The 57,671-nt window shown below is 45.3% G+C and carries 39 protein-coding genes (1 of these 39 running past the window's edge); 15 read left to right on the top strand and 24 right to left on the bottom strand.

From position 1 onward, the window contains the following. Positions 1 to 214 precede the first annotated feature (214 nt). Positions 215 to 838, bottom strand: coding sequence for a GNAT family N-acetyltransferase (locus QUB14_RS17165; protein WP_333218252.1), 624 nt, complete (start codon positions 836 to 838; stop codon positions 215 to 217). A 1,714-nt stretch (positions 839 to 2,552) separates the two neighbouring features. Here QUB14_RS17165 and QUB14_RS17170 point away from each other — a divergent pair. Together QUB14_RS17170 and QUB14_RS17175 are read left to right on the top strand one after the other, a co-directional pair. Beyond that, positions 2,553 to 6,074 carry a response regulator gene (locus tag QUB14_RS17170; protein WP_333218253.1) on the top strand — a complete coding sequence of 1,174 codons (3,522 nt, stop codon included), beginning with the start codon at positions 2,553 to 2,555 and terminating at the stop codon, positions 6,072 to 6,074. A gap of 559 nt (positions 6,075 to 6,633) precedes the next feature. Further along, positions 6,634 to 7,083, top strand: a complete 450-nt coding sequence (locus QUB14_RS17175; RefSeq protein ID WP_333297259.1) for a hypothetical protein — start codon at positions 6,634 to 6,636, stop codon at positions 7,081 to 7,083. A gap of 219 nt (positions 7,084 to 7,302) precedes the next feature. Here QUB14_RS17175 and pheS read toward each other — a convergent pair whose 3' ends face one another. Continuing rightward, positions 7,303 to 8,307, bottom strand: a complete 1,005-nt coding sequence (pheS, locus tag QUB14_RS17180) for a phenylalanine--tRNA ligase subunit alpha (RefSeq protein ID WP_015177077.1) — start codon at positions 8,305 to 8,307, stop codon at positions 7,303 to 7,305. Between the two features lie 222 nt (positions 8,308 to 8,529). On the opposite strand from pheS, the gene surE reads away from it, so the two are divergent. Both surE and QUB14_RS17190 read left to right on the top strand, forming a co-directional pair. Beyond that, complete coding sequence (surE, locus tag QUB14_RS17185) at positions 8,530 to 9,336, top strand: 5'/3'-nucleotidase SurE (protein WP_333218255.1); 807 nt, start codon at positions 8,530 to 8,532, stop codon at positions 9,334 to 9,336. A gap of 127 nt (positions 9,337 to 9,463) precedes the next feature. Further along, on the top strand, positions 9,464 to 9,862 hold the full coding sequence (locus QUB14_RS17190; RefSeq protein ID WP_333218256.1) for a hypothetical protein: 399 nt from the start codon (positions 9,464 to 9,466) through the stop codon (positions 9,860 to 9,862). Between the two features lie 252 nt (positions 9,863 to 10,114). Here the strand turns inward: QUB14_RS17190 and QUB14_RS17195 are convergent, their stop codons facing one another. Next, positions 10,115 to 11,329 (bottom strand): LL-diaminopimelate aminotransferase, encoded by a 1,215-nt coding sequence (locus QUB14_RS17195; protein ID WP_333218257.1) that lies wholly within the window; start codon positions 11,327 to 11,329, stop codon positions 10,115 to 10,117. Positions 11,330 to 11,556: 227 nt separating this feature from the next. After that, positions 11,557 to 11,883, bottom strand: a complete 327-nt coding sequence (locus QUB14_RS17200; RefSeq protein WP_190740071.1) for a thioredoxin domain-containing protein — start codon at positions 11,881 to 11,883, stop codon at positions 11,557 to 11,559. A 144-nt stretch (positions 11,884 to 12,027) separates the two neighbouring features. Here QUB14_RS17200 and QUB14_RS17205 point away from each other — a divergent pair, with 144 nt between their 5' ends. Next, positions 12,028 to 12,783 (top strand): biotin/lipoate A/B protein ligase family protein, encoded by a 756-nt coding sequence (locus QUB14_RS17205; protein WP_333218258.1) that lies wholly within the window; start codon positions 12,028 to 12,030, stop codon positions 12,781 to 12,783. 268 nt (positions 12,784 to 13,051) lie between these two features. On the opposite strand, the gene QUB14_RS17210 is transcribed toward QUB14_RS17205, so the two are convergent. From QUB14_RS17210 to psaK, 4 genes are all read right to left on the bottom strand, one after another. Continuing rightward, a complete protein-coding gene (locus tag QUB14_RS17210; protein WP_333218259.1) occupies positions 13,052 to 13,837 on the bottom strand; it encodes a DUF928 domain-containing protein in 786 nt (261 codons plus the stop codon). Positions 13,838 to 13,875: 38 nt separating this feature from the next. Further along, the gene (locus tag QUB14_RS17215; RefSeq protein ID WP_333218260.1) at positions 13,876 to 15,825 is read right to left on the bottom strand and encodes an adenylate/guanylate cyclase domain-containing protein; all 1,950 of its coding nucleotides are present in this window, start codon (positions 15,823 to 15,825) and stop codon (positions 13,876 to 13,878) included. Positions 15,826 to 15,905: 80 nt separating this feature from the next. Beyond that, positions 15,906 to 17,102 carry a site-2 protease family protein gene (locus QUB14_RS17220; RefSeq protein WP_333218282.1) on the bottom strand — a complete coding sequence of 399 codons (1,197 nt, stop codon included), beginning with the start codon at positions 17,100 to 17,102 and terminating at the stop codon, positions 15,906 to 15,908. 81 nt (positions 17,103 to 17,183) lie between these two features. After that, positions 17,184 to 17,468 carry a photosystem I reaction center subunit PsaK gene (gene psaK, locus QUB14_RS17225; protein ID WP_333218283.1) on the bottom strand — a complete coding sequence of 95 codons (285 nt, stop codon included), beginning with the start codon at positions 17,466 to 17,468 and terminating at the stop codon, positions 17,184 to 17,186. A gap of 133 nt (positions 17,469 to 17,601) precedes the next feature. Between psaK and QUB14_RS17230 the strand changes: the two genes are divergently transcribed. Next, positions 17,602 to 18,249 carry a phosphoribosylanthranilate isomerase gene (locus QUB14_RS17230; protein WP_333218261.1) on the top strand — a complete coding sequence of 216 codons (648 nt, stop codon included), beginning with the start codon at positions 17,602 to 17,604 and terminating at the stop codon, positions 18,247 to 18,249. 133 nt (positions 18,250 to 18,382) lie between these two features. On the opposite strand, the gene QUB14_RS17235 is transcribed toward QUB14_RS17230, so the two are convergent. Beyond that, on the bottom strand, positions 18,383 to 18,673 hold the full coding sequence (locus QUB14_RS17235; protein ID WP_333218262.1) for an acylphosphatase: 291 nt from the start codon (positions 18,671 to 18,673) through the stop codon (positions 18,383 to 18,385). Positions 18,674 to 18,732: 59 nt separating this feature from the next. Here QUB14_RS17235 and QUB14_RS17240 point away from each other — a divergent pair, with 59 nt between their 5' ends. Together QUB14_RS17240 and QUB14_RS17245 are read left to right on the top strand one after the other, a co-directional pair. Further along, on the top strand, positions 18,733 to 19,308 hold the full coding sequence (locus QUB14_RS17240) for a CPBP family glutamic-type intramembrane protease (RefSeq protein ID WP_333218263.1): 576 nt from the start codon (positions 18,733 to 18,735) through the stop codon (positions 19,306 to 19,308). A gap of 45 nt (positions 19,309 to 19,353) precedes the next feature. Then, entirely contained in the window at positions 19,354 to 20,688 is a 1,335-nt protein-coding gene (locus QUB14_RS17245; protein ID WP_333218264.1) for a HEAT repeat domain-containing protein, read from the top strand. Between the two features lie 312 nt (positions 20,689 to 21,000). Here the strand turns inward: QUB14_RS17245 and QUB14_RS17250 are convergent, their stop codons facing one another. Next, the gene (locus QUB14_RS17250) at positions 21,001 to 22,926 is read right to left on the bottom strand and encodes a BamA/TamA family outer membrane protein (RefSeq protein ID WP_333218265.1); all 1,926 of its coding nucleotides are present in this window, start codon (positions 22,924 to 22,926) and stop codon (positions 21,001 to 21,003) included. A 147-nt stretch (positions 22,927 to 23,073) separates the two neighbouring features. After that, positions 23,074 to 23,274 (bottom strand): hypothetical protein, encoded by a 201-nt coding sequence (locus tag QUB14_RS17255; RefSeq protein WP_006634481.1) that lies wholly within the window; start codon positions 23,272 to 23,274, stop codon positions 23,074 to 23,076. Between the two features lie 158 nt (positions 23,275 to 23,432). Between QUB14_RS17255 and QUB14_RS17260 the strand changes: the two genes are divergently transcribed. Together QUB14_RS17260 and QUB14_RS17265 are read left to right on the top strand one after the other, a co-directional pair. After that, positions 23,433 to 24,263, top strand: a complete 831-nt coding sequence (locus QUB14_RS17260) for an alpha/beta hydrolase (protein WP_333218266.1) — start codon at positions 23,433 to 23,435, stop codon at positions 24,261 to 24,263. Positions 24,264 to 24,393: 130 nt separating this feature from the next. Further along, on the top strand, positions 24,394 to 25,875 hold the full coding sequence (locus QUB14_RS17265) for an ATP-binding protein (RefSeq protein WP_333218267.1): 1,482 nt from the start codon (positions 24,394 to 24,396) through the stop codon (positions 25,873 to 25,875). Between the two features lie 154 nt (positions 25,876 to 26,029). Here the strand turns inward: QUB14_RS17265 and QUB14_RS17270 are convergent, their stop codons facing one another. The 9 genes from QUB14_RS17270 to QUB14_RS17310 all read right to left on the bottom strand — a co-directional run bounded on the left by QUB14_RS17270 (position 26,030) and on the right by QUB14_RS17310 (position 38,314). Beyond that, the gene (locus tag QUB14_RS17270) at positions 26,030 to 26,383 is read right to left on the bottom strand and encodes a slr1659 superfamily regulator (RefSeq protein ID WP_190738960.1); all 354 of its coding nucleotides are present in this window, start codon (positions 26,381 to 26,383) and stop codon (positions 26,030 to 26,032) included. Between the two features lie 66 nt (positions 26,384 to 26,449). Further along, positions 26,450 to 27,061 (bottom strand): DUF6272 family protein, encoded by a 612-nt coding sequence (locus QUB14_RS17275; RefSeq protein WP_190663373.1) that lies wholly within the window; start codon positions 27,059 to 27,061, stop codon positions 26,450 to 26,452. A gap of 31 nt (positions 27,062 to 27,092) precedes the next feature. After that, positions 27,093 to 28,328, bottom strand: a complete 1,236-nt coding sequence (locus tag QUB14_RS17280; protein ID WP_190663372.1) for an adenylate/guanylate cyclase domain-containing protein — start codon at positions 28,326 to 28,328, stop codon at positions 27,093 to 27,095. 156 nt (positions 28,329 to 28,484) lie between these two features. Beyond that, positions 28,485 to 33,935, bottom strand: a complete 5,451-nt coding sequence (locus tag QUB14_RS17285; RefSeq protein ID WP_333218268.1) for an AAA family ATPase — start codon at positions 33,933 to 33,935, stop codon at positions 28,485 to 28,487. Between the two features lie 417 nt (positions 33,936 to 34,352). Further along, complete coding sequence (locus tag QUB14_RS17290; protein WP_333218269.1) at positions 34,353 to 34,589, bottom strand: hypothetical protein; 237 nt, start codon at positions 34,587 to 34,589, stop codon at positions 34,353 to 34,355. Positions 34,590 to 34,862: 273 nt separating this feature from the next. After that, positions 34,863 to 35,084 (bottom strand): hypothetical protein, encoded by a 222-nt coding sequence (locus tag QUB14_RS17295; RefSeq protein WP_333218270.1) that lies wholly within the window; start codon positions 35,082 to 35,084, stop codon positions 34,863 to 34,865. A 12-nt stretch (positions 35,085 to 35,096) separates the two neighbouring features. Further along, entirely contained in the window at positions 35,097 to 35,639 is a 543-nt protein-coding gene (locus QUB14_RS17300; protein ID WP_333218271.1) for a hypothetical protein, read from the bottom strand. Between the two features lie 170 nt (positions 35,640 to 35,809). Next, complete coding sequence (locus tag QUB14_RS17305) at positions 35,810 to 37,936, bottom strand: SpoIIE family protein phosphatase (protein WP_333218272.1); 2,127 nt, start codon at positions 37,934 to 37,936, stop codon at positions 35,810 to 35,812. A gap of 150 nt (positions 37,937 to 38,086) precedes the next feature. Continuing rightward, on the bottom strand, positions 38,087 to 38,314 hold the full coding sequence (locus QUB14_RS17310) for an SDR family NAD(P)-dependent oxidoreductase (protein WP_333218284.1): 228 nt from the start codon (positions 38,312 to 38,314) through the stop codon (positions 38,087 to 38,089). A 286-nt stretch (positions 38,315 to 38,600) separates the two neighbouring features. Between QUB14_RS17310 and QUB14_RS17315 the strand changes: the two genes are divergently transcribed. Together QUB14_RS17315 and QUB14_RS17320 are read left to right on the top strand one after the other, a co-directional pair. After that, complete coding sequence (locus tag QUB14_RS17315) at positions 38,601 to 38,960, top strand: VOC family protein (RefSeq protein WP_333218273.1); 360 nt, start codon at positions 38,601 to 38,603, stop codon at positions 38,958 to 38,960. A 3-nt stretch (positions 38,961 to 38,963) separates the two neighbouring features. Next, a complete protein-coding gene (locus QUB14_RS17320; protein WP_333218274.1) occupies positions 38,964 to 40,244 on the top strand; it encodes a recombinase family protein in 1,281 nt (426 codons plus the stop codon). Between the two features lie 49 nt (positions 40,245 to 40,293). On the opposite strand, the gene QUB14_RS17325 is transcribed toward QUB14_RS17320, so the two are convergent. From QUB14_RS17325 to QUB14_RS17335, 3 genes are all read right to left on the bottom strand, one after another. Next, on the bottom strand, positions 40,294 to 41,511 hold the full coding sequence (locus tag QUB14_RS17325) for an adenylate/guanylate cyclase domain-containing protein (RefSeq protein WP_333218285.1): 1,218 nt from the start codon (positions 41,509 to 41,511) through the stop codon (positions 40,294 to 40,296). Positions 41,512 to 41,685: 174 nt separating this feature from the next. Continuing rightward, positions 41,686 to 45,384, bottom strand: coding sequence for a GAF domain-containing protein (locus tag QUB14_RS17330; protein ID WP_333218286.1), 3,699 nt, complete (start codon positions 45,382 to 45,384; stop codon positions 41,686 to 41,688). A gap of 105 nt (positions 45,385 to 45,489) precedes the next feature. After that, positions 45,490 to 47,025 (bottom strand): ATP-binding protein, encoded by a 1,536-nt coding sequence (locus tag QUB14_RS17335; protein WP_333218275.1) that lies wholly within the window; start codon positions 47,023 to 47,025, stop codon positions 45,490 to 45,492. A 589-nt stretch (positions 47,026 to 47,614) separates the two neighbouring features. Here QUB14_RS17335 and QUB14_RS17340 point away from each other — a divergent pair. The 3 genes from QUB14_RS17340 (at position 47,615) to QUB14_RS17350 (ending at position 56,222) form a co-directional block, all read left to right on the top strand. Then, positions 47,615 to 48,937 carry an AAA-like domain-containing protein gene (locus QUB14_RS17340; protein WP_333218276.1) on the top strand — a complete coding sequence of 441 codons (1,323 nt, stop codon included), beginning with the start codon at positions 47,615 to 47,617 and terminating at the stop codon, positions 48,935 to 48,937. A gap of 118 nt (positions 48,938 to 49,055) precedes the next feature. Then, positions 49,056 to 52,631: an AAA-like domain-containing protein gene (locus QUB14_RS17345; protein ID WP_333218277.1), complete on the top strand. Its 3,576-nt coding sequence runs from the start codon at positions 49,056 to 49,058 to the stop codon at positions 52,629 to 52,631. A 9-nt stretch (positions 52,632 to 52,640) separates the two neighbouring features. After that, on the top strand, positions 52,641 to 56,222 hold the full coding sequence (locus QUB14_RS17350) for a WD40 domain-containing protein (protein ID WP_333218278.1): 3,582 nt from the start codon (positions 52,641 to 52,643) through the stop codon (positions 56,220 to 56,222). Between the two features lie 245 nt (positions 56,223 to 56,467). Here QUB14_RS17350 and QUB14_RS17355 read toward each other — a convergent pair whose 3' ends face one another. Next, positions 56,468 to 57,671 carry the end of a DUF4347 domain-containing protein gene (locus QUB14_RS17355; protein ID WP_333218279.1) on the bottom strand. 2,069 nt of this gene lie beyond the right edge of the window, so 1,204 of the gene's 3,273 nt are visible here — the last part of the coding sequence; its start codon lies beyond the right edge, outside the window; its stop codon occupies positions 56,468 to 56,470.

Raw genomic sequence — 57,671 nt, forward strand, 5'->3', positions numbered from 1 at the left:
AGTTTTAAACCAATACAAGTGAGTGCAGTTTTTTTTGCCATCATAACGGGGGTAGCTAACCCGGATTTGGTATAAATACTTCTTCTTTCTACGTCGCAATTCCCTATTACCAATTCCCTTGATTCACGCTCCGGAAGTCACAGATACACGGATAGCTGTTTTTTCCTTTTTCCTGTTTCGCCCCAATTCCCCACGATCAATTCAAATACTTAACTTAGGATAGCGAAATCTGCTTGCGTAAAAACAGGCGGCGCGGCTGGCCCAACAGCCTACCAGTCAAATTCCAATCCACCTGTTGCAAGCGATAGCCGGCCTGATAGTACAACTGTCGCGCCGGATGATTATTTTCCAGAACGTGGAGGTAAATCTCCGAAAATCCCCATTCTCTGGCTGTCTCCTCGCAGTTGCTGAGCAGTTGTTGAGCAACGCCCTGTCGCCGATAGTCCGGGTGAACGGCTAAATTCGACAAATAAGGATAGTCAGAACTCGGTATTTGCCAAGGAAAGCGAGAACGCAGAGCCATTTCTACTGTTCCTGCCATGCGCTGAGATCGGTGCGATCTATAATTCTGCGTTCCCTCCTCGCGCGAGACTAGCTCAGCAACCAGACAAATGTAATGTTCTGCCTTAGAACGCAGTCGATTTTTTAAATCTTCGTAAATGCCCAAACGCAACACTGGATACACCCATTCTACAAACCCCTCGCGGGAGTGAAAGCTCATGGCTAAAATATCAGCTAGCTGCGTTAAGTCGTTGGGCGCAGCGACCCGGATCGAAAAACCAGAAAGTCCGGGAGTTTGTTGTTGGTGAGATGGTGAGGAAAAAAATGAAGGATTCACAATGCCAGGCCACTATATTAATTTTTTTACGCGGGTTTCTAAGCTACCATCTTAGAAAATTCACTGATGTTATACTGTGATTCTAACGTAACTTATAGGCATAGTTTATTAGCCAGGTTAAATTACATTTATTGTGCTTGACTTTAAGGAGTATGTGAGGTAAATGGAAAAATTTTAGCATTTAATACTCGAGTTATGAAAAAATAAAACTCATCCCCTAATACTAGATTTGTGGATAAGCTATGTGGCCTTTAAATTGAAGCTTGATCCCTGGCCTTCGACCGGCATCACAAGAGTTTAAGCAAACAGTAGCTTACAAATTAAATGCGCGACAGCTTAGCGGGCAAGGTATTAAAAACAATCACAAAGGTTTTAACGTCAGGTTCCCGGAATCTTACCGCTCTCTGCTTACGGAAATACCCGATCGAATATAATTTATCCGTCAGGCGGTAGTTGAAAAACTCAACGACTAGATCTGACTAACACCGGGCGCGCTGGGGCGTCGGATGTTCCCCGCCGCCCCCCGGGCTGGCACCCCAGCTTTCAGCAGTTGTGGGCAATCCCTCGCCCGCCCCCGAGCGAACCGGCCTTACCTGTTGAGCTAGTGGGTACTTTTCCAACCTCCAATTTAAATTTGGATGCCTGGAAACAGTCTGCAGGGGTTTTCCCCGTCGGTTCGATACTCTGCTGCGCGCGAGCGAGACCTTCAAAACCTCGATCGAGCTGATTGACCCCGCCCAACAACCGATATCCGCCACCGACACCGGTCGTGGAGAGATCAAAATTTTAGACTCTAGTTCAAGCTCCGCGATTCATCTGTGGAGTAAATCTAAAATCTAAAATCTAAAATCTAAAATCGACCGATCGGTTTCCACAGAGTACATCCCTAGCTAAGATTAACAGATGGATGCTCGAGCTTGCGGTGTTTCGCCGCAGTAATTGGCTTGGGCGTTGGTCTGCAGGAGGCACAAAAAATGCCGAGATCGGGGAAAAAAGTGCAAGTCTAACTAAAATGGTACAGCAATTGCGTCACTCCCACAGACACCTCTGTGGTCTGTCAGCCACCCCCGAATATCAGTCAGGGGCTCGGCGCCGGATTGTGGTCGGTATCCTTGGCTGACTGTTAAAGTTGCTGTTACTTGTGGGAAAAAACACAGGCGAAGATGTTGGTTGTCTATTGTATCTTGCTGCGGGCAGCTTTCACATACCAAATAAAAAAGTCCCAGGAGCCAGGACCAAACATAAATTTGGCAAATCAACTCACAATCAGGACGGTTATTCCTATGTATTCTGAGATATCCAGACGGCAGTTAAAATGGCCAGATTAGTGTTTGCTCTCCTGCTGCATAAAGGTAAGGGGTGAAATAAAATTATCGGGAGACGAGTTTATGTGAATATCATTAAATAATAAAATTGGGGTGCACGACAGATAACTGTGGCTCAGAAGAATTCCGCATTGAAAACCCAGACATCAAAAATCAAGGTTGATGCTTGCCTCCCACACTCACAACAACTTCAAATCCACGAATTATTGTGATACCATTTTCCCAAAATAATGGCACTCTCGGCAAAATCCCAACCCTTATGTCATCAGTCATTCGCAATCGAAAATCGAAAATCGAAAATGGTATGACTTCAGCAATTTAAATCGGCGAATTCTTCCTTTGATCGGACTTATTAAATCGAACAGCCCCGGGGCACAGGAGAACGGTGCATGAATTCCCAAGAAAATCCTAAGCTAAAAATTCTGATCGTCGATGACGAACCGGATAACCTCGACTTGCTTTACCGCACCTTCCATCGAGACTACAAAGTGCTCAGAGCCGAATCGGGCCCCGCTGCTCTCGAAATTTTGGCAAAAGAGGGAGAAGTTGCGGTGATTATCTCGGATCAGCGAATGCCAAAAATGAGCGGTACGGAGTTTCTCAGCCTGACGGCGGCTCAGTACCCCGACGTGATCCGAATTATTTTAACTGGCTATACGGATGTTGAAGATTTAGTTGAAGCTATTAACGCTGGCAAAGTATTCAAATACGTTACCAAGCCTTGGGATGCTCAAGAGCTGATAAATCTTGTCAGTCAAGCTGTTGAGACTCACAATCTTCTGAAAACGCGCACCAATGAACTGCGCCGTGCTTTGAGCCAAGAATCGCTGCTTTATGCCGTTACCAATACTATCCGATCGGCTCTCAATTACCAGCAAATGCTGCAAAGAATTGTGGAAAGTGTCGGGCAGATGTTTGAGGTGAGTTGCTGTCTGCTGCGGCCGTTCCAAGACGGCCGAGTGGCCGATGAGTGGTTCGTTTACCAGAAGGCAGAAACTAAAGAGTTGGGGGGCGATGAGGAAGCGATGCCCGGAGATGCTTCTGCTGCCGAACTCTCCCCAGATTTGCTGCCGGATTTGGTTTGGGAAACTCTGGATGTGGAGGTGATTCAAGATGCCCAAACTGACGATCGAGTTTTAAACTGGGATAATCAGCAACGACAGCAGGCTTACGAAGCTGCGAATATTCGATCGAGCTTGATCGTACCCCTGTTTTACAAAATGGAACTGATGGCAGTCTTGGCGCTGCACCAGTTCGATCGACCGCGCCAGTGGCAAGACCACGAGGTACAGTTGGTAATTACGGTGGCAGACCAAGCGGCTTTGGCGCTTTCTCAAGCCCGGGCTTACGAACAGGTGCGGGCGCTGGCCAAGCGCGAGGCATTAGTCAATACTATTACTACGGCAATTCGATCGAGTCTCGATCCCCAAAATATTTTTGCAGCCATTACTCAACAACTCGGCCAAGCTTTGCAAGTTGACGGCTGCGCCCTATCTCTCTGGACAGAAGATGATGAATACGTCCAATGCGTGGGGCTATACGACACAAATAGAGATACCGTGGCTGTAGAAGAGGGTTTTAACCCTCCAGAGGTAGTTGCGAACCCTCTTGGCCCTGAGACGATTTCTGCCGATGCTGTTGGCAACGCTCCCGCCTGGGTTTTTGCCCATCCTTCCCTGCCACAGTCTTTGGTGCCGATTCGGGGCAATCCGGTGTTGCTGCAAGTTATGGTATCAAAAGAGCCGGTGGCGATCGAAGATCTCGACGAACACCCCGAGTTAAATGTTACAGAACTGCAAGTTCGATCGCCAGCCCGCGCCCTGTTAGTCGTTCCCTTACTCTCAGAAGGCAAAATCATCGGCAGCATTTCCCTGCGCCAAAATCGCAGCATCCGTTGCTGGAACATCTCAGATATTGACCTGGCTCAAATAGTCGCAACTCAAGCGGCTCTAGCCGTGCAGCAGTCGCGCCTCTACCAGACTACCAGACAGCAGGCAGAACGGCTTCTGGAAGCCGATCGGCTCAAAACCGAGTTTTTCCAAAATATCTCCCACGAGTTCCGCACGCCTCTAACTCTCACAATCGGCCCTCTCGAATCAGCTTGCGGCCGCAAAGAAGACTTGCCCTACGAACAAGCCGTAATCGCTTTGCGTAATTCCCGCCGCCTCCTGCGCTTGGTAAATCAACTGCTGGACTTGCAGCGGCTCGATGCCGGACGGATGCAGCCGAGTTTTCGCCCCTGCGATTTAGTCGGTTTCTGTTACTCTACCGCAGAGTCATTCCGGGCCTACTGCGAGAAAAAAGGACTGCAGTTAATTACCCAACTGCAAGAATGTCCTTTACTTTATTTGGATCTTGAAAGATTTGATAAAGTTATTTACAACCTGCTGTCAAATGCTGTCAAATTCACCCCAGAAGGCGGAACTATCACCCTGAAAGTTGAATCGGCCGGCGCTCACTGCTTGTTGCAAGTAAAAGACACTGGTATCGGCATTCGCACGGAACAAATTCCCTATTTATTCGAGCGGTTTCACCAAGCCGAAGGTTCAGCTAGCCGTTCCTATGAAGGCAGCGGCTTAGGCTTGGCACTTGTCAAAGAATTAGTCGAACTCCACGGCGGTCAAATTTCAGTTGAGTCAGTTTACGGCGAAGGTACTACTTTTAGCGTTTGGCTGCACTTCGGTTCGACTCACTTACCCCCGGAACAGGTACTAGAAATACCAGCAGAGTTTCACTCCTCCAAAGCTGCGGTGGAACTGGCAGATGTGGAGGCGGATTTGTCGGAAGATGAGGCCGAAGATCATAACTTTGAGGCGCTCGAACCGGTCAGATCGGAAACGGCAGTGGGAACGGTTTTGGTGGTTGACGACAATCCCGATTTGCGCTTTTATGTGTCGGCAATTCTGCGAGAGTCCGGCTTTGCAGTTTTGCTCGCCCGCAACGGACAAGAAGGATTTGCCGTGGCAAAAAAACGTCGCCCTAATTTAATTATAACGGATTTGATGATGCCTTTGATTTCCGGTTTGGATTTGATTCGGATGATTCGAGAGGATGAGGAATTGCAGGGAACTCCAGCAATTTTGCTGACTGCTAAAGCCGACGAAGATACTCGAATTGAAGGAGTAGAACGGGGTGCGGATGCTTATTTGTCCAAGCCTTTTAACGATCGAGAATTGTTGGCGGAAGTGCGGAATTTGATCGCCCTCAAACAAAACGAGCGCCGAGTGCAGCAGTTGAACAGTTATTTAACTGAGTCGGTGCTGCGCCGATTTTTACCGCCGGCGATGGTGAAGGCGGCAGCGGCTGGAGATTTGGCCCTGGATTTGCGCCCGGAACCGCGATTGATTACTATTTTGTTTAGCGATATTGTCGGTTTTACTCAAATGGCAAATACGCTGCGCTCGCGCCGGGTAGCTGAGCTGTTGAATGAATATTTGGCGGCAATGACTAAGGCTATTTTTGACAGTGGCGGTACGGTGGACAAGTTTGTTGGAGATGCGGTAATGGCTTTCTTTGGCGCGCCGGAGGAACTAACGCCTAACGAGCAAGTACGTCGCGCTGTGGCTGCTGCTGGCCAAATGCTGCAAGCTCTGAAGGAGCTTAACAAGGGCTGGTTGGACCAGGGAATTGTTGGGGAAAATGGGGTGCCTCCGGTGCGGTTTCGCTGCGGAATTCACCAGGGTACTGCGGTGGTGGGGATGTTTGGCGGCCCCGATCGATCGGATTATACTGCGATCGGGCCGAGCGTGAATATTGCCGCCCGCTTGCAAGAGGTGACGGAACCAAACACGGTGCTAATTTCGGCGGCGGTGGCAGATTATGTTGAGGAAAATCGCATTGTTAAATATAAGCCTTTGAAACTTAAGGGAATTGATGAAACGGTATTGACTTTTTTACTAAATTGTGATTAGTCATTAAAAGTATTATATGTTGATATCCCACGCACAATTTCGGGAACCACCTATTCCTAAATAAGTAGATGAGCGGAAAAATATCTATGTAGTCCAAAGCGATAGTCACTCCGTGAAACGCTCTTTAGAAGCGATATTTTCTGCAAACAATCGCCCGATTGATGATAGCTTGATAGTCGGTGACATACTAAAGTTTATGTGTACCTACTTACTGGCCGTAAACAATGTGTTAAATTTAACTTGAATCACGCTAGTTAATGTTTCTTTACATAAACATAATTTTTTCCGCCTACCTACTTAAGCGCCCGGATCTGCGCTCCGGCTGTGGAGTCAATTGTTTAATCTTTAATCTTTAATCGACTCACCAAAGTTCAAGCTTCCAAATGGCGGCTGGGGAGTCAACTCTAAAATCTAAAAGTGACTGACATTCTTTGCTTGAATCTATCAAAAGAGGGAACTTTTTTAACCGCTCGTCGGGGGATAACCTCTATCTAGAGAACGGTTACGCCGATCGCTCCGATCGAGTAAAAATAGAATGTCATATCTTCTTCTGTATTCTATGAAACTGAATTATTTTACGAAACGGCTTTCGACTTTACGGCGCTCGATCGCTGCAACTGTGCTTTGCGTCTGTGCGATGGCCTTCGTCTGGTCTGGTGCGTTCTTCTCGAACACCGCAGCAATGGCTTCTCCTGCTGTAAACTCGATGGCAGCAGACGCAGATGCGGGCGATGCGGTTCAAGAAAAAGCCAGCAAAGATGCTGGACGAGCCAAGAACTTCATCCGAGATACAGAAGAGAAGGTTAAGGAAACTGCCAAGACAAATGCTGCTAAAGTCGATCGCTCATCGGAGGATGGTAGTGTAGTAGAGCGCAAAGCTAAGAAAGATGCGGCCACAATTGAGAAAAGAGCATCGGAAGATTCAGCTCGGACTCAGAAAGCAGTAGATAATACCAAGAATGCTGTCGAGAGCGCTGTTGACAGCATCAAGGGTGTTTTTGGCAAGTAGACAATAAATAAGTAGGTAAGCGCAAAAAAACAATAATATCTTGCAGGGGCTTGTAGGGGCGGCTTTAGGGCTTATCTACAGTAAGGGCGAGTCGATCGTTGCAGAACCCGCCCTCTCCCCAAGTAATGTTTATTTGTACTTACTTACTTGAAACTGAAAGATTGATGTACATTGACCAAGACCTCTATACGGCTCGTTTAACCGACCCCAAGCCCTTCTTTAAAATTGTCGCAAAAAGCGCAAATCGCTAGCATAAACCCGGCGAATATCGTCGATTTCATAAAGTACCATTGCGAACCGCTCGACACCAAAACCGGCCGCAAACCCCGTATATTTTTCTGGATCTAAACCGACTCCTTTAAGAACATTCGGATCGACAGTTCCGCAGCCCAAAACTTCCAGCCATTTGCCGTTCCACTGCAAATCAACTTCGGCAGAAGGTTCCGTAAACGGAAAGTAACTCGTGCGGAAACGAATCGGCAAATCTTGCCCGAACATTTGCCGCAAAAACTCTTTAATTGTGCCTTTCAAGTCAGTAAATGTCAAACCTTCATCAATTGCTAAAAGTTCAATTTGGTGGAAAACTGCCGCGTGAGTAGCATCGACAGTATCGCGGCGGTAAACGCGGCCGGGAGAGACAATCCGAATCGGCGGTTTGTGCTGTTCCATGTAGCGAATTTGCACCGATGATGTCTGAGTCCGCAGCAAGTCGCCGCCTGGTAGGTAAAATGTATCTTGCATATCCCGCGCTGGGTGGTCTGGCGGTGTGTTCAGCGCCTCGAAGTTATAATAATCTGTTTCCATTTCCGGGCCGTTGGCGACGGTGTAGCCGAGGCCGACAAAGATATCGAGAGCGCGGTCTATGACGGCGTTTAAGGGGTGAACGCGACCTTGGGGGCGAAAAATCCCCGGCATGGTGACATCGATGGTTTCTGAGGCTAGTTTGGCTTGGATTTGGGCGGTTTGGAGGGCGGCGCGCTTGTCTTCTAAATCGGCTTGCAGGGCTTCTTTGACTGTATTGGCGATCGCACCTACTTTGGGTCGCTGGTCTGGCGACAGTTTGCCCATCATGCCTAAAATTTGAGAAAGTTGGCCTTTTTTGCCGAGGTAGCCGACGCGCAACTGTTCGAGTTGTTCGAGGGTATTGGCAGTGGCGATCGCACTTTTGGACTCTTGACCGAGGGTTTCTAGTTGAGTTTCAATGTCGCTTAGCTGGACAGTCATTTTGATTTTAGATTTTAGATTTTAGATTTTAGATTGATGGCTGTTTTGGGCCAAGTTGAGTTTAGCGCAATTTTGGCTCTTCAGCTTGTTGATTTTAGATTTTAGATTTTAGATTTTAGATTTTCGGCAGTTACGGATAATTTGTAATAGGTAATTCGATGTTAGAGCGATCGCCCTAGTTAAATCTAGTTTAGTATTGTTATAAGGCCTATAAAAATTTCAATGAAACTTTTAATTAGCAACGACGACGGCATCTTTGCACAAGGCATCCGCAGCCTCGCCAACGCTCTCGCCGACGCAGGTCACGACGTGAGCGTAGTTTGTCCCGACAGAGAGCGTTCTGCTACCGGCCACGGCCTTACCCTGCACCAACCCATCCGCGCCGAGATTGTCGAATCTATTTTTGATCCTGCAGTCCAAGCTTGGGCCTGTTCGGGCACTCCCGCCGACTGCGTGAAACTTGCTTTGTGGGCTTTACTTGACAAACCGCCGGATTTTGTTCTTTCGGGTATCAACCACGGCCCCAATTTAGGCACGGATATCATCTGTTCGGGTACGGTTTCGGCAGCAATGGAAGGAATTATGGAAGGCATTCCCAGCATTGCTTTTAGCCTCGCCAGCTTTACTTCGCAGGAATTTGGGCCGGCGGTGGATTTCGCTGTCACCTTGCTGGCACAGTTGGAAAAACAGCCAATGGCGAAACCGATGCTGTTGAATGTCAACATACCAGCAGTCCCACAAGCAGAAATTACCGGAGTTGCGATCGCCCGTCAAGGCATTCGCCGCTATTTCGACATATTTCAAAAGCGCACCGATCCGCGCGGCAAAACTTATTATTGGCTGGCTGGGGAATTGTTAGAAGATGTAGAAGAAGTCGCCGATTCGGCGGTGCCGCACGATATTCCTACGGACGTACAAGCTATTCGCGACAACAGAATAACCGTAACTCCCTTGCAATATAATCTCACCTGTGCTCCCGACTTGCACTCGTTGCGGGATTGGCAATTTGAAGGTTTTCCCAAGCAGTGAGTTCTGATCGACCCGATCGGAGCGGTAAACTAGGAATTAAGGAAAAGTGCCTCTAAAGGTCTATACCTTAAGCGTTAACACAGGCTCCCAATTAGTTGTTAGTTTTTTTTACTCAAGAAAAACCGTTATGAACGCTCCCACCTATAACACTCATTCTGTCACTTGCCCGATCTGCAACCGTTCCAGCGTCGTAGGCCCCGTCGGGATGGTCAGTGGACTATTCACTTGTCCCCACTGCCATTCTCATATGGTAATTAGCTGGAGCGGTCATTTTGTGCGCGATCCTTTTAGTCTCAAACAACTGACCGTGGGAAAGATGCTCAGGCGCGAGAGCAGGCCGTTAGCTCGACTTAAGCGGGACTTTGGGCTGAGTAAGCCTTTTCCGCTGATTGCAATTTTGGGCAGTGTGGTCTTTTTCGGGTGTGCGATCGCGGCTGCGGAACAATCGCTACCCCAACAGAATTCACTTCAAGGATTTTTAGAGTGGGTGAGCGGAACTGGTAATTCCGAAGATGTCTCACGTTAACATTTCTTAAAAAAGATTGTGACAGATACTGCGTGCAAATATCTATTCCATTAGGTAGAAATCACACTATTTTAGCAATTGCATCCCTCTTGAGCTAGGGGTAAGCACTTAGGCCCCATGCCCTTCATCCTGTGTCCAAAAACGTCAAAACCCCAGTCCGGCAGGGGTTTTAACCCCTGCCTTAAAGCTCGAGCCTGGTGGGCGTAAGTCTCACGAGGGTGTTTTGGGTTAAGTTGACAAATATTACATCGCTCAATTTAGAAACTCAGCAATTTTTCTAACTGCTGTTTCCAAAATTGCTGGCGACTCGACTAAGGCAAACCGCACGTAGCCTTCTCCTGATTTCCCGAAACCGGCACCGGGGGAAGCCGCGACCCCTGTACTCTGTACTAGCTGAGTGCAAAATTTCACGGAATCTTGGGCCCAAGGTTCCGGCAGTTTCGCCCAGACGTACATGGTGGCGGGGGGTACGGGTACTTGCCAGCCGATGCCCTGTAGCGCGTTTACAAAGGCATCCCGCCGTTTTCTGAAGGTTTCTACGCTGGTTCTGACGGTATCTTGAGGACCGGTTAATGCGGAGATCGCTCCGTTCAAAATCCCTCGGTATTGGTTGAAGTCCACTGCGGCTTTTACCTGTCGCAGCGCTGCAATTAGTTCGGAATTGCCGATCGCATATCCGACTCTAAAACCTCCCATACTGTAGGATTTGGATAGTGTAAAAAACTCGATCGCCACACTCTTATCTCGATCCGCCTGAAAGATTGACGGCGCCATCAATTTTCGATATTCTTCCTCGTTACCAGTCGCCTCAATTGCAGAATTGCGATCGTCAAAAACCAAATCCACATAAGGGAAATCGTGAACTAAAACCAGCCGATGTTCCCGACAAAAAGCCACAGCTTTCTCAAAAAAAGCAACCGGGGCGATCGCAGTTGTAGGATTGTGAGGATAGCTCAAAACCATCATCTTCGACTGAGCCACCACGGCTGCCGGAATATCTTCAAATATTGGCAAAAACGCATTTTCTGCTAATATCGGCATCGGATAAATTTGACCGCCTGCCAAATGCACACCGCCCGCGTGGGAAGGATAGCCCGGATCGAGCAACAAAGCAAAATCTCCAGGGTTGAGTACAGCTAAAGGCATATGCGCCGTGCCTTCTTGGGAACCAATTAACGGCAGCACTTCTGTTTCTGGATTGACTGCAATTCCAAATTTTTGCTCGTACCAAATGGCTGCTGCTTCCCGAAAATCTCTTGTGCCGTTAAACAGCAAATAGCCGTGGGTGCTGGTGTCTGACAGAGAATGTGCGATCGCATCTGTAATATGAGCAGCCGCCGGCAAATCCGAAGAACCAAGAGACAAGTCAATCACATTTTGCCCCGCTGCTCTAGCTTGAGCTTTTGCCCGATCCATATCGGCAAATACATTAAATTGCAGTGGTTCTAAACGTTTAGCAAATTTCATATTTTCTATAGTTTTGGGGGATTTTCAGGAATATTTTTATTTGATATCAATTATTTTTTATATGGCATTTTTATTGACTTTGTGATTTTTTTTTAGTAACCGCAGAGAGCGCAGAGGGCGCAGAGTCAGAGAGGAATATCGAGGAGAAAAGAGAGATGTTAAAAAAATATTTGCGATGGCTATAGTTGTAAGTTGGGAGTTGGAAACTCCCGAATCATTTCCAAACTTTATAAGTGAGCGTCGAGCAAACCGACCAAAGTTTGTTTAGTAATGGCTCCCTCGTGGGAAAGCACTACTTCGGCATTTTTAAACAGCCTGAGAGCTGGAACTCCTTCTACTTTATACTGCTTGACAGTATTAGGATTGGGGTCAATTTCCATTTTAACCACTTTCAGCCGATCGCTGTAGTTGGCCGCCACCCAGTCTATCGAAGGCGCGATCAGTTTGCAAGGCCCGCACCAAGTAGCCCAAAAATAGGCAAGCACTGGTTGCTCTGCTTTCAGGACTTCTGTTTCAAATTTTTCGTCGTTAATGACAATTACACTGTTGCTCATGGTTCTGCGATTATTTTTTCTATTTATTTCTAAAGCACCGGCGGGCGTGAAACTTGCACCAACTTAGAAGACAGGCCCAAAAAACTGTTACTAATTTTAAAACATTCTGTGAATTATTGAGTGCAAACTCAGGACTGGGGACGGATGGCTAATTCTGTATGGCGTTTAATTCCACTGTTATCGGCGTCTGGTAGCGTGCAGATGGCGATCGACCAATGGCTACTGGAACAGCATCTAGCGGGCAAACATCCGCCAACTCTGCGATTTTACACTTGGCAACCGGCGGCGATTTCCTTGGGCTACCACCAGCGCCGATGGCCGGAGTTTTGGCAGCAGTTGTCTTGGCAGGGAATGCCTGTGGAGTTGGTGAGGAGGCCCAGCGGCGGGCGCGCAGTGTTGCATCAAGGGGATTTAACTTATGCAGTTGTGGCGTCGGGATTTGGAAGCAGTCGTATGAAAGCTTATCAGACTATTTGCGAGTTTTTGATTGAGGGTTGGAGGGCGATGGGTTTGGATTTGCAATACGGGGAAGCGGGAAGGGGTTATATTCACAATCCGAATTGTTTTGGTACTGCGACGGGTGCGGATTTAGTTACCGCTGATGGTTGCAAGTTAATTGGTAGCGCGCAATTGCGACGGGGTGATGCTATTTTGCAGCACGGTTCGATGCGTTTGCAGCCGGATGTTAGTTTGTTTTCTCAAGTGTTTGGGGAGGAATTAATTCCTGTGCAGTTACCTCTATCTGAAGGGGGAGATGATTTGATAGCCACTGTAATTGATGTTTTGAGTGCGGTGGCTTGTCGCTGTTTTGAAATTGATTTGGAGGTGCAGCCGCTTTCGGATCAGGAATGGCAGGATATTGGGGAATTAACAAGTAATAAGCTGTTTCACATTTTTTAACCTGCATATTTGGGGGCGGGCTTTCCTGCCACCTTTTGGGAACAGCCAAGATGGCCGTTCCACATATTTCTGGGATAATTATTGTGGGGTATACCGCCTTTTGGGAACAGCCAAGATGGCCGTTCCACAACAAATAAATTTTATTGTATAACAGCCATCTTGGCTATTACTGATACAAGTGAAAAACTTGTACACTTCTTTTTATTAAAAGTTTTCTGCCTCCTTGCTCTAACGCCACCAAAAAAGTTAAATTTAAATGCAGTAGAGCTTATGGCTGTGGCGGAATTTGAACGATCGGTTCTTGGGCAATTTCGCCCAATTTCACAGAATCCAGCAAGCTTTCCCAATCAGCCTTGAACGTTGTATCATTAGGCTGATCGCGGCGAGCGGCAGCTAGGGTGCTGAGGGCATCTTGCCAAATCCCATTTTCAGCATAAATAACAGTTTTCTGGCGCGGATCTGCCTGATCTAATTGACGGCGGATATCTGCACTGAGTTCAACTCGCCGTACAGTACCGCTTTCGATCTGATCTGCCGATCGGTCTTGAGAGTCGCAAATCACTGTAAAATTCCAACGGTAACTTTTGCCTAATTCCAAGGGCGGCGCATTTTTGTTAGCGGGGATACTAACGCCGATCACCCCTGATAAATTGCTAATTGTGAGATCCTGTTTATAAATCTCCTTGCCGCTTTGATCTTGTAGGATAAATTCGGCTGATTCCGCCTCTGTTTTAGGCAAGTAGAAAAAGAACGTTGGATAGTCGGAAACAGTCCGTCCCATCTTATTTTTAGGCACTAAGGCTGTGAGACCTAGCTGACTAATGCTCGCGCAGCCACCGCGCACAGGCCGTCTCGGTTGAGTGGGGGGCCAATTATCTATATCTTCAGTAGGCGGAATGAAGCGCGGCCCTCCCGGTATAGGGTTGGGTGGGCGGTCAGGTGTGTTTATGCTGGGCTGTCCCACAACTGCCAATTGAGAAATGTTAAGTGTGGCTATCAATACTATTGAGCCAACTGATATCAGATTGATGAGAAACTTAGTAATTGTTTTCATATTAACTCCATGAATTTGTAGGGAGATATTCTCTCTTTTTATTTCTTTTTCCTTCCCAAAATCCGGTAGACATTAACTTTTTGTTCCCTGCCTCTTAACGGTAAAGGTCCCCAAGATTCTACCTCAAATTTGTCCGCCAGATACAGAAAGGTTTCTTCTGCAATCAATATCCGGCAAGTGTCCTCTTGCCGATCCTTTTCGCAGCTTTCCAGGCGAGAGGCAATATTTACGCTGTCGCCGATCACTCCATATTCTAAACGGGTTGTACCTCCCAGACTACCCACCATCACAGGCCCTGTAAAGATGCCTACTCGCATTTTTACTGTCGGTAAACCGCGATCAAGCCAATTTTGATTCATTTCTGGCAAGCGCGAACTTATAGCTAAAGTGGAAGATACGGCAAGGCGAGCATCTTCTGCAATTTCTTCTGCAGTGGTGCGGGGAATGGGTACGCCAAATACTGCCAGCATTCCATCTCCGGTAAATTTATTAATTACCCCTTGATGTGCTTGGACTTCTTGAGCCATTGCTGATAAATACTCATTTAACCAACTCATTACCACTTCTGGCGCGAGTTTTTCGGAGATTGTACTAAAACCCTGCACGTCGGTGAGGACGATCGTAGCAGTAACTTTTTGCCCTGGCAATAAGCCTGATTCGAGCAGATGGACGCGCTCTTTCCACAAGGCATTTGCGATCGCGGGTGAAGTTTGTTGTCCTAATAATTTCATCACAATCCCTTGCTGTTGTCTCGACTGCTCGTATTTATAGGTGACTGTGACTCCTGCGGTGATTAAAAGGGCAAGGGCTGGAGCAATTAGAGGTATCCACCCCTGTTGTAGGAAGAGGAAAAAGGTGAATCCGAATAATGAGCCGCAAGCTACGATCGCACTTCCCATCAAATTCAGCGATTTTTCTAGCCGCCAAGCTAAACAGCCACCCACTGCACTCCACACACCGATCCAGAGAATTTCTTGCCATTCGTCCCAATACCAAAATAGCCCTTGGCCGTCTAAAACTGCACTGAGAATTTGGCTGGTAGCCGTTGCGTGAATTAATACCCCAGGCGTCGGGATATTACCGTTTTTAGTAGCGCTGTAAGGGGTCGAAAAAATATCTTTTACTGTTGGGGCTGTCACCCCGATTAAGACTATTTTATCTTTTACCAAGTTGGGGTCTACTTTGCCCTCCAAAACTTGAGTTATGGTCACGGTTTCTGCTATCTTTTTAGGAGAGCGGTAATTGAGCAATATTTGATAGCCTTGGGCAGGAATGTTCTGATAACCTCCTGAGTTTGAGCGTAACTTTGAAAATACTGTTTTATCTACTAAAAATTCATTGTTTTCTGTAGCTTTAGATTCTATTTTTTTGCTATCAAAATATGCAAAAGCTAGCCTGGAGGGAAATGAATAAAACGTGTTTTTACCATCGCCAATAGACATCACATTACGACGCACTATACCATCTGGATCGAGATACAAATCGTTAAATCCTACCCGCTTGTCTGGTATGTTGGGAGGTGCCTGCACTCGATCGTACTTTAAGGAGCCGATGAAGGTAATGGGAAAGACTTTGGGGTTTTTCAGTTGAGTGGCTAATTCTGCACTCCCCGGTTCGTAGGGAATATCACGAATTATATCGAGACCAATCGCTGTGGGTTCCAAACGCGCTATTTCGGCGATCGCTTTTGCTAAAACGCGATCGGAAATTGGCCATCTGTTTAAAGCACTAATGTCGCGATCCGTGACTTCAACTATCAGCAACCTGGGGTCAGGGCCCCGATCTGGCCCCAACTGCACCATGAGGTCGTAAGCATTTAATTCTAGTGGCTGCAATCCTCCTAAATGCCGCACTCCCAATAGAGTTCCGGTCACGACAATCCAGATAATAGCAAGAGGCTGCCAGTCAGGGAAGGGGAAGAAATAAGTTAAGTGTTTTCCACGTCCATCTGCCAATTTCTGATAAATTCTATTAAAGAATTTGGGCATAAAATTTTTGTTTTAACCCTCATTGACAAAGTTTGCTACATCTTAACTTATCGCTGATGCCCCTTACCGATGCCCAATTTTTAGTTTTCTTGTGCGGTTTTCGCGATCGCACTTAATTGCAATCCTTTAGGATAGCTGTTTTCTTCTTTGCTGCGCTTGATGTCGGTTTCGGAAACCTGGGGTTTGAGGTATTTTGCCAAAACTTTAACCACGTCACCCCGATCGATCGTCCCCGCTACTGAACCAATCGGCGAGAGGACGATGATTCGGGGGAGTTGACGGGCTTCCATGCTGTTAATTACTTCGGCGATGGATGCTTTTTCGGAGACTGTGGGGGTTTTTCCCAGGGGTTTCAAAATGTTGTGCAAAGTCTGAACTTGCCATTGACTGCGTTCTGTGAAGCGGATATCGTCGATCGACACTAAGCCCAAATCCCGACCGTTGGTCGCAGCAATGTAAAATGGAAACGGATTGACTTCTAACAAATATCGATCGGCAAATTCTCGCAGAGTCAAATCTGCATCTACAACTCGAAACTCGCGGCTCATCGCATCGCTGGCTTTAATTTTGAGCAGGGCTTCTTGCAACGAAGTAACTTGGCTATAAGCAGTGGCATTGCGAATGCCAAACCAGCCAATCAGCGCAATCCACAAGCCGCCGTACTCGCGTGCTAAAAAGCATAAACTAAGACCCAAAGCAACAGCCAGCCAACCTAAAACTTGTCCTGTTTTTGCCGCCCAGCGAACGCCGGCAAATCGAGAGCCGGTGATTTTCCAAATTGCTGCTTTTAAAACTTGTCCTCCATCCAAAGGCAGACCGGGAATTAAGTTAAATAATCCCAAAACGAGATTGATGAGTGCTACCCTTTCGGTGACAATTGCTAGCAAACTTTTCGGGGGAAGAACTTGAGAACCCAAACCGAGAATTAAAAACAGTGCAAAGCTGACTAGAGGGCCGGCAATGGCTACTTGAAAAGCTTGACCGGGAGTTTTTGATTCCGAGTCGATCGAAGCTACTCCGCCAAATAAGAATAAGGTAATAGAATTAACTTTAATGCCTTGCGATATCGCCGCCAAGCTGTGTCCGAGTTCGTGCAAGAGCACGGAAGCAAACAGTAGCAGAGCTATTGCTAACCCCGCACTCCAGGAGAGCGCAGGCCCCCACAGGCGGTAACTGCTGGCGTATTCGCGGGTTGCTAAGGCTAAAATTATAAACCACGAATAATCTATAACTAGGGGGATGCCAAATAAAGAGCCGATTCGCCAACCTGTCTGCATGAAGTTTCCTGGGAAAGGAGAGCAAGAAAGAGTTTCTATTATATCTTTTCTCACCCCTTGCCTTTGCCTTTCCCCTGATTTTTACAGAACTCCGGCGTTACCCAAGCCCAAGATTACTCCGGCTCCGAGCAAGTGGCCGAAGCTGGCTGTTGCCAGCAATTCTGGTACGCCGAAGCCTTTGAACATTCCAGGGAGTGCAACGGGTAAAGCTGGGCCCTTGCCTCGGTTTTGCTTGGAGATGCCGTAGTAGCCGATCGTGATCGCCAGCAAATTACATAAAATCATAGTCAGTCCTACCATTGGCGACCACTCGGGTGTTGAGGGAGCGGTAGATTGTACGGCTAACAGCAAAGATGAGTCGATCACGTTCTTATCTCCTGATTTCACAGATAAATTGATTTCCACGATTATAAAAAGCGGTTTGCATTAAACTAAGATTTGTTTTAATAGTTAACAATTCGTTGATATTTTGATACAACTGCGGAAGCGAGGAGGAAGAGTGCGGGTTAAAATTTGCGGAATCACTAAATTAGACCAAGGAATTGCGATCGCCCGCTTGGGAGCCCAAGCTTTGGGATTTATCTGCGTGCCGGCTTCCCCGCGCTATGTCAGCCCAGAAACAATTCGCCTGATTGTCGAGCAGTTGCCGGAAAATGTCGATCGCATCGGCGTTTTTGCCAACACCACAAGAGAAAATATCTGTCAAGTAGCGGCAGAGTCAAATTTAAGCGGGGTGCAGTTGCATGGAGATGAAACACCGGAATATTGCGATCGACTGCGGGAGTTTTTGCCGGGAATTGAAATTATCAAAGCCCTGAGAGTTAAGACTCCTGAAACTTTAGCCACCGCTGCTGTTTATGCTGTTCGGGTCGATACTTTACTGCTGGATGCTTACCATCCAGAGCAATTGGGCGGTACTGGTAAAACGATCGACTGGAGGATGTTATCAGAGTTTAGACCGCAGTGTCCTTGGCTGCTGGCGGGCGGTTTAACACCCGATAATATTTTAAATGCAATTGATAGCGCGATCGGCAATAACTTCAACGGTGTTGACCTTTCTAGCGGCGTAGAAATAGCGCCGGGAGATAAAGATTTGACCAAAATTGCTCAGTTGTTTACTAATTTAAGTCAACTTGCTAATCATTGATAAATTGGCAATACCAAGTTCGCGCTTTTTATGGGATTTATTCTTTAGTCTGCTTGGGCGAAGCCTGCCGTAGACTAGGCAGACTTCGTTTGTATAGTAGCGGTTTCAAACGCAGTTTATGCCGTTTATTGTTTTATCGGCGGATCTCAAAAGTGCGCTCGCCCTCCGGGTCTTCGCATTCCAAAACCAACTCACTAACCGTAGCACCGGTGGGGCCTCGGCGGCACCAACTAATCATTTCTTCCACAGCTTTTTTAGATCCTTCAAAGACAGCCTCGACGCGCCCATCGGGGAGATTTCTTACCCAGCCGCCCAGGCCGAAATACTTTGCTTGATTCCTCGTTGAATATCGGTATCCTACTCCTTGAACTAATCCGGAAACAAAAACGCGGACTCTGACGGGCGGCAATGATTGGTTTTGCATAATAAACGGCTCAACTTACTGCTAACATCTGTTTGAAAATTTTAAGGATCAGTTTGATTATGTTAAATTTTAGTGCGATTCCCTTCGGGATAGCTCCGCTTCACGCATTGCCGGGATTCCTGATACGCCGCGTCACCCAAGCTTTTTCAACTATTCCCGATTTCACTGATTGGCTGGTTGCAGCTATGCTCGCGCTGGTTTACACTTCGATCGCTCTTTCCGTGGGTTTTTGGTCGGGATTTCTAAAAGTAGACGTGCAAACCTCTCGGCGTACAATTGTGGGAGTGCTCATTGGCTGTTTGTTAAGTCCGGGCATCACCGAGGAATTATTGTTCCGCGTGTTAATGCTGCCACATCCGTTCGAGAATGCTTCTGGCTTAATGCTGTGGTTTTGGGGATGCGCGAGTTTGGCGGTTTTTGTAGTTTACCACCCGCTGAACGCGCTGACTTTTTACCCGGTTGGTCGATCGACCTTTATGAATCCAGTGTTTTTGCTACTGGCGGCAATTTTGGGAGTTGCGTGCTCCATCGCATACCTGCAAAGCGGTTCTATCTGGCCTGCGGTGGCGGTTCACTGGCTGGCAGTGACAGGCTGGCTGTTGCTACTGGGCGGTTACAGGAGGCTGTATGGTTAAATGTAAAAAGTCCAGCATCACTATTTTGTCGGGAGGATCTCAGTTGTGGGTATCATAGGAGCGATCGTAGGTTTTTTGGCAGGGGTAGCAGTTGCTTACTGGTTAGTGGAAAAGCGCTTAAACAAGCAAAAACAACAATACTTGCAGCAAACTAGCAGAATTAGTGAAGAAATAGAATTAGCTCAGATGTCTCGGGTGCGACAAGCTGTCGAATCTCAGCAACAAGAACGCGAAAATCAGCTTAGAAAAGCTACTATCGAACACGAAAATTTACTCAGACAAGTTACTACCCAATACGAAAACCAGCTCAAACAAGTTGCAGCTCAATATGAAAATCAGCTCCAACAAGTTCGGGCAGAACGTGACAGTCAGCTCCAACAAGTTTTGGCCGAACGCGACACTCAGGTCCAACCAGTTGCCAGCGTAGACGAGTACGAGCTGCGGCGACAAATCAGCGAGGAATTAGAAGCCGCTAACAATGCTAGGATGCAGCAAAATATCCAATCTTTGCAAGCCGAACACGAACATCATTTACTCAGAGTTGCTGACGAATTGCATATAAATTATCAAGCTCAGATGGAGCAACATTTGCAAAACCTGCAAGATGAACACGAAATTCGATTGAGGCAAATTGCCGAGGAATATGAGAACCGAGAGGTTGAGATGCAGTTAAATATGGAGGCTTTGCAAGAGCAATACGAGAGTCAGTTGCAAGCGGCTCACGAGCAGTTGAGAGAACACGAAGCTCAGATGCAAGCTACTATCAGGTCTTTGCAAGAGCAGTACGAGAGTAATGTACAACAACAAGAAGTCCCCGAGGAGCAGTTCAGTCAGTTAAATCCCACAGAATTTGGAGAATATTTACCACAAGAAGAAGTTGGGCAGGAACAGTCAAGTGAGTTAAATCAAACAGAAGTTCAAGAAGAGTTAAATTACACAGATTTTTCGGAACCACAACCAATTGATTTACATCAACCAGCAGTCGAACAACAGCTTCCAATTACCAGACAAGCACCAAGCTATTCTCTACCGCAGTTGATGGGATGTGTTCAAAGTCAGGACAAAGAAACCCGCAAGTTTGCAGCGTCTGCTTTAGGTAAAATGGCTGCTGCTAATGCTGTGAGAGCCGAAGGTCAGCGAGCAATAGAAACCTTGGGAAAATTAGCTCAAGATATTCAGCCGGAGGTGCGCCAAGCTGCTGTGGAAGCACTAGCAATGATTAAGTCTGAAAAAGTGATTCCGCTGCTACAAAAAGCTTTGCGAGATATAGATAGCGGTGTGGCTAAATCGGCAAGTGCTGCGCTCAATAAGTTTAAGTTTTATCCGCGCACTCCGGCGGCTAAGCCGAAAACTGTTGATGTAAAGAAACCAAAGCGTTAAGCATTTACGAGCCTAAATAAATATAGCAATTGTCAATTGCCTACAACACAGTAGGGATACAACATTGTTGTGTCCTTACCGAGGTGCTGTATTTCACTCAATTTCGATTAGTACCACTTTGGAGGTTGGGTTGAGCAAAGAAATCCAACTCAATTATTCGATCGACAACTCGCCCAATCCTTAGCAGCAATTACCGACTCCCCGCCAGCCGAGGCTGATAGGTTTGATGATGCCCTGCCAACGGCTTTGGCGGCAATTGAGTCGCGCAAAATCTGTTTAAGATTGTGGTTTAACTGATCTGTTGCACTATTGTTAAAATCGCTGCTTTGTACCGAGTATAAATTTGAGGTCGCCAGAGTCGCTAACACCCACATCTAAGCGAATTAATCCAAAGCGCGATCGCACCCTCACACCCACCCCAACACCCGCCCCAGTCCCCGGTTTGTCCCTGACTACCGCCGGTTTTCCGAGTACGCTATCTCCTGTGCCCAAATCCGACGCAAAATCAACAAATAGCACGCCGCCGACATCCCTGCCGACCGGAAACCGATATTCGCCGGAAGCTAAAAAATAACTCCGGCCACTGCCAATATCCCCGCTATCGTAACCCCGCACGGAATTGCGGCCGCCGAGGCGAAAAGCTTCCGTTGGTGGCAAATCTCCGATTACCGTACCCGCTTGCAAGTTAAAAGCCAGCATTTCGGGCAAGGCTTCGGACTCGCTGATGCCCAACAAAGTTAGTGGTACATAATGTATATAATTCGCTAACAGCCTGTTACTCACAATGTTACCTCGCCCCAGAGGTATCGACTGCTCGGTGCTGAGGCTGAGAATCGAGCCTCTGGTTGGGTCGAAGGGATTGTCCCGCCGATCGAGCATCGCACCTAAGGAAACAGTGTATAACTCGTCAACGCCGCTGCCGCTGAATGTGAGAGGATTGCCGAGTTCGTCGCGGCGGGCGATATTTAAGTTGCGATCGCGCGTGCTGATATTTGTATAATTTAATCCCAAAGTCCCTCGCCAATCGCCCAAAGGTCTGGTAAACCTGAGATTTCCCCCCACCCGAATTTCCCGTACCCGGTTCCCGTTGGGCAAATCAATATCTTTGTTGAAAATTTCCGAGATTCTGCGATCGCCAAAAGCTCTCACACTGTATCCCAAACGGTCTTCGGCGGCAACGTAAGGGCTGACAAACTCGACATCGTACTGGATACCTCGGAGGCTGGGTTCAAGTTCCACCGCTAGCCGCTGCGGGTTTCGACCGAAAGTTCGATCGGTATAGGAAAGAGGAACAGCAACGCCAACATCATCACTAAGAGTGGCACTCACGCTAAAAGAGCGAGCCGATCGCTCTTGAACGTTGTAGATTACATTAACATCCGTGCCAACTTCTTCGATCGAAACCGTCACTTTGTCAAACAATCCCAATTGCTGCAACTGCTGCAAATCCGATCGTACAACTTCCCGGCTGTAGTTATCCCCCGCCTGGAGTTTGAGCTCGCCTCGGATAAAATCTTCCGAAATTCTGCCCTCAACCGGATTCCCTTTTTTATCAACAGCTTCGCCTCGGGAATTGACAAAGCGAATTTTCACCTCTGCAACGTAAACGCCCTCAGCATTGCCCGCTTGACTGATTTGTAGAACACCGCCTAGCTGTCGGGCGTTGCTGTTTGCTGCTTCGGGGATTTCGGCTTGTGCCGCGACCGTCGCCGGAGTTTTTAACAGAGATGTAAAATCTTTATGGTGGCTGGACTTGAGAGAGAGAGATTCCCTAGGGGATAGCTGCGCGGCGCGTACTTCTCCAGAAGCTGCGAGCTCATCGGATGCGGGCAAATCCTGCACAGTTGGGTTCACCTCATCCGATTGGTGACTATTTAAGACTGGAACCGATAACAAATGTCGCTTGTCATCGAGTCTAGATCCCCCTAAATCCCCCTTAATAAGGGGGACTTTGAGCATATTTCTTGTCCCCCCCTTATTAAGGGGGGTTAGGGGGGATCTAGACTTCGCTACAAACAACAGAGACGGTCGGTTTGACGTTAAGTTGTCACCAATGACCTCATCCTCCTCCCTCTGTGCCCTTGTGGGACAGGCGTCTCGCGTGTCAATTTCTGCGGTTCCCTCTCTAAACTCCGCCTCAGTCGGTGCGGCACTCGGATCGATCGCCCGCGCTGCCAATTCGCCGCCAGCCAGCGCAGCCAAAGTCAAAAATGCAATAATCGGAATTCGCATAGACATTAAATTTAAAGCACACCCAACGCATATTACCCAAAACCGGGCCCCCTGCATAATTAGCCGAAAAGAAACCCGGTATTTTTGAGGCTACCGGGTTTCTGGGATTCTGAAATGTGGGAAAGTTCGATCGCGGGCGATCGTTAAATTTGTTTAAATAGCTTGTCGAGAAACTCGTTTCTCAAAATGAGCCTGGGTCTGCTGCAACAGTTGTTCGCGACTGTCCTTAGCGGTGGTAATGGTAGGGAGCAAGTTGCGAGCTTGTAACGTCATGTGAAGCTGTAGGTGTGCTACGTACTCACTGACATCTTCCCGAAGAGAGCAAGCCGGGTACTGTTTTAAAGTAGAGTTCAAAGTGTTCTCCTGCTTTGAGTTTGTAGTATTTTCTAATAATCATAGAGAATATCACGGTCTATTTCTAAGTGCGTACTCCGTAATGAAGTTTAACGTTTGGACTGCTTTTTTGTTACAATTCTTTACAAAAATTTCTTACCAATCAGGAGTCGATCCCCATGCAGTCTCAAGCACTTGTAGGACAAATGCACACATTAAGTACATTTGTCAATAGCACTACCCAAACAGCCGCCTACCTGGACATCGGCTGCGGCCGACCCTTATTGATGCTGCATGGTTTCTTCGGAGAAAAGACTTGCTGGCTGCCATTAATTGAGTTATTGCAATCTCAGTTTCGGTGCATCAGTTTAGATATGTTAGGTTTTGGAGAATCCAGCAAACCAGAAATCCGCTATGACGTAGCTGTAGAAGTTGATTTTGTCCGGCAAGTTGTAGAACAACTAAATATTGAACCTTGCTGCATTATCGGACATTCTTTTGGCGGTTGGGTAGCATCTGCATATTCCCTCAAATATCCTAATTCTGTTAGCAGTTTAGTGTTAGCAGCACCGGCGGGTATTCGGGACGACACTTTTTGTGGTCAATATGATGCTTTGCGGCCGCTGTTGTGGGAAACCCCAGCCGTGGATTGGGCCTTGCAGTTGGCCAAACCTTTTGCTAGTTTAGCTGGAAAAAGTGAGAAATTGCGGCAAATTTCCGGGTGGCGCAGGGAGTTAATGTCTCAACCAGTAGCCAGGTCATTTTTAATGAGCCGGATGCGGCCAGAAGACGCAGTTGATACAGTAGAAAAAGAAATTCACCAATTGCAAATTCCTACCTTAGTCATCGCAGCAGATAGTGACGAAACAATTCCTTTATGGCACTGTCAAACCTACGCTAACGAGATACCGGGGGCCGAGTTAGCAATTATTCCCAATGCTGCTCACGGCTTGCCGCAAACTCAAGCTCAAATCATGGCGAAGTTGATTTGTAATTTTTTGAATAATTAAGAAAAACTGTGCAACAAGCCGAATTATAAAAATTGTGATAATCGACTCATACAAAATAATTGTGTTTTAGTATACTACTTTAGTAATAAATACATAATATATTGCTTAGTGTATTGTACAATTTTTTATTATGGCTCTTAAATCTTGTGTCAGCAGGAGCTACAGACATTTAGTGGAGTCGGGGGTATTACCAATGGCGGCAATGAAGAACTATTTTAATCTGGAAGAAATTACGACAGCCAGAAAAATTAGTGCTGCGGTAATTAATATTAGCGGCCGTCAGCGAATGCTTTCCCAACGAACGGCTTTTTTTTGCATGAGGTTAGTGTGTTCTCAGAATGGGGTAGAAAAAGCCAAATTGCGGGGAAATTTGTTAGAGGCGATCGAGCTTATGGAAAAATCGCACCGCGACTTAATTAATATTGGCAGCAGCATCAACTTAGGCAGTCCCCCTTCAGCCACCCTCAAGGCAATGTATTTTGAGCCGCCGCTGTATTTAGACAAACAAGTGCGCGCATATATCGATCGAATAAAAGCATTGGTGCAAGTTCCTGATGCCGAACTCATGCTGGAAAATCCCCATCTGCTGTACATTATCGAAGCAGCGGGCGGCGACTTGCTAGAAGCTTTCGATGCCGTGGTGAGTCAATACCAGCAAGAAAGCGAAATAGAACAATTTGAAATCGACCTCAAACAGGTTGAACTTTATCAAGAAAGTTGTGCTGCTACCGCGAAAGCAGAAGCTCAAGCTGCCGAGCTCGATCGCGCACTTTGCGAACTAAAACAAACTCAAGCTCAACTTCTCCACAGCGAAAAAATGTCTTCGCTGGGGGCGCTAATGGCTAGTATCGTCCACGAAATTAATAACCCAGTTAGTTTTATTTACGGCAACTTGAGCCATGCTGCAATTTATACTCAAGATTTGTTGCACCTGCTGTGTCTCTATCAAGAATGCTATCCCAATCCCTGTCCCGAAATTACAGCTAAAATCGAAGAGATAGATCTTGATTTTCTAGTTGAAGACTTGCCTAAAGTTATCTCTTCCATGCAAATGGGTTCCAATCGCATTCGCGAAATTGTCAAATCTATGGGCAACTTTTCGCGAACCGATAACAGTAACATGACCATGTGCGATTTGCACGACAGCATTGACAGCACCGTGTTAATTTTGCGAAACCGTCTCAATTCTCAAATAGACCGTCGCGACATTCAAGTAGTTAAAAATTATGGGAAATTGCCTCCTGTAGAGTGTTATTCGGGACAGCTCAATCAAGTATTTATGAATCTAATTACTAACGCGATCGATGCTTTGGACGAGGCCTCACAAAATCAGCCCTATGCTGCGCTAAAAATTTTGATCACCACAGAATTAGCTGGGCCAGATCGCGTGAGAGTGCGGATTGCTGACACCGGAACCGGAATGACACCACAGATAAAAGAGCGAATGTTCGAGCAGTTTTTCACCACCAAGGAAGTTGGTAAAGGTACCGGTTTAGGATTGTCTATTGTCTACAAAATCTTAGTAGAAAATCACCGAGGATCGCTTCGGTGCGAGTCGGAACCTTGCAAGGGAACCGAGTTTATCCTTGAACTGCCGATCCAGCAAACTTAAGCAATTTACTAACCATCCAAATTTATCTATGTTAAGTGTGGCACGGGCGTCCCGCCTGTGTTAACTGTGTGTGGCACGGGCGTCCCGCCTGTGTTAACTGTGTGTGGCACGGGCGTCCCGCCTATGTTAACTGTACTTAAAATTTACACATATCCTAGCCTAGTTCTAGCTTCAAAGTTGGCAACAGCTTTTCTAAATTTCTGAGAGATTTCTGTTGCCAAGGAATATCATTTGAACCCAATACCAAAAGTTGAATTGTTTTCTTTTTCCGGACGCTAATGACAAATTTAGACAGCATACTGATACCAGAACTGTTAACAAATTCCAATTGTTTTAGGTTCAAGGTAATAGTAGGAGGTTCGCCCTTGGCGACCTCATCTAACAATTCGGCTATTGGTGCATACTCTGCAGGACCGCTCAGGCTGAGTTCGCCTTGGAAAGTGACTGTGACTGATTCTGCATCGTACTGAATGCTGTAATCTTCACCTTTAATTTCTTGAATGCCCATTGTGATTTTGTGTCCTGACTAAAATATTGCAATCGCACAAGAGAGTAAATATTGAAATGCTAGAAACTAGACCCTAATTTGAACCACAGTCGTAACAATGATGGTATCACTATCTGGTCTGCGATCGAATTTCCAACCTATCTTAGCTGAATAGTCATTAATCATCGTCAGCAATCCCAATCCCGATGTGTCGTCACTTTCCGATTCCGCATTCTTTTCAAGCTGCTGCAAATAAAGTTCATTTGGATCGGAATCCATAATTTCTTGAATAAACTCCTTCAACTTACTTGCCCCTTGTGGATTCACACTATTACTGGCAAAAATTACCGCCGTTACCTCTATTTCACCAATAAAATGTATACCAAATCTGACCTTGTAATTAGCATCATCGTTGTTAAATTTTATCGCATTTTCTAACAGTTCGTTGGCTACGTAGCTCACAGCTCCCTTGCTTTCTTTTATCCGTTTCTCGCTGCTAGCATCCTCCTCATCCACCGGTAGAAAGCTAGACAAATAATCGGCTACAAAATGAGCTGAAAGCCTGTTATTGCGCCAGCGCTGTTTGATGGGGCGAGAACTGGGGGTAAATGTAAGTTCTAGGCAGTCGTGTTCAGGAGGAAATTCTTCAATGAATTCTCCAAATATTTGTGTCATTGTTTTTAAGCTTCCAGATGTCATGATTTCTCTCCCTCCAATAGATGTATTAATGTCACTTCTGGGTGAATTTCCACACGCCATCCCAGTTAGCAGGAATACTATTTTCTAACAGCGATTGGATGCGTTTTAAGTAAAGTTGACTGGGCTTGTCATCTGGATTTAGGGCGACTATTTGTTCAAAACAAACTCTGGCCTTAGCAAAATTTCCCTGACAATATTCTTGGAGTCCCTCCTCAAATATAGGCAAAGTGTGAATTTTGAGCGATCGCACTGGTTCTACTTCAACATCTAACACCTCACAAACTGTAATGGCTTCTTGTCTACCTTTGACAATAGCCCGATCCAAAAAACGGATATGATACTTTTCGGGTTGACTCAAACGTTGTACCACATCTCCAGAAATTAATAAAGATACGCCATAATACTTAGTCAAACCTTCCAGACGAGCAGTGAGATTGACATGATCGGAGAGCGCATCTGCTTGCATCCGATTCGCGTCTCCAATAATCCCAACCATCGTATCACCCACATGGATACCAATGCCAATCTTCAGCGGTATATCCCCATTTATTTTACGGCTGTGATTGTATTTCTGCAACTGCTCCAATTTCACAATTCCTGCCTGAATAGCATCATCCACGCCATCAGGAAAAACAGCCATGACTCCATCTCCAATATACTTGACAATAAAACCGTTGTGCTTACGGATTTCGGGACTAATTTGCTGTAAATAGTTATTGATGAAGTCAAAGTTTTCTTGAGGAGTCATTTGCTCCGCCATCGTGGTGAACGAACGCATATCGGAAAACATAATTGCCATCTCTTTGCTCACGTGATCTCCAAGCTGGAAATCAACCATGCTCTGCTTCCCGAGAAATTGGAGAAATTCATCCGGAACGAAACGTCCGTAAGCCTGCAAAAGTTTCTCTAATTCTTGTTCCCGCGCTTTCACCGTTTGCACCATATGGGAAAATACCTGTGCCAGTTCTCCCAGTGCATCACTGCGCGCTGCCACATCTGACAATATCTGGGGTTGAAAGCTATTGTTTTTTACAGCAATAGCTGCATCTATAACCTTTTTTACCTGCTCGATGTAAGTCTGCATCTCTCGGTTTTTATGACGGATCTGGTTTTCCAGATCGGTGGAGTGTTGTGTAATAATTTCTACTAAGGTTTCATAGCTATTTTTTTCATCCTCGACTTCCTCAAGTTTTTGGCTCAACTCCTGTAGCTGGATATGGAGTTCTTCGGGAGATTTAGATGGTGCTAAATTTATTTGTGGTTTCATAATTTATACTTCCGAATCTGGAAGCGCAAAATTGTTTGACTTCCTCGCTATAAATTATTATAACTTACAGGCGCGGAACTCGAAATCCTGTTTCTGCTTCGATGCTTGAGCACTAAATCCAAGACCTCTTGTAGACACCGGGTTGACTACCGTCAATCATAAATTATGCACAATATTTCCCTGTTGCTTCAATACTAGCAAAGTAATGTCATCAAAAACCTTTTGTTGGCCAATAAATTTTCGCAAATCATCGATGGTGGCTTCCTTGATTTGTTCTGCGCTCAAATGCCAGTTTTGAGAAACCACTTCACAGAGTCTTTCAATACCGTAGAATTTTTTGTGCATATTCCTAGCTTCGGGGATGCCGTCAGTATAAAGCACCACCCCGTCCCCCGGTTCTAAGTCTACTAAAACATGGCTAATCCAACCGGAAATATCCTCATCTAAGCCGATCGGAAATCCCAAATTTATTGTGTCTATCCGCTGGATTTGACCGCCTTTCCTGACCACAATAGTTTCCTCGTGTTGACCGCTGATACTAATTGTGCTATCGGCGTAGTTGAGCAAAGCTAGGGTCATATTTTTGTCCGAGTTCATCCGCTGGATATTTTTATAAATAGTGCGGTTGAGGGTATCTAAAAAGCGAACGGGCTCTATTTCTTGAACTTCTTTCAAAGCGCGAACAGCAGCTTGAGTCATTACCATCAAAATTCCGCTTTCTAGTCCGTGTCCGGTGACATCACCAATGCAGAGCGTAACCACCCCGTCAGTACAAAGTACGTCGTAGTAATCGCCACCAACTTCATCTGCAGGTTCCATAAAGCCAGCGATATCTAACTCTGCAATTGCAGCTAATTCCGCAGGTTTGGGCAGAATTAACTGCTGCATTTGTTTGAGGATATCGAGTTCGGCACTCATCCGCAGATTTTCGTTTTTGAGGCGTTGGTTGAGGGCAGAAATTGCCTGATTCGCTTGGGCTAGTTGGGCTGTACGTTCTTCAACTTTATCTTCTAGAGTTTGATATAGCAGAGCATTCTCCAGCGAAATTGCTGCTTGGGAAGAGAGAATTTTTAAGACTTCCAACCTGTCAGGAGTAAATGCACCTGGGGCGAGACTATTTTCTAAGTACAAAATGCCGATCGCTTTACCTTGGTTAACTATGGGAGTACACAATACAGATTTAGGTTGGTGCTGAATAATGTAGGGGTCAGCCGCAAAGATGTTTTCAGTAGCAATATCATTAATTACCAAGGTTTCTCTGGTACGCCAGACGTAGTTAATGGCAGTGATGGGAAGATTTTGACTTTGAGAAAGGGGAATATTGGGTAAATAGCAGCGCTCGTCTAAGCATTTAGCAACAATCGATAATTGGCCAGCTCTTTCTAAGATGAGAGAGCCTTTTGAGGCTCCCGCATTTTGGGTCAAAATTCCGATCAAAGTTGATAGCAATTCCTCGACGTTTATTTCTCCAGATATGGCTTGAGAAGCTTTAATAACTGTTGCCAAATCCAGCATACTGCCAATATTATTGCCAGTAGAGGTGAGGGGTTCGACTAGAGTTTGATCGATTGTATCTGCCGCATACAAACTTGTTTTCTGTTCGAGAACCTGGTAGAGTAATTGGGGATATTTTTGTTCTAAATCATGAATTTTTGCTGGAGCTCCCCAGCGAGCATAAGCGTAGTAAGCGTCCGTTAGATAGACGCGGGCAATTTTATATTTGCCTAATTCAAGGTAGAATTTAGCTGCCAATTCACCTGCTAGTGCTTCTTCTTGGAGGTATTGGTTTTCTTTTGCCGTAGCAATGGCGCGATCGTACAAATCCATTGCTTCGAGCCTGTGTCCCAATACTCGTGCTATTTCTGCCGCTACTAAGTCATACTTGTGCTGATAATTCATGGGTGCATGGAATGCCCAAGTTTGCATTTTTTCCTGATTGGCTGCAACTTGGTTCAAGTATTGTTCTTGAGCGCTCGAATCAGCATGGGGATACAGTGCCACCAGGGCGAGGGAATGGTAAAAATTGTACTGGGGAACCATCATCAACGAGCCGACACCCGCGACATATTGCTCTGCTAGCTGGGCATTTTCCACAGCCCGATCGCGATTGCCAAACAAATAATTCACAACCAATTTAGCAAAATAAACCCCAAAGAGGGAAGAGACATTATTTGCTGCCAGCAACACTGGTAACATTTCATCTTCATTAAAACTCTCGCCAACTAACCGACACTTGTCCTCAGCTAATCCTTGTAAGTTTAATGTAAGTTGTCGCCATATTTTAGTATAATAAGTCTGATATTCTTGTTGGAAATTCAGCATTAGTTCGAGATACTGCTCGTATTTTGTATCTACCGCTCTTAAGTTTTCCCCGCTAAAAAAGCTGTAGATGCAAAGATACATAGCCGAATAGCAAGCATACTCGATATCGCCAGTTTCTAAACCGCTTTGGACTGCTGATACCAAAGACGCTATGCTCGATCGACTGGGTTCTTTCCAATGTCTCACGCAAGCATTGTACACCATCAGAACTTTCGAGTGAAATTCTTGGGATGGGAATTTATCTAATACCTGCAAAGATAGTTTGCCGTATTGATAGCCTAATTCAATTTCTCCGATTACTTCACAGATTAAACTGCAACAAGCATAGGCATAACTAGCCGGTGCAGAGTTCCCATATTTGCTACAAATATGTGCCATTGTAAACACAACGGCTGGGTAAAGTTCTGGACTAGCTAGATAAGCGGCAGAAGCGATCGCACATAAAATCCTCAAAGCAGCAATTTTATAAGGATTATTAATTTGAGGCAAATTAGCTAAGGCAGATATCTCTACTTTAGCGGGAAGTTCTGTTTCCAAAGAAACACCCAGCATTCCCAAAACTTGCAATCCAGTATCTACTGCCGATTTCATCTGATTTTGAGCAATATAAGACTGAATTTGCGCTTCGTAAACTCTGAATTGATCGAGGAGATTGTGCGCTCGACATAGAACTATTTCCGCCAGTTGGTGCGACAAATCGAAATTGGTATTCAAATATTCGGCTTCAACCGCTTCTACATAAAGATCGATCGTCAAGTCGTATAAATTTGTCCAGCTATCATCTGCTAGCAGTTTTCTGCCGATACTTAAATAATCCACAGCAGCAGCATAAGCTGTAGAATTTTTAGCTTTACATCCCGCAATTAAGTTCAAGGAAGCTAGTTGATTTCTTTCGGTGCGATCGACAATTAATTCCACTCCAATATTCAAGTGGTTGACAATATCAAATATCCGCTCTTCTTTTTCATCATCTGGGGTATTACTCAACAACAATCTGCCAATTTTTAGGTGAGTTGACTGTTTTGCCTCATCGGGAATCAAAGAATAAGAAGCTTGTTGAACGCGATCGTGCAAAAATTTGTAACTGGGCAATTGACAATCGGCAACAGCTAATGGTGCAGACTCCCCATCACCTGCAAAAAATTTGTAAACTTCACTTTGCGGTAAAATTAGACCTTCTTGCAATGCTTTCCATAAATCAGCCGCAGTGTCTATTGGAGATTTTTCACAAACAACAGCTAAGGTTTCTAAATCAAATTGACTGCCAATACAAGCAGCTATTTTTAAAATGTTTTGAGTATTTAGCGGCAATTTTTGCAATTGATTAGCCATAAATTCGACGACATCATCGCTGACTGCCAATTCTCTAATTTTAGTAATATCGCACTGCCAACCCCCCCTTTCTCCCCCATCCAACGGGGTAAAATCGAAATAGATTAACTTATCTTCATGCAGCTTTCTGAGAAATTGATTGCTAAAAAAAGGATTGCCTTTTGTTTTTTGAAAAATTAATTCTGTTAAAGAAATCGAGCGATAGGGCGGACAACTTAAAGCATCAGCAACTAGACGATTTAAGTCAATTTTTGAAAGTGGCGCGAGAGTAATTTGATTAATTATAGGGGCTGGGCGATCGATACTGCGATTTGGTAGATTGCGAATCTCTGATAAAGTCAGCATTAATGGATGAACGCTCGAAACTTCATTATCTCGATAAGCGCCAATTAGCAGCAAATGTTGACCTTCTGATTCGCCGAGCAACAATTGCATTAGTTTCAGAGATGCTGAATCTGCCCATTGCAAATCATCTAAGAAGATCACTAAGGGGTGATTTTTGGTAGCAAAGACACGAATGAACTTTTGAAATAACAGATTGAAACAATTTTGTGCAGGATTGGGTTCTAATTCCTGGACAGCAGGTTGCTTGCCAATCAGCAGTTCTAATTCTGGGATAACATCAATAATTACCTGAGCCTTATCGCCTAAAGCGGACAAGATTTGGGCTTGCCACTGCTGAACTTGAGTAACACTTTCTGTCAGTAATTGCTGCAGGAAACTTTGCAAAGCTTGTACCCATGCTGAGAATGGAATATCGCGCCTGAATTGATCGAATTTCCCTTTGATAAAGTATCCCCGCTGCTGGACGATTGGCTTGTGAACTTCGTTCACCACAGCGGTTTTGCCAATCCCGGAAAAGCCTGCTACCAACATGATTTCGGTAGTAGCTCTAGGGGGGAATTTCTGAGGCTCTGGGCTGCTACTAGGGGAAACCTCGAAATCGGCGGTGGCGGAATTTTCTTGGGGACAGGCGACGCGGTGGAAGGCTGCTAATAGGGCCGAAACTTCGGTTTCTCTGCCGTAAAGTTTTTCGGGAATGACAAAGCGTTCGGGAATGTCTCTGCTTCCTAATTCAAACAGTTGAATAGTGCCACGCTCTGAGTATTCTTTTAAGCATTTTTCTAAATCGTGTTTGATGCCACTAACTGTTTGATAGCGTGCTTCGGCTGTTTTCGCCATCAGTTTGAGCACTATGTCATTCAATACTTGGGGGATGGCAGGATTGAGGGCGATGGGGTGAATTGGCTGGCGAGCAATGTGAGAGTGAACCAATTCCATCGGCTCGTTAGATTGGAATGGCAATTGTCCTGTCAACAGTTCGTAAAAAGTTACTCCAAGCGAGTAAAAATCGGTGCGGTAGTCAATCCCACGATTCATTCTTCCAGTTTGTTCGGGAGACATATAAGCTAATGTCCCTTCTAAGATGTTGGGATTTTTAATTTCTGGATTTTCTCGAGGCAAAAGCGAGGAAATACTAAAGTCTATTATTTTAACTTCTTGAGTTTTAGGGTTAATTATAATGTTCTGGGGTTTGATATCTTTGTGAATAACTTTGTTGTTATATATTGATTCTAAACAAGAGCAAATTTTCAGGGCAATTTGTAAAAATTTTTCTAGGCTATTGGTAATTTTCTCCTTGAGGTTCCAAGCATCATTGGTTATGTATTCTGCTAGAGAAATTCCGCCAAAATCCTCCATCACTAAGGCAAAACCGTTACGGTATACTTCCAGACTTAAGTGTTTGACAATACCGGAATTTTCAATATTTTTGGCAATGGTGTACTGATTGCGAAACTGCACCAGTTCGCTGAAAGTGGGATACTCTGATTTGAGCAGTTTGATGACGACTGGTTGATTGTCTGATTCAGAAAAACCTCGGTAAACCAAGGTTCTAGAGCCTGAGTAGAGTTGTTCGATCGCCCGGTAGCCCGGAATTGATATCAGGGTCATAGTTACTATAGTAGATATTAAAGGAAGAATGCAAAAATCGATGGAGCGATGCAATTGGGGGCAATGGTTTCAGCGATTCAGAACGTACTTACCACCGCTCAGGTTGCTAAATCCTAGTAAGCTTTTAGTTTAAGGAATATAAAAAAGTTTGCGGTCCTTAGTGATTAGTTTACTACAGCCGGCAAGGTTTAGGGAAGATTTGACCAAAAAACAATGATCGAGCCCTAACCGATCGCGAATCACATCAATTGTGTTAAAAACCTTTGAAGCGCTTGCTTCGTAGGATCGATCGCCTGGTAAAGTCACATTTGGGATATTCAGGTTCCTGTTGGTTGAATTCCGGACAAATTTCTTGGTACATCGCTATTTTTTTATTGTCTGAAATAGAGTTAGGGAAATTTGCGTTTGGGTTCTTGATTACTGCTGGGAATTGCGGGTATAGTTGGTCTTGCTGGACTCATGGCTGGCGTAGAAAGCTTTGATGGCTGGTAGCGCTCGCTGGGGTGGCGTACCGCTATCTAAATCTTCGCTAAAAGCAATCCAGAGTTTGGTATCAACGCTGCTCATGTAGTCGATAAACTTGACAGCATTAGCCTGAGAATCTTGATTGTTACATCGAGAATAATTTACAGCTAAAGTATCAGCAAAAACCAATGGTTTAAGCTCCTGACCCTAGGGAGCTGGTGTTGCAAAAAGAGGTAGCTTTTGGGTATCGGACAAGCGGATATAAAAAGAATTTTCCGAAAAGCCAATAAAGCTGCTGGCTCCTGCTAAAAAGTCCTGGTATCCCGCGTTGGGATCTTGATTATAGTAGCGGTTTTTCCAAAGCTTCTGTCACTTGCTCAAACCCAAACAAGTCTGTATAGCCATCCAAATAAAAGCCGATCGCATTCCAGTCACTGTTAAAATTGGCAATTAATCGCGGTTTTACGGGTGGTTTGTGAGATAAATAATTAATCCCGGCACGTATTTAACTTTCCAAATATCCGTATCTCGCCCGAATAAAAAATACGAACACAGCCAAGTCGGAAAACCGTAGAGTAGATTTTTGTAAGTTGATGCTTCTAGACCTACTTGCCAAAACTTTGAATTTGATAGTGCTGGAAAAGCTGGAAGAATCAAATGATTATCGACTGCATCACCTAACATTAAGGTATCAATTTAAACTAAATCAAATCCATTTTTACCCAGAAGATTCGGTAAATTGCTGTAGGTATAGGTGTCATATTCTAAATCTTGAGTCATTACTGCATTGAGCCAAATCTGGGGATTTTTCTGTTGAAACTCATTAACAATCCGCTGTACCATCGGCTGAAAATTTGCTTCTGGCGTTGTCGGTAAATAGGGGTACAACAATACCGATAAAGTCTGCTGGACTTGATCGGTGAAAGATAAATAGCGATCGCGACTATTTGCGGTGACGTTCAGATTGTCCGCATTGTATCCCGCACACTCCACGCGATCGATCTTTTGCGTCGAGAAATCCTGTGGGTTGAGTGCAAGAGTTTCGCCTTGTGATAGGGCGATCGTCTGTGTATTTTGGTTAACCGTGTGGCGAAGCTCGCCAGCAGCATAACAGGTAATTGGCTGGCTAGTAGAATTGTGAAGGGAAATCTGACCTGCTGCATTAGCAACTCCGGGAAACAGAGTTATTACTGCGATAGTTAAGAAGATTGACAGTAGTCGAAAGATGCTGTTTGTCATTTATTTATAGAGCAGAATAGAGCTTTAATCACTAAGGCGGTAGATCCAGCCTTTTCTAAAATTTTATTCATATATATTTTTAGAAAAAATACAGGCGTTGATAATACTAAATATCGGTTTTTATCAAAGCAACATTCGGTGAATAAAGCAAGGATTAAAACAGGCAAAACTCAATCTCTTTTCTTGACCACAAGCAAGGTAATGTCATCAAATACTTTTTGTTTTCCAATAAATTGTCGCCAATCATCGATGGCGGCTTCCTTAATTTGTTCTGCGCTTAAATGCCAGTTTTGAGAAACCACTTCACAGAGTCTTTCCATACCGTAGAATTTTTTATGTATGTTTCTAGCTTCGGGGATGCCGTCCGTATAAAGCACCACCCCGTCCCCAGGTTCTAAGTCTACTAAAACATGGCTGATCCAATCGGAAATATTCTCATCTAACCCGAGCGGAAATCCTAAATTTATGGTGTCTATCCGCTGGATTTGACCACCTTTCCTGACCACAATAGTTTCCTCATGTTGACCGCTGATACTAATTGTGCAATCTGCATAGTTGAGCAAAGCTAGTGTCATATTTTTGTCGGAGTTCATGCGCTGGACATTTTTATAAATAGTGCGGTTGAGGGTATCTAAAAAACGCACAGGGTTGGATTCTTGCATTTCCTGAAGAGTGCGGACAGCAGCTTGAGTCATCACCATCAAAATGCCGCTTTCTAATCCGTGTCCGGTGACATCACCAATGCAAATCGTGACAACCCCGTTCGTACAAAGTACGTCGTAGTAATCACCGCCTACTTCCGAGGCTGGCTCCATAAATCCGGCAATATCTAAATCTTCAATGGCTGCAAGTTCAGCAGGTTTTGGCAGAATCAACTGCTGCATTTGTTTGAGCATATCGAGCTCGGAGCTCATGCGGAGGTTTTCCGCTTTCAGGCGCTGGTTGAGAGCAGCAATTTGTTTAGTGGCTGTAGCGAGTTCAGAGGTACGTTCTTTGACTTTATCTTCTAGCGTTTCAAAGGATTCTTGCTGTTGTCTCGCCATGCTGTTAAAGGAATTTGTTAAGGTTTCAATTTCCCAAATCCGACTGGAATCAACGTTCTGGTTGAGAGCACCACCTGCTAGATATTGTGAAGCTTGAGCAATTTGATTCAGGGGGCGAGTAATCCAGCTAGCGGTGAAAATACCCAATCCAACAGAGACAACTAGAGCCACAATACACAGCAAAATGGTGTGGCGACTGTTAGCATAAATTTGCGCCATAAAGTCCGCTTCAGGAACTACTACTACAATCAGCCAATTGAGACCGTACTTGTCAGTTAGCGGAGAAACTTGGATAAATTGCCGCTCACCGTTCAACTTAAAGTCAAGTTGAACAGTTTGATGGATGTCTTCCAAACGCTTGAAGCGATCGAGCAGCTCAAACACACTTTGACGCATCAGCGGGTTGCTGCTTTCCTGTGCTTTGATCCGCTTTGTATCTTTGCCTGTTCCCACCGAAAGAGGCTGTTCTTTAACCGAGGTGGCTATTAATTCACCCTGGGGTTCAATGATAAATACTTGACCGGAATTACCCACCCTTAAGGTTTGCAGGAAGTGGCGAATTTGATCGAGTCCCATCTGGCAAGTCAGCAGGCCAATTAGTTGGCCTTTGGCATCGTAATAGGGTAGACTCGCATTAATTTGCAGCGTACCGTAACCAAAATTAATATAAACTTCACTCCAAGCTGCCTGTTTCTTCTCAACAACAACTCTGTAAAAAGGGCGCGTGCGAACGTCGTAATTGGGCGTGGTTTTGTCAATTTTTGTGGGGTTTCCATCAGCGTCAAGGTTGTAAAATATCAAGTCGCCACTCCCGGGAATTAGTTGCTGGGCAAGCTGAGGTTGTTCAAGTCCAACCAGCCGATTTACCCAACCCACACGCAGGTACTGACCTTTTTCGTTGGCAATTCCCGCGTAACCGATCGAATTAAATTGCAGAACTTGTTTCCAAAAATAGGGTCGAGCTTGCTCTAAATCGTCAAAGTTCAACACCCCCAGACGTAAAGCATCGTAATTGATCTGATTCACGAGTGGCGGATCTTCCAGATAGGTTTGGACACGTTCGTAAACTCTCCCACTCACTTCCTGCCGCAACTGATTAACAATATCGTTGACTATCTGCTCTCCGTTTCTGTAAGAGAGATAGCCAACGCAGCCAACAGCAGCCAAAATTTGGAGTACAAAGGGAACTACCAAGACATTGCGGAGACGGAATTTGCCCGATCTGGAGACGATCGCACTTTTTTCTGAAACCATTGTTAAAAACACTCCCAGCGGGCAGTTTACAGTAGGTTGATTAACTTTTAAAATGCTGCCCTAAATCGGAATAACGACGCCGCGAACATCGTCGGCAGCTTCCGAACCAAAAAAGTAAATTACTTGAGCTAGAGATTCAGGTTTCACCCATTAGTGAGCCTTTTCCGAACCCATTAACGATGGATTTGTCGGAGTATCAATCACACGGGGGAGGACAGTATTAGCAGTGATATTAGTACCTTTTGTTTCATCTGCGATCGCCTTTGTGAGCGCCACCATTCCAGCTTTAGCAGCACAGTAAGCCACCCATTGTCCAATCGGCTGTTCGCCCCCACGCGAAGCGACAGTCACAATCCCCCCATTCCGCCAGTCAAAAATACTTGTTTGCTATTCATGATTTATAAGTAAGTAGGTACAAATAAATATAACATGGGGAGACTGCGGCTTTGGCAGTAGTAAACTCGCTGCTGCCATAGATTCTAAGTAAACGCACCCCTACAATTTCCGATTTTCTATTCAGGTTTTTTCCGATGACCTATTTACCTTTTTGGATAGGTTAAGAGCAAGTGACAATGTTATCATATGCAAAACTGAACAAACATCAACCAATCTGCGTTCATCAGCCTGCATCAGCGGTTAAAATAAAAAAAAATACCAAACAAAAATGAAAATTACTCAATCCCTGCACAGCGCCCTACTCATCTCCAACCTGGAAAAATCCCAACACTTTTACAGCACCGTACTAAGACTGCAAAAAATCGATCGAGACTTAAAATTTCCCGGAATCTGGTATCAAATCGGCGACTTCCAGCTCCACTTAATTTTAGGTGCAACAATTATCCCAGATGCCGTAGACCATGCCAAATGGGGACGCAACCGACATCTAGCATTTTCTGTTGCTAACTTAGAGGCAGCCAAACAGCAGTTAATCGCTCACAATTGCCCGTTCCAAATGAGCGCGTCAGGTCGATCGGCATTATTTACCCAAGATCCCGACGGCAACATCATCGAACTCAGCGAGTAACAGATGAAAATCATCGCTTATTCTTACACCGAACCGCTACTGGAAGCAGCACCCGCACCGGAAATTTGGGGTCAAGAAGTCGATCGCACCTATCAAGACTTAGGAGGGCGGCAACAACTTCAGCAACTCCTCAAAGACTGCCAAACAGAACCAGTCAAATACTTATTAATTCAGCGCTTTGAAGAACTCGGCGACACCGTACAGCAAGTGTGTTCGCACCTCTGGCAACTCGAAAACCTCGGCGTCGAAATCATCGTACAAGCAGAAACAGAACCGCGAAACCGAAAAAACTTGCTGCAAATACTCGCAGAAATCCAGCGCAGCCAACACAGCCGGAGTATTCGCAAAGGACACGCGCGCAACCGCATCAAATCCCGCATTCCACCGGGTAAGGCTCCCTACGGCTACCGGCGCGGCAAAGATTGTTATACGATCGATAAAACCACCGCCCCCACCGTCAAAGACTTTTTTGAACACTTTTTAATTTACGGTTCCTTGCGAGGTTCCGTGCGGTATTTAGCCAAGAAATACAACAAAAAAATTTCTGTAAGTACCGGCCGCCGCTGGCTGACAAATCCCGCCTACCGAGGCGATTTGGAATATCAAAACGGCCAAGTAATTTCTAACACCCACGTCCCGATTATTTCCAGAGAAGAAGCCGCCCAAATAGACAGGTTACTGCGCCGCAACCGCTGCCTTTCTCCTCGCAGCGCTAGCGCCCCACGTTCCCTCGCAGGTTTAGCAATTTGTGCAGAATGCAAATCGCCCATGACAGTTGCCAAAGTCACCTCCTACCGCAAAGAAAAAGAATACCTTTATTTGCGACCGATTAACTGTCCAAAACAGCCTAAATGTAGCGGCCTTTCCTACGATGAAGTATTGCAATTAACCATCGCCGGTATTTGTCGGGATTTACCCGATGCTGTTGCTGGGTTGCAAATGCCGAATATGAATGGAATTAAAGCAGGAATTGTCAGGGCGATCGCATCAAAACAAGAAATCATAGAGCAACTTCCCGCCCTGATTGACAGCGGCATTTTAGACACGGAAACGGCAGAGTTTAGAGCCTACAAAGTCCGCACCGAAATTGCCGAACTGCAAAGCAAATTAGCGCAACTACCCCCAGTAAATTTACGAGAAACTGCCCAAACAGTTTCCTTTCCCCAATTTTGGCTCGATTTATCAGAATCAGAACGCAGGTTTTACTTTCGAGAATTTATCGATCGCCTTGAAATCGTCCGGGAAGATACAAATTGGAAACTGCAAATTATTTTCATTTTTTAAGGATTAGCTCGACGTTCATCCGTAGCTCCTAGGTTAGATGCCCGACTTCTTAAAGAAGTGGAATATTTGGGTAATCTATTAGTTCGCTAGGAGTGGAATTCGTTTGACAAACATCGGTTTCTACCGCTGAATTATCTTTTTTACCTGTTAGCCAATAGGCGTTCATCTCTCCTTTTCCTTTAATCGCGATCGCACCTCTTTCCTCAAATAAATACTGCTCTTTTAACAGTTCGTAAATAGCCGTAGTAACTTGAATATATCCCGGTAGTCCTTGACATTCCATCCGAGAAGCAACATTAACAGTATCTCCCCACAAGTCATAGATAAATTTTTTAGTGCCAATTACGCCAGCAACTACGGGCCCTGTATGAATGCCAATCCGAATTTGAAATGGTTCGCCTCTGTCAGTTTGAAAATCAGCGATCGCTTTTTGCATATCCAAAGCCATATTCGCGATCGCTTCTACATGATCTGCCCTCGGCACAGGCAACCCCCCCGCTACCATATAAGCATCTCCAATTGTTTTAATTTTTTCCAAACCGTGTTTTTCAGTTAGTTGGTCAAACCTGGAAAAAATCTGGTTCAATACATTTACCAATTCTAGAGGTAACATTCTAGCAGCAATAGACGTAAAATCGACAATATCGGCAAAAAGAACGGTTGCTGAATCAAACCTCTGGGCAGGAGAACCCTCGCCCTTTTTCAAATTTTCAACAATCGCTGCGGGTAAAATATTCAGCAATAAATTATCCGACTTTGTTTGAGCAAGCCGTAAAGCTAGCTCCACCCCCTGCCGCTCTTTAATTTCGTTTTGCAAACGTTCGACAAGTTGTTGGAATTGCTTCGTTTGCTCTTGAAGTAACTGTTGTTGATTTTGAATTGTTAACTGATTTGCCACTCGTGCCAATACTTCTTTACCTTGAAAAGGTTTAGTAATATAGTCAACTGCTCCCACCTCAAAAGCTTTCACCTTATCTAAAACGTCATCTAAGGCGCTTAAGAAAATCACCGGAATGGAACTGGTTTTTGGTGAAGCTTTCAACTTTGCACATACCTCATATCCATTCATGTCTGGCATCATCACGTCCAGCAAAATTAGAGTCGGCGGAAACTCCAGCACTGTCGCGATCGCCCTTGGCCCGTTCAGCGCTTTACGAACCTGATACCCTTGTTCGGTCAAGATTGTAGATAAAAGCCGGACGTTATCGGGCTTATCATCTACTACTAAAATATTGGCTTGAATGGTAGGAGATTGATTGCTGTCCATGCGAGGGCTCACGGTTGTTTTTTAAACTCAAAGATATTAACACTTAATAATTCGCTCTCCATCCAAACGAAACAGTATAAATTTTGATTTTCTCTCCTACAGAGAGAGGGCAGGGAGTGGTTGGGGGGGCTAAGGTTAAGTCTTTTTTAAATAGGAGATGCTCCTAAGTAGAGATTAGTTGGAAACTGGTACTCTAATCATCGTAAGTGCTGATTGCGCTAGCTCTATAATATCGTCAAACAGGAAATCCTCCACTAAAGTAGTTAAAACTTGTGCGGCTCCAGCAAATTCTCTAGGCAATTCCTCAATCAACTTAAGAATTTTATCGTCGCAACATTCATGAGCAGCATGAGATATCTTCTCGACCCACTCATGAGGCATTTGACCGAGTTGTGACTCGACAGATTGATTGCTAGTCACTCCGCTCATTTCGCTTTCCTTTTCTAGTTGTGCATCCACAGATTCCTCGTAAATGTAGCGCACTCCTAAAAGTTCTTCCATCTTCGCAAATAATATATTTGCCTCGAAGGGTTTACGCATGAAATCATCGCAGCCTGCTCCTAAAATAGTTTGTCGTTCCTCTTCAAAAACGCTAGCAGTAAGAGCAACTATTACAGTTTGTTTTCCGAGAGGATGAGCTTTAATTTTTTTTGTGGCTTCATAGCCATCCATGACAGGCATCTGCATATCCATCCAGATCAGGTGCGGTTGCCAATCCTCCCATACAGCAATAGCTTCTTGACCATCTCTAGCTTCTCGCACGAGGATGCCTAGTGGTGACAATAATCTCTCTATGACTAGGCAGTTATCGGCGCGATCGTCAACCACCAAAATCCGGTATTCTGGTTGATTCGGTGCTAAACTAATGACTGTTTTGTGCGGTTTAAGGATTTTAATCTCGCTGGGAGTGGCAAGGTTGATTTGAATATCAAATGCAAACTTACTTCCCAACTCAGGTGTACTCCTGACAGTAATATCTCCTCCCATCATTTGTACAAACTTGCGGCTAATTGGTAAACCTAATCCAGTGCCATGTTGAGATTTTTGACCGGTTTTTGTTTGCTCAAAGGGTTCAAATAACTTATTCATCTCTTCAGGGGCAATGCCAAGGCCAGTATCTTCAATTTCAAACTGAAGGCGTAACAATTCCGGGCGAAGGTCATTCGCGTCTACACAATCACAGTCCGCCAAGCTTTCGGACTGATTAAAACCACTGCACCATCCGGGTTTTCTTTGTATAGCTGCGGTTTCAACCGCTAAGCTTTCGGAAGGTTCAGAACCCGCGCCGACAAGTTTTGTTTGTGTGTCGGACAACTCTGCGGTTTCAGCCCCCAAACTTTCTTCTACCTTCTTTTTCACTCGCAAAGTAACGCTACCCCTCTCTGTAAACTTGATCGCATTTCCTACAAGATTAATCAAAATTTGCCGCAATTTACCTTCGTCTCCACTAACAAAGTGTGGTACGCCGTCACCCACTTCCAAATTTAGCTGCAATTTCTTAGATTTAGCTTTTAATCGAAACATTTCTTCTAAGGTTTTTAGCAACCGCATTAAATTAAAACTGCTTTCATTAAGCTGAGTTCTGCCAGCTTCTATTTTGGACATTTCCAAAATGTCATTAATTAGCGAAAGCAAGTGTTCGCCAGCGCGATTAATAATTTCTAGGTGCTGCTGGTGTTGATTGTTGAGAGATGAATCGCGCACCATCACCTGACTAAATCCGAGAATTGCATTCAGAGGAGTCCGCAATTCATGGCTCATAGAAGAAAGGAATTCGCTCTTGGCCCGGTTAGCTGTATCAGCAGCTACGACAGCTTTTTGTAATGCTGTTTCTGCTAATTTTCGTTCGGCAATTTCTGTTTTGGCTTGTTCAAAAAGGGTGGATTGCTGGAGGGCAATTGCTAGCTGCACGGAAATTTGCTTGAGAGATTCTATCTCAGAAGAGTTCCAATGCCTGTGACTGCGGCAGTGATGAGCAATGAGTAGCCCCCATAGTTTTTCACCTTGCAAAATGGGAACCACGAGGTTAGCTTTAATTTCAAACTGGCTCAGTAAATTAACGTGGCAATCTGAAAGGCCTGCCGTATAAATATTGTCGATCGCGCGCAGGTGTCCTTCCTGGTAAACAGAGACGTAGTGTTCTCGAAAACATTGGTCATTAATATCAATTCCCAAAATCGGCATCGTATCGGCTGCTACCGACTCAACGGCGACAAATCCACTCCAATCAGGGTTAAAGCGGTAAATAACAGTCCTGTCTGTTGACAAAAACTGGCGCACTTCTTCCACAGCCATTGTCATTACTTCTTCTAGGTTAAGAGAGGAGCGAATCCGCTCTTGAATAGCATTCACGAGCCGCTCCCTTTTTACTTGTTGCTTCAAGGCTCTTTCCGCCTGTTTGCGAGCAGTAACATCTACTCCATAACCAACGCACTCCACAGGTAGACCAGCAGCATCTTTGACTAACTTGAGCTCATCGTATATCCAGCGATAACTACCGTCTTTGTGCCGTTCGCGGTATTCGTAGGAAATCGATTCTTTTTCCAATATCTGAGCGTATGAAGTAGCAACAATCTCTCGATCTTCTGGATGAACCAGGCTATGCCAATCAAGGGAACCATCAACCAATTCTCGCGCTTCGTAACCAATCATTGAAACAACATTATCGCTGACAAATGTTACATCATAATTTTCCCCTAATTTGCAGCTAAAAATCACCGCCGGAGTAGTCGCCAGCAAATATTGCAAGCGTTCGGTGACAGAACGCAAGTTTAACTCGGCTTGCTTGCGATCGCGGGCTTCCATTGCTAAAGCTGCGATCTGCGCCACATAGCTAGCGAAGCTTTGTTCGTCGAGCGTCCAATTCCTGGTCGTTCCCTGATGTTCTAAACAAATTACACCCGCAATTTGCCCTTTATGGGTAATAGGAACATCTAGCATCGACGAGATGTTTAAAGGCGTCAAATAAGATTCGCTAAATTCTCGGGTGCGCGGATCGGTTTTGGCATCAACCGCTGCGATCGCCTGTTCTGTCTTCAAAGCTTGGAAATAGCTAGGATAGTCAGCAACTTTCAGTTCTGCACCGGCGCTGTGTTGATTGGGCGTCAGTTCATAAAGATCCGCACAGCACATTCCGGATTTATCTTGCTGATAAAACCAAATACTTGCCCGCTCAACATTCAGGGTACGAGTTGCCATTTGCGTAATCTCTCTCAACGCCTCGCCGATATTTCCCTCGTAGATACTAGAATTTTTTGCTAATTCTAGCAAACCATTTTGTTGTTCTGTTAACCTAGTTTCTCGTTCGCGCAAAGCGGATTCAGCGGCTATTTTTTCTCTTATTTCTGCTTCTAAATGACCATTAATTTCTGTCAACTGTACGGTCCGCTCTTGGACTTTAATTTCTAAATCATCATAAGCGTGGCGCAACGCTAATTCTGCATCTTCACGCACAGCAATCTCAGTCTGCAACTTGCGATTTATGGCCTCTAATTCTTGGGGGGTTTTTAAAGACAAAAACTGGGGCAATAGTGTTACCATCGAGGCCGCAGTGAAGCAGGAAACAAGTGCAGTAATTCCTTTTTCAATCCCCGACAGCCAATAAGCGGAATGCCACAACGTCCAAATGTCTAGCAAGTGACCCGTGCCGCACAGAATAATAAATGCACCAAATAAAGCAAATATTCTTAGAAAAGGGACATCGCGCCGCTTGAAGATAAAATAAATCAGCATCGCCGGAATTGAATAGTAGGCGATCGCAATTAAGAAGTCCCCTGTTACGTGCAGCCACACTAAAGGCGTTTGCCACAGATAGCAGTGACCGTGAGGCATATACTGAGTTGGGGAAAAAATATTTTTGAGGGCTTCCCACATAATACTTATTATTGGCATATAATATGGATTTGATGATGCCTAAGTTAGGAAAAAAATAAAAAAAACCGAAAGTTGTAGCTGGATTCAGCATTATTTATTAACGCCTCAACCCAGCTTGTTCATAACAGCTTGCTTTTGCACTAGGTGGCGATCGCAAAATTGCGATCGCAAAGGAATTTCAATGATAAACTCAGTACCTCTCCCAACCTCGGAAGTGCAGCGCAAATAACCTTCATGGGCTTGAATAATCTGATAAGAAATTGCCAAACCCAGCCCGGTACCAGCACCGATAGGTTTCGTTGTATAAAATGGATCGTAAATTTTAGCGATCGCCTCATAATCTATGCCCGTGCCATTATCAGCAATGCGAATTTGCACCCACTGGCCATCAACTAAAAGCGTGCGGATACGAATTGTTAGCAGGTGGCAATAGGTATATTGGAAGTGTTCAAAGAAATTATTTTCCCAATAGCCTTTAGGCGAATCTCCCTGCTGTGCAATCTGTTCTAAAGCATCAATAGCATTAGATAAAATGTTCATAAATACTTGGTTAATCTGTCCAGCATAGCATTCCAATAGCGGCAACTCTCCATACTCTTTAATCACTTGAATCGGCGGACGATTTGTTTGTTCTTTCAAGCGGTGCTGCAAAATCATTAAAGTGCTATCGAGTCCTTCATGAATATTTACCTTTTTCATGTCGGCTTCGTCTAAACGGGAGAAAGTGCGTAAAGATTTAACAATGTCCTTAATTCGTTCTGCTCCTATTTTAATCGAACCAAAAAGTTTTTGCAGGTCTTTTAAAATAAAATCGAGTTCGATAGTGTGAATCTTGTCTGCAATTTCCGGCGCAGGAGTGGGGTAATAAACTTGATAAGCCTTAATCAATGCCAAAATATCTTTAATGTATTCCTCAGCCGGAATCAGATTGCCATAAATGAAGTTAACAGGGTTATTGATTTCGTGAGCAACCCCAGCTACCATTTGCCCCAAAGAAGACATTTTTTCAGTTTGCACGAGTTGAGTTTGGGCTTCTTTGAGTTGTTGCAGAGTTTCCTCTAGCTGCTGAGTTCGTTCGAGTAGTTTCGCTTCCGAGTGCCGCAATGAATTTTCAGCCAAAGAGCGATCGCGATTTTCCTGTAGCAAAAGTTCATTAGTGGATTCTAAAGCGATCGTCCTCTCCATCACCCTTTTTTCCAATTCTAGCATTAATTCTGAGAGTGCTTCTTGAGCTTGTTTGCGCTCGCCAATCTCATTTTGTAAAGCTACATTTGCCACCGCTAATTGATCGGGACTGGGGATAGCCAAGATTTTTGGGATTAGTTCCACCAGCACTGCTGCTGTAGATAGCGAAATCAGCGCTGTAATCCCTTTAAGAAAACCAGAGAACCAATAATTAGGATGCCACAGCGTCCATATTTCCATAATATGGGTAATACCGCAGCAGACAATAAAAGAGCCAAACAGCATGAAAACCCAGTCAAAAGGCACATCTTGTCGCTTTTTGACAATATAAATCAGCGTGATCGGTATCAAAAAATAAGCGACGGCTATCAAACCATCGGACAAAACGTGTAGCCCTACTAATCCAGGTTTCCACAAGTAGCAATGACCGTGAGGAATAAAATAATTTGAAAACATTGTATGAACCATTTGCGGTATCAATCCTCTTATTTTATAAGATGCTTTTGACGGATTACAGTATGGTTGAAAAACCTGCTTCCACAAAAAAAATAATTAGGGCCTTGTACTTAACACTTGCGATCGGTAGATGCAGATACCTGAAATAGCTTGAATTAAATTAGCATTAATTAACTCAACTTTAGCCATGTCAACGCACTTGTGATGAGGAGATACAGCGACCTGAAAATAGCTTTAATTAAATTAGCATAAATTAACTAAACTTTAGCAATCTCAACTGTCACATCTTTAAATTGTGCCTTCACGACCAAATGTGACACCTGCATGACATTTTGGCAAACGAGCGAGAAAAACTGAACACTGCTACCTGAAAAACCCCGCTAGCAGCTCTTGAAATTGGGTTAGAGCGCTCAGTGACCCATGAATCCTTTATTGATATTGGTACGCTGCGGTGAGATTTAACAGATTTGACCAGTTAGTCCCTGAGAAATGTCGCGACAGAATCGTGTCGCAATCAAATAGGGGATCAGCTTTACAGTCAATCATAAGTGATAATATCAACGATACACTTATATGGTAATTGCCGGTTATGACGATAGATGAGGTACTACAGCTAACTCGTGTGCGATCGCAAAAAGATTTATATCCCGTACAAGAAATCATACTCCGCCAAGTTTGGGAAGGAAAGACTTATACAAGCATCGCCTCTACCTCTCATTACGGAGAGCATTACCTGAGAAACATCGCCTCGTCCTTGTGGCAATCTCTCTCTGAAATCTTGCAGACACCTATTAGCAAATCTAATTTTCGCTCCTCAGTAGAATCGCGTTCCCTGACCCCAGACGAACGAGAATTAATTGAAGAATTCACCCGCAGCCAATGCCTAGCAACACCTTTAGAATATCCCGGCTCTCCAGTACCCATCGGTTCACCATTTTATATCCATCACCCGCTAATAGAAGAACTCGCCTATCGAGAAGTTGCCAAACCTGGAAGTGTTCTGCGGATTAAAGCTCCCAGGAAGATGGGAAAAAGTTCTCTCATGCTACGAATTTTAGATCGCGCTAATTCTCTCGGGTGCCGAACTGTAAGTTTAGATTTTCAGCAAGCCGAAGAAGCTGTTTTAGACAACCTCGATAAATTTTTACGGTGGTTTTGTGCCAACATCAGCCGTCACCTAGAATTGCCACCTCTATTAGAGGATTATTGGGATGAAGACATGGGTAGCAAAGTAAGCTGTGCTATCTATTTACAGCAATATATTTTAGACCAAATAAATAGTCCGCTTGTCTTAGCTTTAAATGAAGTCAATAGGATTTTTGAGTATCCAAAAATTGCCAGAGAATTTTTGCCACTGCTGCGAAGCTGGCATGAAGAAGCAAAGCGGATTAAAACCATGGAAAAACTGCGGGTAATCGTTCTTCACTCCACAGAAATTTATATTCCTTTAAAGCTCACTGAATCGCCCTTTAATGTCGGTTTACCGCTGCAATTGCCCTATTTTACAGAAGAGCAGATACTTGCTTTAGCCCAGCGTCACGGACTGGATTGGACAGATAGCCCCGATGCCGATCGACTCATGGCAATGGTGGGGGGACATCCTTATCTGGTTCGGCTAGCTCTTTACCACCTCTGTCAAAACAGTTTAACGCTAGATCGGCTACTACAAGAAGCTCCCACCATAGCCGGAATTTATAAAGATTACTTGCGGAGTTTTTGGGTGACATTCCAAGAGTATCCCGAACTTGCGGTTGCACTTAAACAAGTGGTAAAATCGGAACGCGGAGTGGAATTAGATCCGATAGTAGCTTCTAAATTAGTTAGTATGGGGCTGATTCATATCGATAATAATCGCTGTACGCTGAGCTGCGAATTGTATCGCCTATATTTTGGTTCTCACAACTTTATTTAGATTTAGATTGGAGAGTTTATTTGCGTAATTTTTATTAGTAAAATGAAGCGATTGCGCCACATTTTCACCTTTCAATAAACTCACTAGATACTTACATTTAAATTAACCCATAAACGGCATGACCAAGGTTACATACCAAATTGGAGGCAGTCTCGCCAATAATGCGCCTACCTATGTCGAACGACAAGCAGATATCGAACTTTATCAAGCCTTAAAACGAGGCGAGTTTTGCTACGTCCTTAACTCCCGACAGATGGGCAAATCTTCCCTTCTCGTTCGCACCCTGCACCGACTGCAAGCAGAAGGATTTCAATGCAGCGCGATCGACATGACCCGCATCGGCACCGAAAACATTACTCCTTTACAATGGTACAAAGGAATCGTTGGGGATTTGTGGCGCAGCTTTAATTTATTAGGAGAAGTTAATTTAAAAACTTGGTGGAAAGAACAAGAAGAAGTTTCTCTACTGCAAAGATTGAGTCACTTTATTGAAGATATTTTATTGACCAGATTTGCGGAGAAGCAAATTTTTATATTTGTCGATGAGATTGATAGTATTCTCAGTTTAGATTTTCCCGTCGATGATTTTTTCGCTTTGATTCGTTTCTGCTACAATCAACGAGCTATCAATCCCGAATATACCCGCATTACCTTCGCGATTTTCGGAGTAGCTACACCCAGCGATTTAATCGCCGATAAAAATCGGACACCTTTTAATATCGGACAAGCGATCGATTTGTCAGGATTTAGCTTAGAAGAAGCGCCACCATTAGCGAAAGGGTTAGAAAATGTCATAACCAATCCGCAGGCAGTTCTCAAAGAAATCTTATATTGGACGGGAGGACAGCCATTTTTAACGCAAAAAATATGTGAATTAGTAGTAAAAATTGCGGTATCAGCTCACAGCGGTGATTTAAAAATACCACCGGGAACCGAGGGATTTTTTGTGGAATCATTGGTGAGAAAAAACATCATAAATAAATGGGAATCGCAAGATGATCCAGAGCATTTAAAGACAATCCGCGATCGCATTCTTCGCAACGAACAACGCGCTGGCAGATTGCTCGGTATTTACCAACAAATTTTACAAGGTGTAGAAGTACCCACAGACGACAGCCGAGAGCAAATCGAATTAATTCTATCGGGATTAGTAGTCAAACAGTCAGGAGTGCTGCAAGTAAAAAACCGCATTTATCGACAAGTATTCAACCGAGAATGGGTAGAAAAACAATTAAGAGCACTGCGCCCTTACTCTCAAACTTTTGAGGCTTGGGTAGCTTCCAAACAACAAGACGAATCGCGCCTTTTGAGGGGTCAAGCCTTAAAAGATGCCCAAACTTGGGGGCAGGGAAAAAGTTTGAGTGACTTGGATTATCAATTCTTAGCCGCGAGCGCCGAAATAGACAGACGGGAAGTTCAACAAGCTTTAGAAGCCGAACGTGCCAAAGAAGTAGAAGCGCGATTAGAGCAAGAGAAACGGGCAACTCGATTGCAACAAATGTTGTTAGGTGCAGTTATAACCGCATTGCAACAATCGCAACTGAGCGAAATCGAAGCGCTCGCCACCTCCTCCGAAGCCCTCTTTACCATCGAGCGAAAATTAGACAGCCTCATTGCTGCCATCAAAGCCAAGCGCAAACTGCAACAACTCGGCAGCGCAAATCCCGAACTAGAAAATCGCGTGCAATTATTACTAGAGCAGGCAGTTTATGGCGCTTCGGAATTCAACCGCTTGTCAGGACATCAGGGGACACTGTTTAGATTAGCAATCAGTCCCGACGCTGGCACCATTGCCTCAGCAAGTTTCGACACCGAGGTCAAACTTTGGCAGCGAGATGGCACCCTTGTTGCGACTCTTCCCCACAACGGTACGTTATGGAGGTTGGCTTTTAGCCCCGACAGTAAACTCCTCGCTTGCGCCACTGGAGAGGGCACAGTTAAAGTTTGGCAGCAACAGGGAACTTCTTGGCACAGCCCCAAACTCCTACACACCCTTGAGGGAAACTGTACCGAGTATCAGCAGGGTCTGGCCTTCAGCCCAGATGGCGAGATTTTAGCCACATCCGGTCAGAATAACACCGTTAAACTCTGGGACAAAAACGGCGTTTTATTAACCATTCTCGATCACACCGATGCGGTGAGGAGTCTTCGCTTTAGCCCCGACGGGGAAATGCTCGTTAGCGGCAGCGAGGACGGCACGATCCGATTGTGGAAAAAAAACGGCGCATTCTGGGCATCGGTAAAGTTACAGAGAACGTTTCAAGGCCATAGCGCTGGCGTTTGGGATCTCGAGTTCAGTCCTGACGGCGAGATATTTGCCTCCGCCAGCATGGATAAAACTGTTAAACTTTGGCCTTCCAATGCTCCGTCAGCCGAAGAGTTACAGCCCCTACGAACCCTTAAGGGTCACGCATCTACCGTTGGGGGTCTAGATTTCAGTCCCGACGGTCAGATTATCGTCACAGCGAGCGCCGATCGAACCATCAAATTTTGGAGCAAAGATGGCAAAGAGCTCAGAACTTTTGCAGGGCATAGCGGTGGCGTGTGGGATATGGATTTGAGTTCTGACGGCACTTTCATTGCTTCGCTGGGTATAGGAAAAGCTGTCAAACTTTGGCAGCCGAAAAACATTTTTCAGTTGCCCCTGCAAGGTCATGACGCTGCTATTTATGGTACTGCTTTCGCTCCTGACGGAAAAATCGTCGCCACTGCAAGTATAGACGGCACGGTGAAACTTTGGCGACACGGCACTTTGCTTATGTCGGGGAACCCGCCAACGCAAGTGCCGACCGATGGTACGTTGCTCAAGACGCTTCAGGAGGGCAAAGGAGGGCTTTGGGCTGTGGCATTCAGTCCTGACGGTAAAGTGATTGCTGTGGGGGGCGAAACAACAGTTAAACTCTGGCACCAGGATGGCAGATTCCTGGGAGAAATCAACGCCCACAAAGGTACAGTTCACGGAATTACTTGGAGTCCTGACGGTAAAATTATTGCCACCGCAAGTACAGACGGCACGGTAAAACTCTGGCAGCCAAACGGCGTGTTAGTGCGAACTCTGAAGCTAGATGGCAGCGCCTTCTGGACTGTGGCCTTTAGCCCTGATGGAAAAGCTTTAGCCGTCGTCGGTAGCAGTGGTACTGTCGCTATCTGGAAGCCCGATGGCACTTTGTTGCAGGCGATTGATGCCCATCAGGCTCTGACTACGGGGGTCAGTTTCAGTCCCGATGGCAAGACACTCGCCTCAGCCAGTACAGATGGCACCGTCAAACTCTGGAAATTAGATCGCTCAGACACCTCAGTTCCTCAGAAAGCACTGCTACGGAGAACGCTCAAAGGCCACACAGAGGGAGTGGCGAAAGTTTCCTTTAGCCCGGATGGTGAAATCGTCGCTACGGCAAGTCTCGATAACACGGTGAAACTCTGGAACTCTAACGGCATCTTGCTGACGACGCTCACGGGGCATACAGGTGCGGTGGTAGCAATGTCCTTTAGTCCCGACGGCACTTTCCTTGTCTCCGGCAGCATGGACCAAACGGCGATTTTGTGGAATATAAAGCGAATTCTCAATACAGACCCGCTGGTGTTTGGTTGCGACTGGGTGCGGGATTATCTGCGGACAAATGCCGATGTGAAAGAGGAGGATAGACATTTGTGCGATCGAGTGGGCGATCGTGACATTCTCCGAAACAATTAACTATCCATTATGAAAGATTACTCTTACCACATTGGTGGCAGTCTCACAACTGATGCGCCTACCTATGTCGAACGACAAGCAGATATCCAACTTTATGAAGCCTTAAAAGAAGGCGAATTTTGCTACGTCCTCAACTCCCGACAGATGGGCAAATCTTCCCTTCTCGTTCGCACCCTGCACCGACTGCAAGCAGAAGGATTTCTATGCAGTGCGATCGACATGACTCGCATCGGCAGTGAAAACATTACTCCTTTACAGTGGTATAAAGGAATCGTTGGGGATTTGTGGCGCAGTTTTAATCTTGTAGGAAAAGTCAATTTAAAAACCTGGTGGCAAGAACAAGAAGAAGTTTCTCTCCTGCAAAAATTGAGTCAATTTATTGAAGATATTTTATTAGCCCAATTTCCCGAGAATCGAATTATTATATTTGTCGATGAGATTGATAGTATTTTAAGCTTAGATTTTCCCGTAGATGACTTTTTCGCCTTGATTCGTTATTGTTACAACCAACGAGCCCTCAATCCCGCATACAATCGGATTACCTTCGCGATTTTCGGAGTAGCTACACCCAGCGATTTAATCGCTGATAAAAATCGGACACCTTTTAATATCGGACAATCAGTAGATTTGCACGGGTTTTCCTGGGAAGAAGCCTCTCCTTTAACTAAAGGGTTAGATAGTGTAGTCAGTAATGCCGAGGCAATTATTAAAGCAATATTAGCTTGGACTTATGGGCAACCATTTCTGAGCCAAAAGCTGTGTCAATTGATAGTAATAGCCGCGCGAGAATCTCACAGTGACGTGCTGACAATTCCACCGGGAACAGAGGGATTTTTTGTGGAATCGCTGGTACGATCGCAGATCGTCCAGAATTGGGAATCTCAAGATGAGCCAGAGCATTTAAAGACGATCCGCGATCGCATTTTGAGAAATGAGCAACGTGCTGGAAGACTACTAGGCATCTATCAAAAAATCTTACAAGGAGTGGAAGTTCCCACCGATGACTCGCGAGAACAGGTAGAACTATTGCTGTCTGGTTTGGTAGTAAAATACCAGGGTTTTTTACAGGTAAGAAACCCCATTTATCAAGAAGTATTTAACAAAAAATGGGTAGAAAAAAATCTCGCTTCCTTGCGTCCATACTCTCAAGCCTTTGATGCTTGGATAACTTCCAAGCAGACCGATAAATCCCGACTCTTGCGCGGAGAGGCCTTGAAAAATGCTCAAGCTTGGGCCCAGGGTAAAAGTTTGAGTGACTTAGATTATCAGTTTTTAGGGGCTTCTGAAGAATTAGACCGAAGAGAAATGCAGGTAGGATTGGAAGCAGAGCGGGCTAAAGAAATTGAAGCCCGACTAACAGAACAACAAAAAAGACTAGCTGTAGAGAAAAAAAGTTCTAGGCGGCAAAGGTTTTTGCTTTTTGTAGTAAGTATAGCATTAATTATCGCCTGTGCATTGGGGCTAGCGGTGTATTTTCAGTATCGGCAAACTGCTGTCAGCGAAATCAAGGCGATCGCCAAATCTTCCGAAGCCTTATTCGCCTCAAATCAAAAATTAGACGCATTGATAGAGGCAATCAGAGGAAAGCGACAACTGCAAAAGTTAAGTGGCGTAGACCCCGAACTCGAACGCTCAGTTAAAGAAGCTCTCCATCAAGCTGTTTATGGAGCAGTTGACTATAATCATTTATCGGGGCATGACAATGTGGTTAATGATGTAACATTCAGTCCTGATGGGGAACTCATAGCCTCAGCTTCTGCCGATAAAACCATCGATCTTTGGAAAAAAGACGGTACAAAACTAGAAATGCTTCAAGGACACAACAATGCAGTTTGGGGAGTCGTATTTAACCCCAGAGGCGATCTAATTGCTTCTGCTTCTGCGGATAAAACAGTCAAACTTTGGCGCAAAAACAGTACAAATTTACCAAATGTCAAGCCGAGTTATACCTTGTGGCAGACCTTAAAAGGACATACCGATAACGTTACACAAGTCGCGATCGCTCCTAACAATCAGATTATTGCTTCCGCTTCAAAAGATAAAACAGTTAAACTCTGGAGTACAGACGGCAAACTGCACAGAACTCTCACCGGACATACAGATGAAGTTACCAGCGTTGCCTTTAGCCCGGACAGTCAAACTATTGCATCTGCTTCTAAAGATCGAACCATCAAACTCTGGAATGCAGAGGGTAAACTGATAGGAACCCTCACCGGACATACGGATAGAGTTATGAATGTTGCCTATGCGCCAAGCGCAGGCTACGCCAACAGCCCTTCAGAATATCTCATTGCCTCGGCGAGTGCGGATAAAACGGTCAAACTTTGGCACGTTGATGGAACTTTAGTCAAAACCCTAACTGGACACAGCGATGCCGTGACCAAAATCGCTTTTAACCCTCAAGGTGATTTGCTTGCCTCGGGAAGTCTAGACAGAACAGTCAAACTGTGGCAGCTTGACGGGACTCTGGTAAAAACCCTGCTAGTCGCGAAGGATGTCGTCTCTGGATTGGCTTGGAGTCCTGACGGGCAAATCTTCGCCTCATCCAGTTGGGATGGCCCGATCGCACTCTGGAAGCTTGATGACAGTTTGCTCAAGACTCTTAACGGACATCAAGCATCGATTTACACCATAAAATTTAGTCCTGATGGTAAGACAATTGCCACCGCCAGTCGTGATAATACCGTTAAACTTTGGCGGCTTGATGGTAGCTTAATTCGCACTTTCCCCAAACAAGCTGATAAAGTTTTCGGAGTAGATTTCAGCCCAAAAGGAGACACGATTGCTACAGGCGGTTATGACAGCACTGTACGGTTGTGGCAACTGGATGGCACGTTACTCCAGACTTTCACCGGACATCAAGGCAGAGTCTTCGCGGTTGATTTCCATCCAAATGGGCAGTCACTCGCGTCGGTGGGTGAGGACAAAACGGTCAAAGTCTGGAGGATTGACGGCACCCAATTGGCAACTCTCAAAGGGCATACCGATTACATTAACGCAGTGGCATTTAGCCCCGATGGAAAGCTCATTGCCTCTGGTAGTGTGGACGGCACTATCAAACTTTGGCAGTGGGATAGTGCGATCGCCTCTGGAAAGCCCAGCTACAAGCTTCTACACACTTTAACAAGCCATCGCCGTCAGGTGGCGGGAGTGGCATTTAGCCCTGACGGCAAGACTCTCGCTTCAGCAGGTATGGATAGCACGGTGAGACTTTGGCGGTTGGATGGTACAGAAATTAGAGCCTTAAAGGGACACAAAAATGGGGTATTCGGAGTGGCATTTAGCCCTGATGGCCAGACGATCGCCTCAGCAAGTTTTGACGGCACTGTTAAACTTTGGAGGTACGATGGTCAAGAGCTTGAAACTTTAAAAGGACATAGCGATGGGGTGTTCGGAGTGACATTTAGCCCTGATGGGAAGTTCGTCGCTTCAGCCAGTCAGGATACCACAGCAATTGTGTGGAATTTAGAGCAAATTTTCCAGCTCGATTTTCTGGAGTATGGATGCGACTGGGTGCGGGATTATTTGCTGACGAATGCTGATGTGAAGGAGGAGGATAGGCATTTGTGCGATCGTATTAAAACGGAATAATATCCAGTCCGCTTTATTAGGAATAATAGATTAATATGTGTGGGCTAGAGCATCAGAGGATTAGAGGATATTTATCATGCTTGGCTAATTTTTATTGGAAGATGCTACAACACTATATCAGATTTAACTACTCCCTTTATCTCTCAGTCGGCGGAGGCGGACTTCGTTTATTTAGTAGCGGTTTCAACCACCGAATGATACGCAGAATGATAAAGGGAGTAGCCAACCCGGATTTGGTATAATAACTACAGAGTAATGAAATCGCTAGCGGTAAGAATACCGGGGGTAATACCGTTAAGCTTCGCCAACAATTGATTGGTGTCCGTCACCGTAATCAAAGTCTGATTGTTGCTGGAAGTAATACTGAGTTGATTGAAACTCAAACCAGGATTCAACCCAAATAAATCCTCTCCCCTGCGGAAATCATTAATGATTTCGCTACCCAAACTTTGATTGAGGACAAACACATCATTTCCCGAACCTCCCGTCAATGTATCGTCCCCAACATCCCCGGAAAGGAAATCGGAACCGCTGCCACCGCTGAGAATATCATTACCTTTGCCGCCGTACAGGGTGTCGTTACCGATGTCGCCGCAAAGCACATCGTTGTCATTGCCGCCGAACAGTAAGTCGTTGCCCTCACCCGCATCGAGACTGTCGTTTTCTTTGCCGCCGTACAGGGTGTCATTTCCCTCCTCGCCAAAAATCAGGTCTGCACCTTCATTGCCAAAGGCAATATCGTTGCCGTTTCCGGCATTAATTGTGTCATTTCCTAAGTTGCCTAAAATGTAGTCATCGCCATCTTCACCCAGCAAGATATCGTCATCTTTACCGCCAAAAATGCTGTCGTTGCCCAGCCCGCCGGCAACAGTATCGCTGCCGAGATCTCCCCTCAACAAGTCGTCGCCATCGGCGCCGACAACAGTGTCAGGATCTTTACCAGCGTAGATGGTATCGTTGCCAGCGCCGCCAGAGATGTAATCGGTGCCTTCATTGCCAAAGATTGAATCGTTATCTGCGCCGCCGTCAATGTTGTCATTGCCGCCCATACCGTAGAGAGTATCGTTGCCGGCAAGTCCATTAATCGAGTCGTTGATGCCGCCACCCATGATGAAATCGGTACTGTCGCCGCCGTTAATAGTTTGTTGGACGGGGTTGGGTGTGATAGTGGCAGGGTCGAGTTGGGGGGCGTTGAGGCTATCGAGTAGGCAATCATCTGCGACCGGAGTTGGTGTGGGCGCGGGAGTTGGTGTTGGCGGCGGAGTCGGCGCAGGTGTGGGAGTCTCAGTTGGGGTGGGAGTCGGCGCCGGCGTCGGAGTTGGAGTCGGTGTTGGTGTGGGAGTTGGAGTCTCCGTGGGAGTCGGCGTTGGAGTCGGCGTTGGAGTTGGGGTCGGAGTCGGCGTTGGAGTTGGAGTTGGAGTCGGAGTTGGCGTGACTGTAGCGTTAAAT

The sequence above is a fragment of the Microcoleus sp. B3-D2 genome, assembly GCF_036705345.1.
Lineage (GTDB): Bacteria > Cyanobacteriota > Cyanobacteriia > Cyanobacteriales > Microcoleaceae > Microcoleus.

Excerpts from the sequence above, each read along its gene's own strand:
- QUB14_RS17170 (WP_333218253.1), top strand. The coding sequence starts at position 2,553 with ATGAATTCCCAAGAAAATCCTAAGCTAAAAATTCTGATCGTCGATGAC.
- QUB14_RS17175 (WP_333297259.1), top strand. The coding sequence starts at position 6,634 with ATGAAACTGAATTATTTTACGAAACGGCTTTCGACTTTACGGCGCTCG.
- pheS (WP_015177077.1), bottom strand. The coding sequence starts at position 8,307 with ATGACTGTCCAGCTAAGCGACATTGAAACTCAACTAGAAACCCTCGGT.
- surE (WP_333218255.1), top strand. The coding sequence starts at position 8,530 with ATGAAACTTTTAATTAGCAACGACGACGGCATCTTTGCACAAGGCATC.
- QUB14_RS17190 (WP_333218256.1), top strand. The coding sequence starts at position 9,464 with ATGAACGCTCCCACCTATAACACTCATTCTGTCACTTGCCCGATCTGC.
- QUB14_RS17195 (WP_333218257.1), bottom strand. The coding sequence starts at position 11,329 with ATGAAATTTGCTAAACGTTTAGAACCACTGCAATTTAATGTATTTGCC.
- QUB14_RS17200 (WP_190740071.1), bottom strand. The coding sequence starts at position 11,883 with ATGAGCAACAGTGTAATTGTCATTAACGACGAAAAATTTGAAACAGAA.
- QUB14_RS17205 (WP_333218258.1), top strand. The coding sequence starts at position 12,028 with ATGGCTAATTCTGTATGGCGTTTAATTCCACTGTTATCGGCGTCTGGT.
- QUB14_RS17210 (WP_333218259.1), bottom strand. The coding sequence starts at position 13,837 with ATGAAAACAATTACTAAGTTTCTCATCAATCTGATATCAGTTGGCTCA.
- QUB14_RS17215 (WP_333218260.1), bottom strand. The coding sequence starts at position 15,825 with ATGCCCAAATTCTTTAATAGAATTTATCAGAAATTGGCAGATGGACGT.
- QUB14_RS17220 (WP_333218282.1), bottom strand. The coding sequence starts at position 17,102 with ATGCAGACAGGTTGGCGAATCGGCTCTTTATTTGGCATCCCCCTAGTT.
- QUB14_RS17235 (WP_333218262.1), bottom strand. The coding sequence starts at position 18,673 with ATGCAAAACCAATCATTGCCGCCCGTCAGAGTCCGCGTTTTTGTTTCC.
- QUB14_RS17240 (WP_333218263.1), top strand. The coding sequence starts at position 18,733 with ATGTTAAATTTTAGTGCGATTCCCTTCGGGATAGCTCCGCTTCACGCA.
- QUB14_RS17250 (WP_333218265.1), bottom strand. The coding sequence starts at position 22,926 with ATGTCTATGCGAATTCCGATTATTGCATTTTTGACTTTGGCTGCGCTG.
- QUB14_RS17260 (WP_333218266.1), top strand. The coding sequence starts at position 23,433 with ATGCAGTCTCAAGCACTTGTAGGACAAATGCACACATTAAGTACATTT.
- QUB14_RS17265 (WP_333218267.1), top strand. The coding sequence starts at position 24,394 with ATGGCTCTTAAATCTTGTGTCAGCAGGAGCTACAGACATTTAGTGGAG.
- QUB14_RS17270 (WP_190738960.1), bottom strand. The coding sequence starts at position 26,383 with ATGGGCATTCAAGAAATTAAAGGTGAAGATTACAGCATTCAGTACGAT.
- QUB14_RS17275 (WP_190663373.1), bottom strand. The coding sequence starts at position 27,061 with ATGACATCTGGAAGCTTAAAAACAATGACACAAATATTTGGAGAATTC.
- QUB14_RS17280 (WP_190663372.1), bottom strand. The coding sequence starts at position 28,328 with ATGAAACCACAAATAAATTTAGCACCATCTAAATCTCCCGAAGAACTC.
- QUB14_RS17285 (WP_333218268.1), bottom strand. The coding sequence starts at position 33,935 with ATGACCCTGATATCAATTCCGGGCTACCGGGCGATCGAACAACTCTAC.
- QUB14_RS17295 (WP_333218270.1), bottom strand. The coding sequence starts at position 35,084 with ATGTTAGGTGATGCAGTCGATAATCATTTGATTCTTCCAGCTTTTCCA.
- QUB14_RS17300 (WP_333218271.1), bottom strand. The coding sequence starts at position 35,639 with ATGACAAACAGCATCTTTCGACTACTGTCAATCTTCTTAACTATCGCA.
- QUB14_RS17305 (WP_333218272.1), bottom strand. The coding sequence starts at position 37,936 with ATGGTTTCAGAAAAAAGTGCGATCGTCTCCAGATCGGGCAAATTCCGT.
- QUB14_RS17315 (WP_333218273.1), top strand. The coding sequence starts at position 38,601 with ATGAAAATTACTCAATCCCTGCACAGCGCCCTACTCATCTCCAACCTG.
- QUB14_RS17320 (WP_333218274.1), top strand. The coding sequence starts at position 38,964 with ATGAAAATCATCGCTTATTCTTACACCGAACCGCTACTGGAAGCAGCA.
- QUB14_RS17325 (WP_333218285.1), bottom strand. The coding sequence starts at position 41,511 with ATGGACAGCAATCAATCTCCTACCATTCAAGCCAATATTTTAGTAGTA.
- QUB14_RS17330 (WP_333218286.1), bottom strand. The coding sequence starts at position 45,384 with ATGTGGGAAGCCCTCAAAAATATTTTTTCCCCAACTCAGTATATGCCT.
- QUB14_RS17335 (WP_333218275.1), bottom strand. The coding sequence starts at position 47,025 with ATGTTTTCAAATTATTTTATTCCTCACGGTCATTGCTACTTGTGGAAA.
- QUB14_RS17340 (WP_333218276.1), top strand. The coding sequence starts at position 47,615 with ATGACGATAGATGAGGTACTACAGCTAACTCGTGTGCGATCGCAAAAA.
- QUB14_RS17345 (WP_333218277.1), top strand. The coding sequence starts at position 49,056 with ATGACCAAGGTTACATACCAAATTGGAGGCAGTCTCGCCAATAATGCG.
- QUB14_RS17350 (WP_333218278.1), top strand. The coding sequence starts at position 52,641 with ATGAAAGATTACTCTTACCACATTGGTGGCAGTCTCACAACTGATGCG.